The organism is Pantoea sp. SGAir0430 (assembly GCF_043549295.1).
Genome location: NZ_CP039427.1, coordinates 2,921,970 through 2,979,640, shown reverse-complemented (window position 1 = coordinate 2,979,640; position 57,671 = coordinate 2,921,970). Strand labels below are relative to the sequence as shown.

At 56.6% G+C, this 57,671-nt stretch carries 49 protein-coding genes, 1 tRNA gene and 3 rRNA genes (2 of these 53 cut by a window edge); 18 read left to right on the top strand and 35 right to left on the bottom strand.

Annotated features, from left to right (window positions below):
* The 26 genes from phoU to ravA all read right to left on the bottom strand — a co-directional run.
* Positions 1 to 416, bottom strand: partial view of a phosphate signaling complex protein PhoU gene (gene phoU / locus E7738_RS14105; protein ID WP_021506924.1) — the 5' portion only. Its footprint begins 319 nt before the window's first position; the window shows 416 of its 735 coding nt (coding positions 1-416); the start codon lies at positions 414 to 416; its stop codon lies beyond the left edge, outside the window.
* A 14-nt stretch (positions 417 to 430) separates the two neighbouring features.
* The gene (gene pstB / locus E7738_RS14100; protein WP_021506925.1) at positions 431 to 1,204 is read right to left on the bottom strand and encodes a phosphate ABC transporter ATP-binding protein PstB; all 774 of its coding nucleotides are present in this window, start codon (positions 1,202 to 1,204) and stop codon (positions 431 to 433) included.
* A 44-nt stretch (positions 1,205 to 1,248) separates the two neighbouring features.
* Positions 1,249 to 2,136: a phosphate ABC transporter permease PstA gene (pstA, locus tag E7738_RS14095; protein WP_021506926.1), complete on the bottom strand. Its 888-nt coding sequence runs from the start codon at positions 2,134 to 2,136 to the stop codon at positions 1,249 to 1,251.
* Positions 2,133 to 3,095 carry a phosphate ABC transporter permease PstC gene (pstC, locus tag E7738_RS14090; RefSeq protein WP_031279603.1) on the bottom strand — a complete coding sequence of 321 codons (963 nt, stop codon included), beginning with the start codon at positions 3,093 to 3,095 and terminating at the stop codon, positions 2,133 to 2,135. The genes pstA and pstC overlap by 4 nt, the downstream gene beginning before the upstream one ends.
* Before the next feature lie 86 nt (positions 3,096 to 3,181).
* Positions 3,182 to 4,225 carry a phosphate ABC transporter substrate-binding protein PstS gene (gene pstS, locus E7738_RS14085; protein ID WP_021506928.1) on the bottom strand — a complete coding sequence of 348 codons (1,044 nt, stop codon included), beginning with the start codon at positions 4,223 to 4,225 and terminating at the stop codon, positions 3,182 to 3,184.
* 143 nt (positions 4,226 to 4,368) lie between these two features.
* On the bottom strand, positions 4,369 to 5,178 hold the full coding sequence (locus E7738_RS14080) for an MrpH family fimbial adhesin (protein ID WP_262264856.1): 810 nt from the start codon (positions 5,176 to 5,178) through the stop codon (positions 4,369 to 4,371).
* Positions 5,179 to 5,213: 35 nt separating this feature from the next.
* A complete protein-coding gene (locus tag E7738_RS14075; RefSeq protein WP_072209746.1) occupies positions 5,214 to 5,705 on the bottom strand; it encodes a fimbrial protein in 492 nt (163 codons plus the stop codon).
* A complete protein-coding gene (locus E7738_RS14070; RefSeq protein WP_394515726.1) occupies positions 5,706 to 6,188 on the bottom strand; it encodes a fimbrial protein in 483 nt (160 codons plus the stop codon).
* 234 nt (positions 6,189 to 6,422) lie between these two features.
* A complete protein-coding gene (gene glmS, locus E7738_RS14065; protein WP_021506932.1) occupies positions 6,423 to 8,252 on the bottom strand; it encodes a glutamine--fructose-6-phosphate transaminase (isomerizing) in 1,830 nt (609 codons plus the stop codon).
* A 180-nt stretch (positions 8,253 to 8,432) separates the two neighbouring features.
* A complete protein-coding gene (gene glmU, locus E7738_RS14060; protein WP_394515725.1) occupies positions 8,433 to 9,803 on the bottom strand; it encodes a bifunctional UDP-N-acetylglucosamine diphosphorylase/glucosamine-1-phosphate N-acetyltransferase GlmU in 1,371 nt (456 codons plus the stop codon).
* A 439-nt stretch (positions 9,804 to 10,242) separates the two neighbouring features.
* A complete protein-coding gene (locus tag E7738_RS14055) occupies positions 10,243 to 10,662 on the bottom strand; it encodes a F0F1 ATP synthase subunit epsilon (protein WP_021508191.1) in 420 nt (139 codons plus the stop codon).
* A gap of 24 nt (positions 10,663 to 10,686) precedes the next feature.
* Positions 10,687 to 12,084 (bottom strand): F0F1 ATP synthase subunit beta, encoded by a 1,398-nt coding sequence (atpD, locus tag E7738_RS14050; RefSeq protein WP_021508190.1) that lies wholly within the window; start codon positions 12,082 to 12,084, stop codon positions 10,687 to 10,689.
* 63 nt (positions 12,085 to 12,147) lie between these two features.
* Positions 12,148 to 13,014: a F0F1 ATP synthase subunit gamma gene (atpG, locus tag E7738_RS14045; protein WP_021508189.1), complete on the bottom strand. Its 867-nt coding sequence runs from the start codon at positions 13,012 to 13,014 to the stop codon at positions 12,148 to 12,150.
* A gap of 52 nt (positions 13,015 to 13,066) precedes the next feature.
* On the bottom strand, positions 13,067 to 14,608 hold the full coding sequence (atpA, locus tag E7738_RS14040) for a F0F1 ATP synthase subunit alpha (RefSeq protein WP_021508188.1): 1,542 nt from the start codon (positions 14,606 to 14,608) through the stop codon (positions 13,067 to 13,069).
* A 14-nt stretch (positions 14,609 to 14,622) separates the two neighbouring features.
* Positions 14,623 to 15,156 carry a F0F1 ATP synthase subunit delta gene (gene atpH, locus E7738_RS14035; protein WP_021508187.1) on the bottom strand — a complete coding sequence of 178 codons (534 nt, stop codon included), beginning with the start codon at positions 15,154 to 15,156 and terminating at the stop codon, positions 14,623 to 14,625.
* A 14-nt stretch (positions 15,157 to 15,170) separates the two neighbouring features.
* The gene (gene atpF, locus E7738_RS14030; protein WP_021313757.1) at positions 15,171 to 15,641 is read right to left on the bottom strand and encodes a F0F1 ATP synthase subunit B; all 471 of its coding nucleotides are present in this window, start codon (positions 15,639 to 15,641) and stop codon (positions 15,171 to 15,173) included.
* A 108-nt stretch (positions 15,642 to 15,749) separates the two neighbouring features.
* On the bottom strand, positions 15,750 to 15,989 hold the full coding sequence (gene atpE, locus E7738_RS14025) for a F0F1 ATP synthase subunit C (protein ID WP_003849523.1): 240 nt from the start codon (positions 15,987 to 15,989) through the stop codon (positions 15,750 to 15,752).
* 49 nt (positions 15,990 to 16,038) lie between these two features.
* Entirely contained in the window at positions 16,039 to 16,857 is an 819-nt protein-coding gene (gene atpB, locus E7738_RS14020) for a F0F1 ATP synthase subunit A (protein ID WP_031279833.1), read from the bottom strand.
* A gap of 8 nt (positions 16,858 to 16,865) precedes the next feature.
* Positions 16,866 to 17,246 (bottom strand): F0F1 ATP synthase subunit I, encoded by a 381-nt coding sequence (gene atpI / locus E7738_RS14015; protein ID WP_021508185.1) that lies wholly within the window; start codon positions 17,244 to 17,246, stop codon positions 16,866 to 16,868.
* A 713-nt stretch (positions 17,247 to 17,959) separates the two neighbouring features.
* Complete coding sequence (gene rsmG, locus E7738_RS14010; RefSeq protein ID WP_058758219.1) at positions 17,960 to 18,577, bottom strand: 16S rRNA (guanine(527)-N(7))-methyltransferase RsmG; 618 nt, start codon at positions 18,575 to 18,577, stop codon at positions 17,960 to 17,962.
* A 48-nt stretch (positions 18,578 to 18,625) separates the two neighbouring features.
* Entirely contained in the window at positions 18,626 to 20,515 is a 1,890-nt protein-coding gene (mnmG, locus tag E7738_RS14005) for a tRNA uridine-5-carboxymethylaminomethyl(34) synthesis enzyme MnmG (protein WP_021508183.1), read from the bottom strand.
* A 441-nt stretch (positions 20,516 to 20,956) separates the two neighbouring features.
* Entirely contained in the window at positions 20,957 to 21,397 is a 441-nt protein-coding gene (gene mioC, locus E7738_RS14000; RefSeq protein ID WP_021508182.1) for an FMN-binding protein MioC, read from the bottom strand.
* A 154-nt stretch (positions 21,398 to 21,551) separates the two neighbouring features.
* Positions 21,552 to 22,013 (bottom strand): transcriptional regulator AsnC, encoded by a 462-nt coding sequence (gene asnC / locus E7738_RS13995; RefSeq protein WP_007893613.1) that lies wholly within the window; start codon positions 22,011 to 22,013, stop codon positions 21,552 to 21,554.
* Between the two features lie 105 nt (positions 22,014 to 22,118).
* The gene (ovoA, locus tag E7738_RS13990; RefSeq protein ID WP_394515724.1) at positions 22,119 to 24,257 is read right to left on the bottom strand and encodes a 5-histidylcysteine sulfoxide synthase; all 2,139 of its coding nucleotides are present in this window, start codon (positions 24,255 to 24,257) and stop codon (positions 22,119 to 22,121) included.
* 71 nt (positions 24,258 to 24,328) lie between these two features.
* Positions 24,329 to 25,789, bottom strand: a complete 1,461-nt coding sequence (gene viaA / locus E7738_RS13985) for an ATPase RavA stimulator ViaA (protein WP_394515723.1) — start codon at positions 25,787 to 25,789, stop codon at positions 24,329 to 24,331.
* Positions 25,786 to 27,282 (bottom strand): ATPase RavA, encoded by a 1,497-nt coding sequence (ravA, locus tag E7738_RS13980; protein WP_104189839.1) that lies wholly within the window; start codon positions 27,280 to 27,282, stop codon positions 25,786 to 25,788. The genes viaA and ravA overlap by 4 nt, the downstream gene beginning before the upstream one ends.
* A 299-nt stretch (positions 27,283 to 27,581) precedes the next feature.
* Between ravA and kup the strand changes: the two genes are divergently transcribed.
* Positions 27,582 to 29,450, top strand: a complete 1,869-nt coding sequence (gene kup, locus E7738_RS13975; RefSeq protein ID WP_021508177.1) for a low affinity potassium transporter Kup — start codon at positions 27,582 to 27,584, stop codon at positions 29,448 to 29,450.
* 11 nt (positions 29,451 to 29,461) lie between these two features.
* Here the strand turns inward: kup and qseC are convergent, their stop codons facing one another.
* Both qseC and qseB read right to left on the bottom strand, forming a co-directional pair.
* Positions 29,462 to 30,793 (bottom strand): quorum sensing histidine kinase QseC, encoded by a 1,332-nt coding sequence (gene qseC / locus E7738_RS13970; RefSeq protein WP_159377275.1) that lies wholly within the window; start codon positions 30,791 to 30,793, stop codon positions 29,462 to 29,464.
* A complete protein-coding gene (gene qseB / locus E7738_RS13965) occupies positions 30,790 to 31,452 on the bottom strand; it encodes a quorum sensing response regulator transcription factor QseB (RefSeq protein ID WP_058775628.1) in 663 nt (220 codons plus the stop codon). Before qseB ends, qseC begins: the two co-directional genes overlap by 4 nt.
* Positions 31,453 to 31,622: 170 nt before the next feature.
* Here qseB and E7738_RS13960 point away from each other — a divergent pair, with 170 nt between their 5' ends.
* From E7738_RS13960 to rbsR, 7 genes are all read left to right on the top strand, one after another.
* Positions 31,623 to 32,018 carry a YgiW/YdeI family stress tolerance OB fold protein gene (locus tag E7738_RS13960; protein WP_058758226.1) on the top strand — a complete coding sequence of 132 codons (396 nt, stop codon included), beginning with the start codon at positions 31,623 to 31,625 and terminating at the stop codon, positions 32,016 to 32,018.
* 172 nt (positions 32,019 to 32,190) lie between these two features.
* Positions 32,191 to 32,610 (top strand): D-ribose pyranase, encoded by a 420-nt coding sequence (gene rbsD, locus E7738_RS13955; protein ID WP_021313542.1) that lies wholly within the window; start codon positions 32,191 to 32,193, stop codon positions 32,608 to 32,610.
* A 7-nt stretch (positions 32,611 to 32,617) separates the two neighbouring features.
* A complete protein-coding gene (gene rbsA / locus E7738_RS13950) occupies positions 32,618 to 34,126 on the top strand; it encodes a ribose ABC transporter ATP-binding protein RbsA (protein WP_132466901.1) in 1,509 nt (502 codons plus the stop codon).
* Positions 34,123 to 35,094 carry a ribose ABC transporter permease gene (gene rbsC, locus E7738_RS13945; RefSeq protein ID WP_021508172.1) on the top strand — a complete coding sequence of 324 codons (972 nt, stop codon included), beginning with the start codon at positions 34,123 to 34,125 and terminating at the stop codon, positions 35,092 to 35,094. The genes rbsA and rbsC overlap by 4 nt, the downstream gene beginning before the upstream one ends.
* 27 nt (positions 35,095 to 35,121) lie before the next feature.
* Positions 35,122 to 35,997: a ribose ABC transporter substrate-binding protein RbsB gene (rbsB, locus tag E7738_RS13940; RefSeq protein ID WP_021508171.1), complete on the top strand. Its 876-nt coding sequence runs from the start codon at positions 35,122 to 35,124 to the stop codon at positions 35,995 to 35,997.
* 64 nt (positions 35,998 to 36,061) lie between these two features.
* Positions 36,062 to 36,991 carry a ribokinase gene (gene rbsK, locus E7738_RS13935; RefSeq protein WP_058770712.1) on the top strand — a complete coding sequence of 310 codons (930 nt, stop codon included), beginning with the start codon at positions 36,062 to 36,064 and terminating at the stop codon, positions 36,989 to 36,991.
* A 4-nt stretch (positions 36,992 to 36,995) separates the two neighbouring features.
* On the top strand, positions 36,996 to 37,988 hold the full coding sequence (gene rbsR / locus E7738_RS13930) for a ribose operon transcriptional repressor RbsR (protein WP_369597187.1): 993 nt from the start codon (positions 36,996 to 36,998) through the stop codon (positions 37,986 to 37,988).
* On the opposite strand, the gene mdtD is transcribed toward rbsR, so the two are convergent.
* Complete coding sequence (gene mdtD, locus E7738_RS13925; RefSeq protein ID WP_021508168.1) at positions 37,985 to 39,388, bottom strand: multidrug transporter subunit MdtD; 1,404 nt, start codon at positions 39,386 to 39,388, stop codon at positions 37,985 to 37,987. The two genes, rbsR and mdtD, sit on opposite strands and share 4 nt — an antisense overlap.
* A 545-nt stretch (positions 39,389 to 39,933) precedes the next feature.
* On the opposite strand from mdtD, the gene E7738_RS13920 reads away from it, so the two are divergent.
* The 4 genes from E7738_RS13920 to rrf all read left to right on the top strand — a co-directional run bounded on the left by E7738_RS13920 (position 39,934) and on the right by rrf (position 45,075).
* Positions 39,934 to 41,475, top strand: a 16S ribosomal RNA gene (locus E7738_RS13920).
* 88 nt (positions 41,476 to 41,563) lie between these two features.
* A tRNA-Glu gene (locus E7738_RS13915) sits at positions 41,564 to 41,638 on the top strand.
* A 215-nt stretch (positions 41,639 to 41,853) separates the two neighbouring features.
* Positions 41,854 to 44,757, top strand: a 23S ribosomal RNA gene (locus E7738_RS13910).
* A gap of 202 nt (positions 44,758 to 44,959) precedes the next feature.
* Positions 44,960 to 45,075: ribosomal RNA gene (rrf, locus tag E7738_RS13905) — 5S ribosomal RNA — on the top strand.
* Together the 16S, 23S and 5S rRNA genes with 1 tRNA gene alongside form the textbook arrangement of a ribosomal RNA operon.
* A gap of 86 nt (positions 45,076 to 45,161) precedes the next feature.
* Here the strand turns inward: rrf and mobB are convergent.
* Together mobB and mobA are read right to left on the bottom strand one after the other, a co-directional pair.
* A complete protein-coding gene (gene mobB, locus E7738_RS13900; protein WP_241798955.1) occupies positions 45,162 to 45,665 on the bottom strand; it encodes a molybdopterin-guanine dinucleotide biosynthesis protein MobB in 504 nt (167 codons plus the stop codon).
* Positions 45,665 to 46,237, bottom strand: a complete 573-nt coding sequence (gene mobA / locus E7738_RS13895; protein ID WP_021507127.1) for a molybdenum cofactor guanylyltransferase MobA — start codon at positions 46,235 to 46,237, stop codon at positions 45,665 to 45,667. Before mobA ends, mobB begins: the two co-directional genes overlap by 1 nt.
* A 71-nt stretch (positions 46,238 to 46,308) precedes the next feature.
* On the opposite strand from mobA, the gene E7738_RS13890 reads away from it, so the two are divergent.
* From E7738_RS13890 to polA, 4 genes are all read left to right on the top strand, one after another.
* The gene (locus E7738_RS13890; RefSeq protein WP_021313943.1) at positions 46,309 to 46,584 is read left to right on the top strand and encodes a YihD family protein; all 276 of its coding nucleotides are present in this window, start codon (positions 46,309 to 46,311) and stop codon (positions 46,582 to 46,584) included.
* Positions 46,585 to 46,630: 46 nt separating this feature from the next.
* Complete coding sequence (locus E7738_RS13885) at positions 46,631 to 47,617, top strand: serine/threonine protein kinase (RefSeq protein ID WP_241798956.1); 987 nt, start codon at positions 46,631 to 46,633, stop codon at positions 47,615 to 47,617.
* A gap of 26 nt (positions 47,618 to 47,643) precedes the next feature.
* The gene (dsbA, locus tag E7738_RS13880) at positions 47,644 to 48,273 is read left to right on the top strand and encodes a thiol:disulfide interchange protein DsbA (protein WP_021507125.1); all 630 of its coding nucleotides are present in this window, start codon (positions 47,644 to 47,646) and stop codon (positions 48,271 to 48,273) included.
* Between the two features lie 422 nt (positions 48,274 to 48,695).
* Complete coding sequence (gene polA, locus E7738_RS13875; protein ID WP_241798953.1) at positions 48,696 to 51,485, top strand: DNA polymerase I; 2,790 nt, start codon at positions 48,696 to 48,698, stop codon at positions 51,483 to 51,485.
* 411 nt (positions 51,486 to 51,896) lie between these two features.
* Here polA and yihA read toward each other — a convergent pair whose 3' ends face one another.
* Complete coding sequence (gene yihA, locus E7738_RS13870; protein ID WP_031279643.1) at positions 51,897 to 52,538, bottom strand: ribosome biogenesis GTP-binding protein YihA/YsxC; 642 nt, start codon at positions 52,536 to 52,538, stop codon at positions 51,897 to 51,899.
* Positions 52,539 to 53,093: 555 nt separating this feature from the next.
* Between yihA and yihI the strand changes: the two genes are divergently transcribed.
* Positions 53,094 to 53,612: a Der GTPase-activating protein YihI gene (gene yihI / locus E7738_RS13865; RefSeq protein WP_058775454.1), complete on the top strand. Its 519-nt coding sequence runs from the start codon at positions 53,094 to 53,096 to the stop codon at positions 53,610 to 53,612.
* 237 nt (positions 53,613 to 53,849) lie between these two features.
* On the top strand, positions 53,850 to 55,223 hold the full coding sequence (hemN, locus tag E7738_RS13860; protein ID WP_394515722.1) for an oxygen-independent coproporphyrinogen III oxidase: 1,374 nt from the start codon (positions 53,850 to 53,852) through the stop codon (positions 55,221 to 55,223).
* Positions 55,224 to 55,252: 29 nt separating this feature from the next.
* On the opposite strand, the gene E7738_RS13855 is transcribed toward hemN, so the two are convergent.
* The 3 genes from E7738_RS13855 to glnL all read right to left on the bottom strand — a co-directional run.
* Positions 55,253 to 55,378 (bottom strand): YshB family small membrane protein, encoded by a 126-nt coding sequence (locus E7738_RS13855; RefSeq protein ID WP_021507120.1) that lies wholly within the window; start codon positions 55,376 to 55,378, stop codon positions 55,253 to 55,255.
* 106 nt (positions 55,379 to 55,484) lie between these two features.
* Positions 55,485 to 56,894 (bottom strand): nitrogen regulation protein NR(I), encoded by a 1,410-nt coding sequence (gene glnG, locus E7738_RS13850; RefSeq protein WP_031279642.1) that lies wholly within the window; start codon positions 56,892 to 56,894, stop codon positions 55,485 to 55,487.
* Between the two features lie 7 nt (positions 56,895 to 56,901).
* A protein-coding gene (gene glnL, locus E7738_RS13845; RefSeq protein ID WP_021507118.1) for a nitrogen regulation protein NR(II) crosses the window boundary here: on the bottom strand, positions 56,902 to 57,671 show its 3' portion. It continues 280 nt past the right edge of the window; the window shows 770 of its 1,050 coding nt (coding positions 281-1,050); its start codon lies off the right edge, out of view; the stop codon is at positions 56,902 to 56,904.

Sequence of the window (57,671 nt, the reverse complement as noted above, 5' to 3'; positions counted from 1 at the left end):
AGCATCTGCACGGTGTGATGCCCGAGCGACTCAAGGCTCACCAGCAGCGGCAGATGCTGCTGACCGAACTTCTCCAGCGCGGTACGGCTGATCTTCTCCGCCACGTCGCCGATGCGTTCCAGCTCCGAAATGGTTTTGATGATCGCCATCACCAGACGCAGGTCGCTGGCGGTAGGCTGACGCTTGGCGATGATGCGCACACAGGCTTCATCAATCTCCACTTCCATCATGTTGACCTTCTGGTCACCGTCGATCACCCGGCGTGCCAGTTCGCCATCCTGGTTATGCATCGCGGTGATGGCATCGGTAAGCTGCTGCTCCACCATGCCACCCATGATCATCACCTGAGTACGAATGTGCTCCAGCTCCGCGTTGAACTGACCGGAGATATGTTTGTTCAGATTTAAATTATCCATGTTTCTCTCCTGAATCAGCCGTAACGACCGGTGATGTAATCTTCTGTCTGCTTCTGCGCTGGCTTGGTAAACAGCGTGTCGGTGTCGCTGAACTCAATCAGCTCGCCCAGATACATAAACGCCGTGTGATCGGAACAGCGCGCCGCCTGCTGCATGTTGTGGGTCACGATGACCACGGTGTAATCCTGCTTCAGCTCGGTGATCAGCTCTTCGATGCGTCCGGTAGAGATCGGGTCCAGCGCCGAACATGGCTCATCCAGCAGCAGCACTTCCGGGCGAATCGCGATGCCGCGCGCGATGCACAGGCGCTGCTGCTGACCGCCGGAGAGACTGTAACCGCTCTGGTGCAGCTTGTCTTTGGTTTCATTCCACAGCGCGGCTTTGCTCAGCGCCCACTGCACGCGCTCATCCATATCGGCACGCGACAGCTTCTCAAACAGCCGCACGCCAAAGGCGATGTTGTCATAAATCGACATCGGGAACGGCGTCGGCTTCTGGAACACCATGCCGACGCGCGCGCGCAGCAGGGCGATATCCTGATGCGATGCCAGAATGTTGTCGCCATCCAGCAGAATTTCACCCTCAGCACGCTGCTCCGGATAGAGCGAGTACATTTTGTTGAAGGTGCGCAGCAGGGTGGATTTGCCGCAGCCCGACGGACCGATAAACGCCGTCACCTGGTTTTTGGCGATATCCAGATTAATGTTCTTCAGCGCGTGGAACTTACCGTAGTGGAAGTTCAGATTGCGCACCTGAATTTTACCGGCAGAAGGAGTTGCCATACTCATTGCTCATCTCTCATGTGCAGCGCCGCCGAAGCCGCGCCGGAAAATTAGTGTTTGCCTTTGGCGAAAATCACGCGCGCCACGATGTTCAGCAGCAGCACGCACAGCGTAATAATCAGCACACCGGCCCACGCCAGGCTCTGCCATTCGGCAAACGGGCTCATGGCGAATTTGAAGATGGTCACCGGCAGGTTGGCCAGCGGCTGCATCATGTCGGTGCTCCAGAACTGGTTCGACAGCGCGGTGAACAGCAGCGGTGCGGTTTCACCGGCAATGCGCGCAATCGCCAGCAGCACACCGGTAATGATGCCGGAGACCGAGGCTTTCAGCGTAATAGCCGAGATCATCTTCCACTTCGGCGTGCCCAGCGCATAAGCCGCTTCACGCATGCTGTCCGGCACCAGCCGCAGCATGTTCTCGGTGGTACGAATCACGATGGGCACCTGCAGCAGCGCCAGCGCTATCACACCGGCCCAGCCGGAGAAGTGCTGCATCTGCGCCACCACGATGGTGTACACGAACAGGCCGACCACAATCGACGGCGCGGACAGCAGGATGTCGTTAATGAAGCGAATCACTTCCGCCAGCCAGTGCTTGCGGCCATATTCTGCCAGGTAGATACCCGCCAGAATGCCCAGCGGCGTGCCAAAGAAGGTGGACCAGAAGATCAGCAGGCCGCTGCCCGCCAGGGCGTTCGCCAGACCACCGCCCGCGGTGTTGGGCGGCGGCGTGGATTCGGTAAACAGCGTCCAGCTCAGGCCATCGATCCCTTTCGTGACGGTGGTGAACAAAATCCAGATCAGCCAGAACAGGCCGAACGCCATGGTCAGCAGCGAGAGCGTCAGGGCAATTTTGTTTTTGGTGCTGCGCCACGCCTGCATTTTACGGCGCGAGGCTTCCAGCTCGGCGCGCGCCTGCATTTCAATTGCTGTCATGAACGGGCTCCTTCACTCTTCGCCAGACGCAGGATCATCAGTTTGGAGATCGCCAGTACGATAAAGGTAATCACGAACAGAATCAGGCCAAGCTCCATCAGCGCCGCCACGTGCACGCCGGATTCGGCTTCGGCGAACTCGTTCGCCAGCGCTGAGGTGATACTGTTGCCGGGCATAAACAGCGATGCGCTGTCCAGCTGGTAGGTATTACCGATGATAAAGGTGACCGCCATGGTTTCGCCCAGCGCGCGGCCGAGACCCAGCATCACGCCGCCGATCACGCCGTTTTTGGTGAACGGCAGCACGATGCGCCAGATCACTTCCCAGGTGGTGCAGCCGATGCCGTAGGCAGACTCTTTCATCATCACCGGCGTCTGTTCGAACACATCGCGCATCACCGAGGCGATGTAAGGGATAATCATGATGGCGAGGATCACGCCCGCCGCCAGAATACCGATGCCGAAGGCCGGACCGGAGAACAGCGCGCCGACGATCGGGATATTTGCCAGCACGTCGCCAACCGGCGTCTGGAAATACTCCGCGAACAGCGGAGCAAAGATAAACAGGCCCCACATGCCGTACACGATGCTGGGAATGGCCGCCAGCAGCTCAATCGCGGTACCCAGCGGACGGCGCAGCCAGTTTGGCGCCAGTTCGGTCAGAAACAGGGCGATACCGAAACTCACCGGCACCGCGATGATTAAGGCAATCAGTGAGGTTACGAGGGTGCCGTAAATCGGCACCAGCGCACCAAATTCTTCGTTTGGCGCATCCCAGGTTTTGGTCCACAGAAAGGAGAAGCCAAATTTCTGGATGCTCGGCCAGGAGGAGAAAATCAGGGAGACGATAATGCCACCCAGCAGCAGTAATACGATCAGCGCGGAGAGCTTCACCAGCGCGCCGAATATCATGTCGCCTTGCTTGCCCGGTGCTTTAAACGTCGGCTTAGTGGCAGCCATAGAATTCTCGATCTCAGAGGGTAATCAGGGCGGCAACAAGGCCGCCCATCAGGCTGGCCAGCGCGGACGCTGGCCGGGTCATACACTTACTGGTACAGCGCTTTACCGGAACTGTCTTTGATGTTGGCTTTCCAGGCAGCACGAATCTGATTCGCTACGCTCTCTGGCAGCGCAGCGTAATCCAGCGCCGTAGCCGTTTTGCTGCCGCCTTTGTACGCCCAGTCAAAGAACTTCAGCACTTCACTACCCTTCTCCGCATTCGCCTGCTCTTTATAGATCAGGATGAAGGTGGTTGAGGTGATCGGCCATGCGTCGTTGCCTTTCTGGAAGGTCAGATCCTGGGCAAAGGATTTGCTCCAGTCAGCGCCTTTGGCGGCGTTTGCAAAGCTGGCTTCGCTCGGTGCCACAGGCTTGCCATCGGCATCAACCAGTTTGGTGTAAGTCAGGTTGTTCTGTTTGGCGTAGGCGTACTCTACGTAGCCAATCGAGCCTGGCAGACGCTGTACAAACGCGGCCACGCCGTCATTACCTTTACCGCCCAGACCGGTTGGCCAGTTGACGGTGTTGCCTTTACCGATTTTGCTGTTCCAGGTCTCATTCACTTTAGACAGGTAGCTGGTGAAGACGAAAGAGGTGCCGGAACCATCCGCGCGGCGCACCACGTTGATGTTGGTGTCTGGCAGCTTCACGCCCGGGTTCAGTTTGGTGATCGCCGGATCGTTCCACTTTTTGATGGTGCCGAGATAGATGTCGCCGACCGTTTTACCGTCGAGCGTCAGCTCACCAGATTTAACGCCGGGAATGTTCACCGCCAGCACCACGCCACCGATCACCGTCGGGAACTGGAACAGGCCATTTTTCTGCAGATCTTCTTCTTTCATCGGCGCATCGGACGCACCGAAATCCACGGTTTTGGCAATGATTTGCTTCACGCCACCCGAGGAACCAATACCCTGATAGTTGATTTTGCTACCGGTGGCTTGCTGATACTCTGCTGCCCACTTGGCATAAACCGGTGCCGGGAACGTCCCGCCTGCGCCTGTCAGGTCGGTGGCTGCAAAAGCAGAAACCGCGCTTACTGCGAAGGTGGCGGCGAGAATTCGGGCTACGGTGCTACGCATCAGTGTCATGTTCCCTCCAGGGGATTAAAAATCAGGCTTGACGCCGTTTTAGTAAGAGTCAGTGATTGCTGCTGGAGGCAAAATAGGACAGTTTGATGACAGTGAAATGTACGAATTGTGACAGTTATATGACAACCGGGTCGGCTGGCAAATCAGAGGTAATTAATGAAAACCACCGTGCTGCCGGTAAAGTTACCGGGACTGGGGGTTGTTGAGGAGAGCGTCGAAATCAGCGTGAACGGCGTCGTCACGTTAGCCCGCACTAATTGCGGTTTATTCAGGCTCCCGTCAGCCAGTGATAACAGCGTACTGATGTTGTTGCTCAGTTTGAGGATATTGATCCCACCGGCAAGCGCAAAACTGATATTCACATCACGGTTGCAGAAAAGCGAGAAGTTAACGCTGGCTTTGGCGCCATTAACGGCGGCCGGGGCCAGCGTACCATGATTAATATTCAGCACGGCTCCGCTTACCGAACAGGATACCGGCACCACCGGAATGTTGACGCAAGGTGCCCAGGGCGCAACCATTCCGGAATAGTCAGTTACGGTCGCGGAGGCTGTCACAAAGCTGCCGCAGTATGAACTGTAATAACGGGTATCTGAGTTACGCAGAAACTTGCCACCCCGACCATTAAAACGGATAAAACGTTCAGCCACCGAGGCCAGGCTCTCGCCCTGATCGACGTAAATTTGCGGCCCGCCCGCAGCGCTGAATACGGTGCCATGCCCGATAAACCAGGCGCTGACACCGATGCCTGCTGCGCAGGTTCTCTCTGAAGAGTTACAGCGGGCATAGCCGGATATCATACCGACATCCACCACTGACCAGGTAATTTCAACCTGGCTTGCGTTGACCCAGCGAATGCCATCTACGCGCGGGGCTTCCATCGCTTGCGCTGAAAAGAACAGCAGCAGGCCAGCGAAAAAAGCCAGATAGCGGAAAACAAGCCCTGTTAGCATTGGTCTAATCCTGTGGTTGCGTCAACGCCGATCATCTACTGGTACTCAACCACCAGCGCAGCAAAAGCAGAAAAGTCACCACTGGTTAACACCGCGGCGTTTTTTTTCACCGGTACCACCTGAATGACGGGCAGCGCAGGAAAGGTAAACGGCAGCCAGTTATTCAGTGCCAGGGCGTTTTCGCCATTTTTACCGCTTAATATCTGAATCGCCAAATCACGCTGGCTGGTCGCCAGCAAAGCAGAATTAAATGCGCTTCCGGTGCCACTGATTTGTACACGCATACTCTTATCGGGATTATTGCTACAGGTTAACGTCCAGGAGACAGGTTTTCTGTAGCTGTCGCCATTGATTTGGGAAATAACCACTGAACCAAACTCCACCATAATTGGCTTTTCGCCGTTAATCTGACATAAGGGCGGCTCGATGAGTTTTCCACTGAAGTTAGCCTGCACGCTGAAAGCAGCCACTGCGCTATACTTCAGCATAGCGGGCAGCAATAGTGCCATTAACCACGTACGTTTCATTTATTGCAGTTCCACTACCAGTGTTGCCGCTGAAGTAAAACTTCCACCCGTTAAACTGCTGCTGTTATCTTTCACCGGGACGGCCGTAATAACCGGCAGCGCGGGATAAGTAAAGTTTACCCAGCTGGTATTAATATTTAACCTTTCAGCGCTAGACTTAAAAAACGCAATACCTAACCCGCTAACTGATGCGCGTAACGCACCGCTATCAAAACTGGCTGCATTCCCCTGTAGCTGGAGTTTAAGCGCATTAGAGGGAAGATTAGTGCAGGAAAGCGTAAATGACACAGGTTGCTGATACGCTTTCCCATCTATTTTATCGGTGCGCACATCGCCGAAATTAACACTGATCGGCATACCATTATTTATTTTACAGTCGGAAGGTACCATCACGTTACCGGAAATATTCACACTAAATGACGATGCCAGTGCATCGGATAAAAACACCAGACAAAAAAAAGTAAATATGAAATAACGCGCCATAAATTCCTACATGCAGAGAACGAGTTTGGCTTGCTACATGCATCAGAAAGCTTATGACTGAAAGGTTAAATTAAAGTTAAACAAAACAGAAGTGAAGGACAGCCAGCGAATTATGAAAGTTGATTTCACATATCAGGGAAAAATTAATTCACAACGTTCACAGAATTCACGATTAATTTAATCGGAACAACAATGAGTTAAAAAAACCCGGCCTGTTTCCAGACCGGGCTACGCTTATTCCACCGTAACCGACTTAGCCAGGTTACGCGGCTGGTCGACGTCGGTGCCTTTGATCAGCGCCACGTGGTAGGAGAGCAACTGCAGCGGCACGGTGTAGAAGATTGGGGCAATCACCTCTTCAACGTGCGGCAGCGGGATGATTTTCATGCCTTCGCTGTCGCTGAAACCGGCATCCTGGTCGGCAAACACGTACAGCAGACCGCCGCGCGCGCGCACCTCTTCGATGTTGGATTTCAGCTTCTCCAGCAGTTCGTTGTTCGGTGCCACCACAATCACCGGCATATCGGCATCAATCAGCGCCAGCGGACCGTGCTTCAGCTCGCCCGCCGCATAGGCTTCGGCGTGAATATAGGAGATCTCTTTCAGCTTCAGCGCCCCTTCCATGGCAATCGGATACTGATCGCCACGGCCGAGGAACAGCGCGTGATGCTTGTCAGAGAAGCCTTCGGCAAGATTCTCGATCACTTTATCCTGCGCCAGCATCTGTTCAATGCGGCTCGGCAACGCCTGCAGTGCATGAACAATCTCGTGCTCTGTTTCAGCGCGCATGCCGTGCAGACGCCCCAGCTTCGCCACCAGCATCAGCAGTACCGTCAGCTGGGTGGTGAACGCTTTGGTCGAGGCCACGCCGATTTCGGTGCCGGCTTTGGTCATGAGCGCCAGATCTGACTCACGCACCAGTGACGAACCCGCCACGTTGCAGATGGCCAGCGAACCGAGATAGCCCAGCTCTTTGGACAGGCGCAGCGCTGCCAGCGTATCGGCGGTTTCACCGGATTGCGACAGGGTGATCAGCAGGCTGTTTTTACGCACCGCCGATTTGCGATAGCGGAATTCGGAGGCGATTTCCACGTCACACGGGATGTTGGCCAGCGACTCAAACCAGTAACGCGACACCATGCCGGAGTTGTAAGAGGTGCCGCAGGCGATGATCTGGATATGTTCCACCTGGCTCAGCAGCGTTTCCGCATTAGCGCCCAGCTCGCTGAGATCAACAATGCCGTCATGGAAGCGGCCGGCCAGCGTGTTTTTGATGGCGTTCGGCTGTTCGTAGATCTCTTTCTGCATGTAATGGCGGTAAACGCCTTTATCGCCGGCATCGTACTGCGCATTGGATTCGATCTCCGCGCGCTGTGCCTGGTTACCGTGGCGATCAATAATCGTCACTTCGCGGCGGGTAATTTCGGCAATATCCCCTTCTTCGAGGTAGATAAAGCGGCGGGTCACCGGCAGCAGCGCCAGCTGATCGGAAGCGATAAAGTTTTCGCCCACGCCGCGGCCAATCACCAGCGGGCTGCCGGAACGCGCAGCCACCAGCACCGACGGATCGCGGCTGTCCATGATCACCATGCCATACGCCCCGCGCAGTTGCGGGATCACCCGCAGTACCACTTCGCGCAGCGTACCGCCCTGTTTCTGCTCCCAGTGCACCAGGTGCGCCACCACTTCGGTATCGGTTTCGGAGGCAAAGCGGTAACCGCGTGCGATCATCTGCTCACGCAGCGGTTCGTGGTTCTCAATGATGCCGTTGTGCACAATAATAATGTGCTCTGAGACGTGCGGGTGCGCATTGGCTTCCGACGGCTCACCGTGCGTCGCCCAGCGGGTGTGCGCGATGCCGGTTCCGCCAATCAGCGGCTGCTGCTCCGCCGCTTCTGCCAGATTGGCCACTTTACCCAGACGACGCAACCGCGTCATGTGGCCCTGGCGATCGACAACCGCCAGACCGGCAGAGTCATAACCGCGATACTCAAGACGACGCAGCCCTTCCAGCAGAATTTCTGCGATATCACGCTGCGCTACTGCACCAACAATTCCACACATAGTAATTTCCTGACGTCATGGCTTTCGGCCATTGCGTTGTCATCTGACCTGATTGTTCCCCGAGCCTTGTAGAGAGTGGGGGATATCCCTTCCTATTCCAGGTTGCAGGTGCGTTAGCTGCCTGAAAACCGGAATATGTCGGGTTTTTAATACCGGGCCGATCTTTGCCGGCCCTGACATTTATTTTTTCTTAACCGGACGCTGCCAGCCAGACTTCTGATTTTGCTCTTTGCGGTTATAGACCAGATCGGCAGCGGTAACGTCTTTCATCACCGTCGTGCCGGCGGCGATGGTGGCGCCCGCCGCCACGCTGACCGGAGCCACCAGCTGGGTGTCCGAGCCGACAAACACGTTGTCGCCGATAATGGTTTTAAACTTGTTGGCACCGTCGTAGTTGCAGGTGATGGTGCCGGCACCGATATTCACGCCCGCGCCAATCTCCGCATCCCCGAGATACGACAGATGGCCGGCCTTAGAGCCTTTACCCAGCGTCGCTTTCTTCATCTCGACAAAGTTGCCGACGTGCGCCTGTTCAGCCAGTTCGCTGCCCGGACGCAGGCGCGCAAACGGCCCGACGGTGCAGGCGGCGGCCAGCGTGGCATCTTCAATCACCGAATAAGGGCTGATTTCGCAGTCATCGGCAATCACGCTGTTTTTGATGATGCAGCCAGCGCCGATTTTCACCCGATGGCCCAGCGTGACGTTGCCTTCAATGATCACGTTGGTATCAATATCGACATCACGACCGTGCTGCAGCGTACCGCGCAGATCGAAGCGCGCCGGATCGCGCAGCATGACGCCAGCCAGCAGCAGCTTTTCTGCCTGCTCGCGTTGATAAGTGCGCTCCAGAGTGGATAGCTGCAGACGATTGTTCACGCCGTCGGTTTCGCTGATACGCGCCGGGTGCACTGCGTTGATCACGCGGCCTTCCTGATGCGCCATGGCGATGATATCGGTGATGTAGAATTCGCCCTGCGCATTGTGGTTGTTGAGCTGCGCCAGCCAGCGCTTCAGGTCGGCACCGTTGGCGATCAGGATGCCGGTGTTGATCTCCTGAATCTTCAGCTGTTCGGCTGACGCATCTTTTTGCTCCACGATGCCGGTGATGGTGCCGTTTTCGCGCACGATGCGTCCGTAGCCGGTGGGGTTATCCAGCACCACGGTGAGCAGCCCGATGCCGCCAGCGGGTTTGGCGTCGCGCAGACGCTGCAGGGTTTCCTGGGCGATCAGCGGGACATCGCCGTACAGCATCAGGATATCTTCGTCATCGGCGAAGAACGGTGCCGCCTGCTGCATGGCATGGCCGGTGCCGAGCTGTTCCGCCTGCAACACCCAGTTCAGCGGGTTATGCGCCAGTTTCTCCTGCAGCAATTCACCGCCGTGGCCGTAGACCAGATGCACCTGCTGTGCGCCGAGGCCGGTAGCGGCATCAATAACGTGTTGCACCATTGGTTTACCTGCCAGGCTGTGCAGCACCTTCGGCAGATCGGAATACATGCGGGTGCCTTTGCCAGCGGCAAGGATCACCACGCTCATTGCGATTGTCGACATAACTATCCTGACTCAATTTAGCTTTCGAAAGTGTAAGGTTTACCCCTGAGATTACTACATTTTTCTCCGTGCGAAATTAGCGGAAGAGGATGAGCGGCGGCGAGTGGCCAGCACGGGTCGCCGGGGAGGGCATAAGGTAAGGGCGTTGCGCCATTTTCGGTCGCCATAAATGGCGCCCCTACGGGGTGATTGTGCGGTTTTGAACAGCATGCGCATTTATGCGCACCGACATTTGGTCGCCATGAATGCCGCCCCTACGGGGTGATTGTGCGGTTTTGGACAGCATGCGCATTTATGCGTACCGACATTTGGTCGCCATGAATGGCGCCCCTACGGGGTGATTGTGCGGTTTTGGACAGCGTGCGCATTTATGCGCACCGGCAGCAGGCAAAAAAAATGCCAGCCCGGGGGCTGGCATTTCGTGACGCATAAAGCCTGATTACATCGCTTTTTTGGTCAGCTCGATGACGCGCAGTTTCGCGATAGCTTTCGCCAGCTCCGCAGAGGCCTGAGCATAGTCCACGTCGCCGTGGCTGCTGTTCATGTGCTCTTCTGCTTTACGTTTCGCTTCCAGCGCGCGCGCTTCGTCGAGGTCTTCACCGCGAATTGCAGTGTCGGCCAGAACGGTCGTGCTGCCCGGCTGTACTTCCAGCACGCCGCCAGAGAGGTAGATATACTCCTCTTCGCCGTGCTGTTTAACGATGCGAATCATACCAGGCTTGATGGCAGTCAGCAGCGGGGCGTGGCCCGGGTAAATACCCAGCTCACCTTCGCTACCTGACACCTGGATACGCTGCACCAGACCGGAGAACATTTGCTGCTCCGCGCTGACCACGTCCAGATGATAAGTCATAGCCATACCACTCCTCCTGGGAAACCGTTATTACAGTTTCTTCGCTTTTTCGACAGCTTCTTCGATCGCGCCGACCATGTAGAACGCCTGCTCTGGCAGGTGGTCGAATTCGCCTTCCATGATGCCTTTGAAGCCACGGATGGTGTCTTTCAGCGTCACGTATTTACCCGGAGAACCGGTGAAGACTTCTGCTACGAAGAACGGCTGAGACAGGAAGCGCTGAATCTTACGCGCACGTGCCACCAGCAGTTTGTCTTCTTCAGACAGCTCGTCCATGCCGAGGATGGCGATGATGTCTTTCAGCTCCTGGTAACGCTGCAGCAGCGACTGAACGCCACGCGCGACGTCGTAGTGCTCCTGACCGACGATCAGCGGATCCAGCTGACGGCTGGTAGAGTCCAGCGGGTCAACGGCCGGGTAGATACCCAGTGACGCGATCTGACGGCTCAGCGTAACGGTTGAGTCTAAGTGAGCAAAGGTGGTTGCTGGTGACGGGTCAGTCAGGTCATCCGCAGGAACGTAAACGGCCTGTACGGAGGTGATTGAACCGGTCTTGGTGGAGGTAATACGCTCCTGCAGCACACCCATCTCTTCAGCCAGCGTTGGCTGATAACCTACCGCCGATGGCATACGACCCAGCAGTGCAGAAACCTCTGTACCGGCCAGGGTGTAACGGTAGATGTTGTCGATGAACAGCAGAACGTCACGGCCTTCATCACGGAATTTTTCCGCCATGGTCAGACCGGTCAGTGCTACGCGCAGACGGTTACCCGGCGGCTCGTTCATCTGGCCATACACCAGCGCTACTTTGTCGATAACGTTGGAGTCAGTCATTTCGTGGTAGAAATCGTTACCCTCACGAGTACGCTCACCCACGCCAGCAAAGACCGAATAACCTGAGTGCTCAGCCGCGATGTTACGGATTAGCTCCATCATGTTTACGGTTTTACCCACCCCCGCACCACCGAACAGACCGACTTTACCGCCCTTCGCGAACGGACACATCAGGTCGATAACCTTGATGCCGGTTTCCAGCAGTTCCTGCGAGTTTGACTGATCTTCATAAGAAGGCGCTGCGCGGTGAATAGAGGAAACCTCTACAGCGCTGCCGTCTTCTTCTTTCAGGTCGCCTTTCATGTCGATTGGCTCACCCAGCACGTTCATGATACGGCCGAGTGTTGCTTTACCAACCGGAACCTGGATAGGTTTTTTCAGGTCGGTGACTTCCAGACCGCGCTTCAGGCCGTCAGAAGAACCCATGGCGATGGTACGCACCACGCCACCGCCCAGCTGCTGCTGAACTTCCAGCACCAGACGAGCATCACCATTTTTTACCTCGAGAGCGCTGTATACCTGCGGTACCGCGTCCTGAGGGAATTCGACGTCAACTACGGCGCCGATAATCTGGACAATCTTTCCAGCTGCCATCTTGAATCCTCTACCTAATACGAGAATATCCGGCCGCGCTCGCGCGACGGGATATATGCCTGGTTAAACCGCGGAGGCTCCCGAGACGATCTCGGTAAGTTCCTGAGTGATGCTGGCCTGACGAGCTTTGTTGTACACCAACTGCAGCTCTTTGATCAGGTTTCCGCCGTTATCGGTTGCCGCTTTCATAGCCACCATACGTGCAGCCTGCTCACTGGCCAGGTTTTCCACCACACCCTGATAAACCTGCGATTCGACATAACGACGCAGCAGGGTATCCAGCAGCGCTTTCGGATCGGGTTCGTACAGGTAATCCCAGGTCTTCGCCTTCATCTCTTCTTCACCTTCCGCTGGCGGTAACGGCAGCAGTTGGGTAATGGTCGGAGTCTGAGACATGGTGTTATTAAACTTATTGCTGACGATATACAGCTTGTCGATGCGGCCTTCATCATAAGCCTGCAACATCACTTTTACCGGGCCGATCAGGTCGGACAGCGCAGGCTTATCGCCCATGCCGGTAACCTGAGCCACGACGTTGCCACCTACAGAGCCGAAGAAAGAAACGCCTTTGGAACCGATAATCGCCAGATCGCTCTGCACGCCTTTATCAGACCAGCCTTTCATTTCTGCCAGCAATTTTTTGAACAGGTTAACGTTCAAACCACCACAAAGCCCGCGGTCAGTCGAAACGACCAGGTAGCCGACGCGCTTAACGTCGCGCTCATCCAGGTAAGGGTGCTTGTATTCCAGATTACCCAGAGCAAGGTGACCAATCACTTTGCGCATGGTATCTGCATACGGACGGCTGGCCGCCATGCGTTCCTGCGTTTTACGCATTTTGGAGGCGGCGACCATTTCCATCGCTTTGGTGATCTTCTGCGTGTTTTTCACGCTTCCGATCTTGGTACGTATTTCTTTTGCGCCGGCCATTAGCTTCTCCTCAAAGCCTTGCGGCCTGCCTTTTCAGACAAGCCGCCAGACATTACCAGGACTGGGTTGCTTTAAACGTTTCGAGGAGGCCTTTCAGCTTCTCTTCGATTTCGTTGTTGTAGTTACCCGCCTGGTTGATTTCAGCCATCAGCTCCGCGTGTTCGCGATCGGCGAACGCCAGCAGAGCGGCTTCGAAGCTGCCGATTTTCGCCAGTTCAACGTCGTTCAGGAAGCCGCGCTCGGCAGCGAACAGTACCAGACCCTGTTGTGCAACAGACATCGGTGCATACTGTTTCTGCTTCAGCAGCTCGGTCACTTTCTGACCGTGGCTCAGCTGTTTGCGCGTTGCATCGTCCAGATCGGAAGCGAACTGAGAGAACGCTGCCAGTTCACGATACTGTGCCAGCGCGGTACGGATACCACCGGACAGTTTCTTGATGATCTTGGTCTGTGCAGCACCACCAACACGGGATACCGAAATACCCGGGTTAACGGCTGGACGGATACCGGAGTTGAACAGGTTCGATTCCAGGAAGATCTGACCATCGGTAATCGAGATTACGTTGGTCGGAACGAACGCAGAAACGTCACCCGCCTGGGTTTCGATGATCGGCAGCGCGGTCAGAGAACCGGTCTGGCCTTTCACTTCACCGTTGGTGAAACGCTCAACGTAGTCAGCGCTTACGCGTGATGCACGCTCAAGCAGACGAGAGTGGAGGTAGAACACGTCGCCCGGGAATGCTTCACGACCCGGCGGACGGCGCAGCAGCAGAGAAATCTGACGGTAAGCAACAGCCTGCTTAGACAGGTCATCATACACGATCAGCGCATCTTCACCGCGGTCACGGAAGTATTCACCCATCGCGCAACCGGCATACGGAGCCAGGTACTGCAGCGCAGCGGATTCAGAAGCGGAAGCGACAACCACGATGGTGTTAGACAGCGCACCGTGCTCTTCCAGCTTACGTACCACGTTAGAGATGGTAGAGGCTTTCTGACCGATCGCGACGTAGACACACTTGATGCCAGAATCGCGCTGGTTGATGATGGCGTCGATGGCCATCGCAGTTTTACCGGTCTGACGGTCACCGATGATCAGCTCACGCTGGCCACGGCCGATTGGAATCATCGCATCGACAGATTTGTAACCGGTCTGAACAGGCTGGTCGACTGACTGACGGTCGATAACGCCTGGTGCAATCACTTCAACTGGTGAGAAGCCATCGTTGTCGATAGCGCCTTTACCGTCGATCGGTGCACCCAAGGTGTTAACCACGCGGCCCAGCAGGCCACGGCCAACCGGCACTTCCAGGATACGGCCAGTACACTTCACCTTCATGCCTTCGGCGAGGTCAGCGTACGGACCCATCACTACTGCACCTACAGAGTCACGCTCGAGGTTCAGTGCGATAGCGTAACGGTTGCCCGGCAGAGCAATCATCTCACCCTGCATTACATCGGCCAGGCCGTGTACGCGGATGATACCGTCACTTACAGAAACAATAGTACCTTCGTTGTGAGCTTCGCTCACGACATTGAACTGAGCAATGCGCTGCTTGATCAGTTCGCTGATTTCGGTGGAATTCAGTTGCATATGCTCCAGTCCCCTTAAGACTGCAAGACGTCTGCCAGACGGTCAAGACGGCCGCGCACGCTGCCATCAATCACCAGGTCACCCGCACGGATAACCACACCTGCCATTACAGACTTATCAATTTTGCAATTCAGCTTAACTTTGCGTGACAGACGTTTTTCCATCGCGGCGCTGATTTTACTCAGCTGGCTGTCACTCAGCGCACTGGCGGAGATCACATCAACTTCGGCTGTCGCTTCATAAGCGTCACGCAGTTGAATGAACTGTTCCAGTACCGCTGGAAGCGCTGTCAAACGTCCGTTCTCCGCCATAACCTTAATCAGGTTCTGAGCGTGTTCATCAAGTTGATCACCACAGACTGCGTTGAAAGAAGCAGACAAGGCTTCCGGTGCCAATGCACCGGAAAGGAGTTCTGCCATCTGTTCGTTGCGAGCCACTTCTGCGGCAAACGCCAGCATGGTCTGCCAGCGGTCGATACTTTGATGCTCAACAGCAAAGTCAAAAGCTGCTTTGGCGTAGGGGCGAGCTACAGTAATCAGATCAGACATCAGCCCCTCCCTCCTTACAGTTCAGCGACCAGTTTATCAACGATGTCGCTGTTAGCAGCTTCATCCACGGAACGTTCGATGATCTTCTCGGCGCCAGCTAAGGCCAGCAGCGCGACTTGCTTACGCAGCTCTTCACGTGCACGTGAGCGCTCGGCTTCGATTTCTGCCTGCGCCTGAGACACGATGCGGTTACGTTCAGTCTCAGCTTCAGTTTTGGCTTCGTCCAGAATCTGGGCACGGCGTTTGTTCGCCTGCTCGATAATGACCTGAGCTTCTTCTTTGGCTTTTTTCAGCTGGTCGGTCGCATTGGCCTGCGCGAGATCCAAATCTTTCTTCGCGCGTTCAGCAGAAGCAAGGCCTTCAGCAATTTCTTTCTGGCGCTTTTCGATGGCAGCCATAATCGGCGGCCATACGTACTTCATGCAGAACGCGACAAACAGGATGAACGCGATGGCCTGGCCGAGGATTGTTGCATTAATGTTCACAGCACAATGCCTCTTATTAAGTTAACTTGCTCTGCCGCTATCAGCGATAAACGGCAGAATCCGTTCCTCATCACACTGCGTGCCATGAGTGAACCACGGCTACAGGCTTTAGGCGACAGCAAACATCACGTAGAGACCCAGACCAACAGCGATCATTGGGATTGCATCCACCAGACCCATTACAACAAAGAACTGCGTACGCAGCAGAGGAATCAGATCCGGCTGACGCGCTGCGCCTTCCAGGAATTTACCTCCGAGGATGCCGATACCGATCGCAGCACCGATTGCCGCCAGACCCATCATCACAGCGGCAGCCATGTACAGCAGATCCATATTCAGGTTTTCCATGACAGTCTCCAGTTTGTTTCAGTTAAAAGCTAAGTTGTTGAGATAAAAATCAATGCTCTTCAGATGCCATCGACAGATAGACAATCGTGAGGACCATGAAAATGAAAGCCTGCAGCGAAATAATCAGGATGTGGAAAATGGCCCATGGCACATTCAGCACCCACTGCGACCACCACGGCAGCAGACCGGCAATCAGGATAAAGATCAGCTCACCCGCATACATGTTGCCGAACAGTCGCAGACCGAGCGAAACCGGTTTAGACAGCAGGCTAACACCTTCAAGAATCAGGTTGATGGGGATGAAGATCGGGTGATTAAAAGGCTGCAGCGTCAGCTCTTTGGCGAAGCCACCTACACCTTTCATTTTGATGCTGTAGAACAGAATCAAAATAAATACGCCCAGCGCCATAGACAGCGTGATGTTCACGTCTGCAGACGGCACGACGCGCAGCGCCGGCAGGCCCAGATAGTGCTCGCCGATAAACGGCAGCAAATCGATAGGCAGCAGATCCATGAAGTTCATCAGGAAGACCCAGACGAAAATCGTCAGAGCCAGCGGGGCGATAACTTTACTCTTACCGTGGTACATGTCGCGGACGTTGCTATCAACAAAGCCAACGACCAGCTCGATAGCCGCCTGCATTTTCCCTGGCACACCGCTGGTGGCACTTTTCGCCACTTTACGGAACAGCACCAGGAACACCAGTCCCAGTACAACAGAGAAAAACATGGAGTCCAGGTTTAACGTCCAGAACGTTGCTGGCGCGTCGTGTGCATTCACCAGCTCGAAAGTACGCAGGTCCATCTGAAGATGTGTCAGATGATGACCTATGTATTCCTGCGGCGTTGAGATCTCTCCTGCGGCCATGATGCCTCTTACCCTTTGTTGTTAATTACAGCCGGCGCGACGATTTGTACCACCAGCACCGATAACCAGGTGATTGCGAGTGGCCAGAAGACCGCTCCAAATCCACCTAACGCCACAACGAGAAAAACAACGGTGGCAAACACCTTGAGCACTTCACCAAAGGCGAAGCTCCAGGCGACACGCCCTTTTGCCGGAGTTTGATCCTGCAGGCGCCAGGCTAAAAACATAAACAGTACGTTTGGCAGCCAGGCTGCCGCACCACCCGCGATGGCAGAGGCGCCCCAGGTGACATCTTTCAGGGCAAACAGCGCACCGATTACGACAAAGGTCACCAGCTGGATCACCAGCACGGTTCGGGCTAATTTCACACTGTAAAGAGACACTGACATGACGCTTAACTCTCCTGCCCCGAACGGGGTATGTCGCGTGTCGTATAAGACTGCCTTTACTCTTTTGAGTCAAGCAGCAAAAGCCGTGCAAATTATACGGGCCGCACCTGCGATTTCAATCGGTAAGTAGCGAAAAGGTGAACAATTATTTAAATTTCTTTCTGGAGGGCTATTTTTCAAAACATCCGCTTCGGCCTGTCTGACGAAACAGGCTTGAAATTGCCCGGCAGACTTGCTTTTAAAGCGTGCTTCAGATCACATTATAAGCACCCCCGGCAGCGATAATTTGCTTTTTAACCCCTGCCGCGCAATTAATGAAACCCGCAATTTACTTTTCTATCAGTAAGATAGAATTATTTCTCCAGGATTAGCGCCAGATTTTCGATAAAAACACTCTATTGACATCACCCACCGCAATAAAAACGTAAAACTGATATTACGTCCGCCGATTTATTGCAGAGTTATATTTTCCGCCGTGACTATTCGGCACAGTAAATACAGCGGTTAAAGTGATGTAACTGATAATGAAATGTGAATTATTCGTTAAATGTAACAGAGGTTTTCGGATAATTTCCGCGGCGGATGTTAACCTGCTTCCCCTGCCCTGTTGAATAAAAGCGTTTATCGTGACGCGTTCAACCGCTGTTTTTTTAGCCGGCTGCTGCGCTAAGCCAAACGGCATGAATCACGATAAATCCACACCGTTTGCGCGACTATTGCCGCCTGATCACCACCAGATGACGCTCACCTTCCAGTTCCGGCACCCGCAGTGGCTCAATTTTTTCGATGGCGAAGCCGGCAGGCAGCGCGGCAATTTCGTCATCCGGCCTGACGCCTTTCAGTGCATAGAAGTGGCCTGTCGCGCCCGGCAGATGATGACACCAGTTCAGCATGTCCTCCAGCGACGCGAAGGCGCGGCTGATCACCCCGTCAAACGGCGGCTCAGCCGGGAACTCTTCCACCCGGCTCTGCACCGGCGTGACGTTAGTAAGCCCTAACTCATGTTGCACCTGACGCAGGAAACGCACGCGTTTCCCGAGGCTGTCCAGCAGCGTAAAGTGCGCCTGCGGGCGGACAATCGCCAGCGGGATCCCCGGCAGGCCCGGTCCGGTACCGACATCAATAAAGCGCTCACCCTGCAGGTGGGGTTCTACCACGATGCTGTCGAGAATGTGGCGCACCAGCATCTGCTGCGGATCGCGCACCGAGGTCAGGTTGTAGGCTTTATTCCACTTGTGCAGCAGTTCGACATAACCCACCAGCTGCTGTTTTTGCTGATCGGAGAGGGAAATGTTTGCCGCTTGCAGCAGCCGGGAGAGTTTATTAATCACGACGAGAATTCCATTAACAGGGGCGAGCGTGCCCGCCCCGGGGGTCGATCAGGCGCTTTTACGCAGCAGGCCCTGTTTTTTCAGGTAAATCAGCAGAATTGAAATCGCCGCCGGCGTGATGCCGGAAATACGCGATGCCTGGCCAATGGAGGTCGGTTTGTGGTCGTTGAGTTTGGCGATCACTTCATTCGACAGCCCATTCACCTGGCGATAGTCGAGGTCGGCCGGGAGTAAGGTGTTTTCATTGCGCTGCTGGCGATCGATCTCCTCCTGCTGACGCGCGATGTAACCTTCATACTTCACCTGAATCTCTACCTGCTCTGCGGCCTGCTCATCCGCCAGCGCCGGACCGTAGCTTGGCAGCGACATCAGCAGTTCGTAGGTCATCTCCGGACGACGCAGCAGATCTTCCGCGCTGGCCTCTTTGGTGAGCGGCGCGCTGATTACCGTGTTCACTTCGCTGACGTTTTCAGACTTCGGATGCACCCACAGGTCACGCAGACGCTGACGCTCCTGCTCAATCGCTTCCAGCTTCTGGTTATAGCGAGCCCAGCGCGCGTCGTCGACCAGGCCGAGTTCACGTCCGGTTTCGGTCAGGCGCAAATCGGCGTTGTCTTCGCGCAGCATCAGACGATACTCAGCGCGCGAGGTAAACATGCGATACGGCTCTTTGGTGCCCAGCGTACACAGATCGTCCACTAGCACGCCAAGATAGGCCTGATCGCGACGCGGCGCCCAGCCCTCTTTGTCCGCAGACTGACGCGCAGCGTTAAGGCCGGCCAGCAGCCCCTGCGCCGCCGCTTCTTCATAACCGGTGGTGCCGTTGATCTGGCCGGCAAAGAACAGGCCGTGGATAAATTTACTCTCCAGCGTCGGCTTGAGATCGCGCGGATCGAAGAAGTCGTACTCGATGGCGTAGCCCGGACGCACGATCTTCGCGTTCTCCAGACCTTTCATCGAGCGCACGATCTGCATCTGCACATCAAACGGCAGGCTGGTGGAGATACCGTTCGGGTAGATTTCGTTGCTGGTCAGCCCTTCCGGCTCAAGGAAAATCTGATGCGCGTTACGATCGGCAAAGCGCATTACTTTGTCTTCAATCGACGGGCAGTAGCGTGGTCCGATCCCCTCAATGATCCCGGCATACATCGGGCTGCGATCGAGGTTATTGCGGATCACTTCATGTGTCTGCTCGTTGGTGTGGGTGATCCAGCATGGCACCTGCTGCGGATGCTGTCCGGCATGGCCCATAAACGAGAACACCGGCATCGGGTCATCCCCGTGCTGCGGCGTGAGCACCGAAAAGTCGATGGTGCGGGCATCGATACGCGGTGGCGTACCGGTTTTCAGGCGGTTTACGCGCAGCGGCAGCGCACGCAGACGTTTAGCCAGCGGAATCGACGGAGGATCGCCTGCACGGCCACCGCTGTAGTTATCGAGGCCGATGTGGATTTTGCCGTCCAGGAAGGTGCCCACCGTCAGAACGACGGTTTTCGCCCGGAACTTCAGGCCCATCTGGGTCACGGCGCCGACAACGCGATCGTTCTCCACAATCAGATCGTCAACCGCCTGCTGGAAGATCATCAGGTTCGGCTGGTTTTCCAGCGCAGTGCGTACCGCCTGGCGATACAGTACCCGGTCTGCCTGTGCACGCGTGGCACGCACCGCCGGGCCTTTGCTGGCGTTTAGTATCCTAAACTGAATACCGGCCTGATCGATCGCGCTGGCCATCAAACCGCCTAAGGCATCCACTTCCTTAACCAGGTGTCCTTTCCCGATGCCACCGATCGCCGGGTTACAGGACATTTGTCCCAGCGTATCAATATTATGGGTGAGTAACAGGGTTTGCTGACCCATTCGGGCAGCGGCCATCGCGGCTTCTGTGCCCGCATGACCACCACCGATTACGATGACGTCAAAAGGATCTGGATAAAACATGAAGTGGGTCCTCGTTAGTGTTCGGACAGGGATCGTTGCCCTGGGCGGTGGATTCTACTGAAATTCTGTTCAGGGCGAAAGTCGCGGGATCCTGCGGTTTAAAAGAAAGGATCTTAAGTCTTTTATATGATCTCTCTGTTAGATCTCTTATTAGGATCGCCCCTGGCTGTTGATAACCCGGAAAAGCGTTGTGGCAACAGGGGATTAGCGAGGATCGTTTACTGTGAATGATCGGTGATCCTGATCCGTATAAGCTGAGATCAACTTTGCTACTTATACACAGCGTAAAAAAGAATCAGCGGTTGTTCTTTGGATAACTACTGGTTATACGCATGAAATAACGAATCTTATCCACAGAGCGACGCAGGTAAAAGGCGATAAAACAGCGGAATCAACTGGGGATCGACACAAATACCCGATCCCCGACCAGCAAAGATCGTCTTAAATCTGCGGGTGCCAGCTGGCGACCCACACTTCCGCCGGATCTTCCGGAATCTCATGTTCCAGCACGTCGATCTCCAGCCGATCACCAATACGTTTGGCGCCCAGCTGCGTTAACGTCGTCTCCAGCAGTTTGATCGCACCGCAGAACAGATCGTATTCATGATTACCGATACCCACTGCGCCAAAGCGTACGCCTGACAGATCCGGCTGGCTCTCCTGCAGCGCTTCATAAAACGGCAGCAGGTTGTCCGGCAGTTCGCCGGCACCGTGCGTTGAGCTGACAATCAGCCAGACGCCCTCCTGCGGCACCTCATCCAGCTCGGGTCCGTGCAGCAGTTCGGTTGAAAAGCCTGCTTCCTGCAGTTTCTCTTCCAGATGTTCAGCGACATATTCGGCGCTGCCAAGGGTACTGCCACTGATTAAGGTAATATCGGCCATGATGCTCTCCCGCACTAAAGGCGAGCATTGTACGCTGTGATCAAGCGGTGATCCACCTGTGGAAAACAGGGTTAATCACCGATAGCATCAGGCGACAAGGCGCATCACAAAAGCGATCCGCCCGGGATAAGGTTATGCACAGCGGGGAAGCCGATCACGGCTTGATGGTACGCATGATCGGATTTTGCAGGGAGATCAGTGTTTCGGTGGACTGGATTTCATCAATGGTCTGGATCTTGTTGATCAGCACCTGCTGCAGCGCGTCAATTGATCGGCACATCACTTTAATAAAGATGCTGTAGTGGCCGGTGGTGTACCAGGCTTCCACCACTTCGTCCAGCGCTTCCAGTTTGCTGAGCGCTGCCGGATAGTCGCGCGCGCTTTTCAAAATGATGCCGATAAAACAGCAGACATCAAATCCGAGCTGCCGTGGATCGATCTCCACGCGCGTACCCAGAATAATCCCCGCCTGACGCATCTTTTCGACGCGCACGTGAATCGTGCCGGGGCTGACGTTAAACTGCTTGGCGAGTTCGGCGTACGCGGTGCGCGCGTTTTGCAGCAGCGCATTTAAAATGCCGCGGTCGAGATTATCCAGTTGCAGGTGTTCCGCCATCATCCATCCTCATTAGGTTCTTCTTCTCTGAACAGGGAGAATGTGCAGCAAATTAGCGGGACAGGCAAGGCGCAGACAGCGGAGCTGCCGCTGTCTGCACGCTTTTTAGCGCTTACGCCACAGCGTCAGCTGGGCCTGTGTGTGCTGGAATTTACGCGCGGTTTCGCGAATCACAAACGGCACGTCCTGCGGCGGCGCAACTTCCTCAAAGGTATCACGCAGCAGCCGTTGCAGCGCCTGCCAGGTGGTGAGCGCTTCACCGTTTTCACGGAAACCGCCCAGCCAGTTCTCCTTCGGTGTGAACTCTTCCAGCCAGGTGTAAGGTGAGGAGATGGCCAGCAAACCGCCGGAGCGGATCATCGGCGTGATGTCCTGCAGGAAGCGCTTCGGCTGGCGCAGGCGATCGATCAGGTTAGAGGCCAGTACCAGATCGTAGCCATCGGGCTGCGGTTTCAGGTTACAGGCATCGCCCTGCACAAACTGAATGCACTGCGCCAGGGTCTCATCGAAACCAAACTCTTTCAGCCGCACCTGGCGATACTCCACCAGCTCTCCCTCTTCCGGCACCACGTAACGGAAATCCTCGCCCGAGGTCAGCTGCAGCGCCACGTCGATAAAGCGCGCCGAGTAATCCATGCCGGTGACCGCAGCAAAATGGCGCGCCAGTTCAAAGCTGGCACGACCGGTGGCGCAGCCGATATCCAGCGCGTGTCCGCGCTGCGCGCAGTGCGGCAGCACGATATCGACCAGCGCCGCCGCGTAGTTCGGCACACCGTAATAGCCGGGGCCGTACTGGAAGTCGAGGTACTGCGACACCATGCTGTCGGTTTCATACGGATTCAGCGCCATGCTCTCCTGATGCGAGGAAACCACGTAGCGGAAACCGGCATGCTGGAAGAAGTGACGACGGAAGGCGTAGCGTGAGGATTTCAGCGCTTCGTTGCCGGTGGAGATCCAGCTGCCGCCTTTGATCAGCGCATGTTTGCCGTCAAAGGTGGGCGTGGAGAAATCGTCATACAGCGGGTGTACCCTGAAGCCTTCAAAGCCGTTGGTCGGCGTGGTGGTCCACTGCCAGACGTTGCCGACGATGTCGAAGAAGTCACCCTGGGCAAAATGGTCTACCGGGCAGGAAGAGGCCCAGCGGGCAAGATTGATGTTGCCTGGCGCGTCGATCCAGTCCGGCTGATCGCCGGCAACCTGCTCGCGCAGCTGCATCCACTCGGCTTCACACGGCAGCTGGATCGCTTTGCCACTCTCTTCTGCCAGCCAGCGGCAGAACGCCGCCGCTTCCAGCTGATTCACTTCGGCGGGCCAGTCCCACGGCATCGCCACTTCTTCGGTCATCAGACGCAGCCGGAGATCGTCAGGTTGCGCGATGTCGCCGACCCAGAAAGTCGGCATCTGCGCCTGGGCAAACTCGCGCCAGCCCCAGCCTTCGTCATCCCACCAGCGGCGTTCGTTATAGCCGTTGGCGGCAATAAAATGAAAGAACTCGGCGTTGCTCACCAGCATTTTGCTGGCTTTGAACGGTTTCAGCTCCGTTGAAAGGCTGCCGTATTCGTTGTCCCAGCCGTAGGTATCATCGGTTTTACCCTGCGTGACGCGTCCGCCTGGCATCGCCACCAATGTATTGGCCGGTACCGAGGCACGATCGTGGCGCGCCAGCGGACACGCCGGCCAGTGCGGCTGCGGTTTTACCCACTCAAGCGGCAACTGGCGGATCAGCACGCTGGAGGTTTCGAGGTGAATACGCTCATGCTCAATACCCATCAGAATCACCCACGCCGGGCTGTCCCAGTCAATCGGCAGCTCCAGCGGCATGGTGCGGATAAATTCACTTACCACGGTTTTCACTTTGCCGCGGTAGTCGCGCACTTCGGCTACGTCCGGCCAGCTGTAATGGCTGTCGTCGAGATCGTCCCAGCTCATCTCATCCACGCCGATCGCCATCATCGCCTCGATGCGATCGTCAATGCGCTGCTGCAGATAACCGCCCGCCATCAGCTTATTAATGTAGAAAGTGGCGGTATGGCCAAAGTAGAAGATCAGCGGATGGCGCAGGGTGATGGCTTTATTAAAGTACGCGCGCTCATCGGCGAGGCAGTCGAACAGGCTTTCGTACAGCTCCCAGGTCTGGGTGAAATAGGCCAGCAGTTCGGCGCGTTTGGCGTCGCTGCTGCTGCCGGAAAGCCGGACGGTGCGGGTGGGCGCAGGCAATTGATCGTGAAGATGAGCGGTTGTCACAGTGAACTCCGTAAGCTGATTAAACACAGCGGGTAATTCACTATAGCAAATTAGCATTTCTGCCTGATGAATTAGCGTTTCCAGCGGCGCAGCAGGCGGCTTTTCAGGCCGGTATCGAAGCGCCAGATGTGATCGAAAATGCGCAGAATGCCGGGTTTGCCGTGCGCCGACATCGCCACGGCGTGGAAGCGTTGCTGGTGGTGACGCTGGCGCTGTTTAATAGTGCTGACGATGTCGTCCGGCAGACGCTGGGCGATAAAATCGGAAACGATCACCGCATCGGCTTCCTGCCACTGACTGCCCTCCATACGCGTGACCACCGCAGACAGGCAGGCGGCCAGATCGGTGCCGCCGCGAAAACGCTGGCTGAGAAAACGGATTGCCTGCTCGATGCCGTTATCCGCGGTCAGCTCGTAGCCAATCACTTCGTGAGCAAACAGCATGATGTAGCAGCGCCGCCTGTCGGCCAGCGCCACCTTCAGCAGCGCCAGACAAAACGCTTTGGCGCAGCGTTCATTGAAACCGCCCATCGAACCAGAGGTATCCACGCAGACGATGAACGGGCCGCGCGGCTGTGCTTCGTGCTGCTGATGGCTGGCCGGGCGCAGCGTCACTTTCTCGTGCCAGGCATCGCCCTGTAACCGGTAGGTCAGCAGGCGTTTCTCCACCAGCCGGCGATAAAACTCCAGCTCCAGTTCGCTGATGCTCAGCGCCGCCAGTTCCGGCGGCAACAGACGCAGCACATCGTCGCTCTGATGGATGCCGCTGACCTCTTCCGGCACGTTGTCCGGCTCGCGCACCAGCTGATGAAACGCTTCCAGCGGCGCATCCTGTGACGGTACCGATTTCGCTTCGCGGCTGCGTCCCAGCTGCTGCGCCAGTTTCATCAGTTCCGGCTGCTGGGCGAGGAAATCGCCGTACTGCACAATCAACTCATAGTCGCCATGCTGCAGCGGTGCCTTGCTCAGATCCCACAGGCGTCCGGCGGCGGCTTCGTCGTCATCGGTCAGAATCGGCGCCAGCTGGCCGCTGATGGCCATGCGCTGCTGCAGCTCAGCCATCAGGCGTTCCCGCTGCTCTTCCAGCAGGGTTTCGTTCAGCGTCAGGGTTTGCAGCGTCAGGCTCAGGCGCCAGCGCTGCAGGAACAGCGTGTGCTGCGCATTGCTCAGCTGGGGGCTGTCGGTATGCAGCAGCAGTTTGCTGGCCTCTTCGATAAACGGGGACGGCAGCGCTTTCAGCTGCGTCATGATGGCGGGCAGTTGCTCACTGAAGGCGTGGCTGCTGAGCAGCTGCATCTGCTGGAAGAGCTGAAATTCGCGCGCCAGCGCGTCCGGCACCGGCGTGGTTTTCATCTGGGCGGCAATCTCGGCGCGCCAGCGCGGCAGCTCGCCCATCATCGCCTGTTTCAGGCGCGGAAATTTTTCAAAGAACAGCGCCAGCTGTGGCGAGGCCAGCAGTGCCACAATCAGCTCTTCGATCAGCTCGGTTTCGCCAATCGACAGCAGCGTGCTGAGCGTCTCCAGCGAGATCATTTTCTCGCCTGTTTCAGCTGTTCCGCCACATCCTGCAGGCTGGTTTCGATGCGTGCCAGCCAGTCGTCGCTGATAAACAGGCAGCGCTGGTGCTGGCTAAACAGCGTGCGCTGCGCGCGCAGCTGGGCCTCCAGCGCGTCGTACTCTTCAATGATTTCCTGCGGCACGTCGCTGCTGCTGGCGGCACCCGGCAGCGTCAGGCGCGTGGACTGCAGGCTGACGTCGCGCAGCGTCAGACAGTGGTGCGCATCCACCAGCAGGTCGAGCGTCTGGCCAAAGCCGATGCCGTTGAGCTTGCCGCGGATCTCGCCCGCTTTCAGCAGCCACTGATTGAGCGCATCGCGTGCCACCACCACGTGCGTGACCTGCATGTCGTGCAGCGTCAGCGGCTGTTGCAGCATCAGGGTCAGCTGTTCGTCCGTGATCGAGGCCGGTAATTCATAGTGCGGTTTGCGGCTGAACATGCCGCTGTGCTTCTCCAGCGTCAGCGCCTGCGCCACGCTCTGCTGCTGTTGCAGCGCCAGCCGGCGCGCTTTGATCTGCTGCAGCGTGTGCAGCATCGCCTGCTGCTGCCACGCGTGCTGCGTCATCAGCGCATCAATTTCACGGTCCAGCAGCTGCATCGACGCCACGTCGTGCCACAGGCAATCTTTCAGCAGGATCAGATCAAGCGGGGCAATCGCCACACGGCCGCTGTAAAACGCGCTGGCCTGCAGCAGATGGATGGCTTTTTTCCAGCGGCGGTCGGAGATATACGGCGCCTCTGGCAGGTTCTCCAGCTGCTGGCGCAGCTGATAGATCAGTTCAAACACATGATCGGGCAGGCTGACCTGGCTGATGCCTTTCTGCCACTGCTGATACTCTTCATCGCTGATGCACAGCGATTCCGCCACCGGGTTGGCGTTTTCATCCTGCTGGTGGGTCAGCATGCTGCGGAAGTTCTGCTTTTCATGCACGTTGTCGAGCCACAGCCGGATCAGCATACGGTCGTACAGCGCTTCCAGACCGCTGTCGGCCTCCGGCAGTTCGTTGGAGGCGGTGACCAGCAGACGCATCGGGATCGGCTCTTCGCTGTCGCCGTTGCGGAAGCGACGTTCGTTAATGGCGGTGAGCAGCGTATTGAGAATCGCCGGACCGGCTTTCCAGATCTCATCCAGAAAGACAATTTCGGCATCCGGCAGATAGCCTTTGGTCAGACGCTGGTAGCGTCCTTCATCTTTCAGCGCCTGGATCGACAGCGGGCCAAACACCTCTTCAGGCGTGGAAAAACGGGTCATCAGGTATTCAAAGGCACGGGCGTGCTGGAAGGCGTATTTCAGGCGGCGGGCAATCAGGCTCTTGGCGATGCCCGGTGGCCCAAGCAGAAACACGCTTTCGCCGCTCAGCGCTGCCAGCAGGCAGAGACGAATGGCATGATGCCGTTCATACAGCCCTTTCTCCAGGGCATTGCTGAGGCGAGAAATTCTTTCTGCCAAAAGATGGGGTTGAGCCATAATCACATCATTGTCCTTCTGATCCTGGTGCCGTCATATTCTGGCGAGCGCAATACTCTACTGTTTATCATGCGTGAAAGCGTTGATAGCCGTCAGCTTTTTTGTTTCAGAAGGTTGAGGTGAGGCAAATCGCGGGTTTTCAGCGCATTTCGCGCCGATTTTCGGCGAAAAAACGCTGCACAGACGGCGTAATGCCAGACGGTAAAAGTAGGTTTTTTCGGGAATATGTGCATACTGTGCGCTTTTTGATGATCTGAGCGCCGGGCTGAGGCCTGCGCGGCTCCAACAAAAGACAACTTATGAGCTCGGATAAGAAACAGTCCCTTGGCGCAGTCACTCTGGCGGCGATCGGCGTGGTGTATGGCGATATCGGTACCAGCCCGCTCTATACCCTGCGCGAGTGTCTCTCTGGTCAGTTCGGCTTTGGCGTTGAACGCGAGGCGGTGTTTGGCTTTCTGTCGCTGATCTTCTGGCTGCTGATTCTGGTGGTTTCGCTTAAATACATCAGTTATGTGATGCGCGCCGACAACGCCGGTGAAGGCGGGATCCTGACGCTGATGTCACTGGCGGGCCGCAACACCGGCGCACGCGCCACGGCGATTCTGGTGATCATGGGGCTGATTGGCGGCAGCTTCTTCTACGGGGAAGTGGTGATCACGCCGGCGGTATCCGTGCTTTCGGCCATCGAAGGGCTGGAGATCGCCGCGCCGAGCCTTGATAGCTACATTGTGCCGCTGGCGATTGCGGTACTAACGCTGCTGTTTGTGATTCAGAAACACGGCACCGGCATTGTCGGTAAGCTGTTTGCGCCGGTGATGCTGCTGTGGTTCATCATTCTGGCGGTGCTGGGTGCGCGCAGTATCATCAATAATCCCGAGGTGCTGCACGCCATGAACCCATACTGGGCGCTGCACTTCTTTATTCAGTACAAAACGGTATCGTTCTTCGCGCTGGGCGCGGTGGTGCTGGCGATCACCGGCGTTGAAGCGCTGTATGCCGATATGGGCCACTTTGGTAAGTTTCCGATTCGCCTGGCATGGTTTGTGGTGGTGCTGCCGTCGCTGGTGCTCAACTATTTCGGCCAGGGCGCGCTGCTGCTGGAGCATCCGGAGGCCATCAAAAACCCGTTCTTCCTGCTGGCGCCGGACTGGGCGCTGATTCCGATGCTGATTCTCGCGACGCTGGCCACGGTGATCGCCTCGCAGGCGGTGATCTCCGGCGTATTTTCGCTGACGCGCCAGGCGGTGCGTCTTGGCTATCTGCCGCCGATGCGTATTGTGCACACGTCTGAAGAGGAATCCGGCCAGATTTATATTCCGGTGATCAACTGGCTGCTCTATTTCTCGGTGGTGATTGTGATCGTCGGCTTTGAGCACTCCAGCAATCTGGCGGCCGCCTACGGGATTGCGGTGACCGGTACCATGGTGCTGACCGCCATTCTGTGTTCAACGGTGGCGATTCAGAACTGGCACTGGAATCGCTACCTGGTGGTGCTGATTCTCATCGCGATGCTGTGCATCGACGTTTCGCTGTTCTCTGCCAACCTGGTCAAAGTGTTCTCCGGCGGCTGGCTGCCGCTGACGCTGGCGCTGATGATGTTTATCGTGATGACCACGTGGAAGAGCGAGCGCTTCCGCCTGCTGCGTCGTATGCATGAGCATGGCAATTCGCTGGAGGCGATGATCGCCTCGCTGGAGAAATCGCCGCCGGTGCGCGTGCCGGGCACGGCAGTCTACATGTCACGGGCGCTCAATGTCATCCCCTTTGCCATGCTGCATAACCTGAAGCACAACAAGGTGCTGCACGAGCGCGTGGTGCTGCTGACGCTGCGTACCGAAGATGCGCCTTATGTGCACAACGTGCGTCGCGTGACCATTGAGCAGCTGTCGCCCACCTTCTGGCGCGTGGTGGCAAGCTACGGCTGGCGCGAAACGCCGAATGTCGAGGAGATTTTCCACCGCTGCGGCCTCGAAGGGCTCAACTGCCGCATGATGGAAACCTCGTTCTTTATGTCACACGAGTCGCTGATCATCGGCAAACGCCCGTGGTATCTGCGTCTGCGCGGCAAGCTGTTCCTTGCGCTGCAGCGCAACGCCCTGCGCGCGCCGGATCAGTTTGAAATTCCGCCTAACCGGGTAATCGAGCTCGGTACTCAGGTCGAAATCTGACGCATCGCGCGTCACCAGCTGAGGGTGACGCGCAGCCCCTGCGGCTGCACCGCGCTGAAGGTCAGCCGGATGCCGTGCAGCTGAGCCACATTTTTCACAATCGACAAGCCAAGCCCGCTGCCGGTTTGCGCCTGCCCCGGCGGTCGCCAGAAGCGTTCGCCCAGCCGCGCCAGCTGCTCTGCGCTAACGCCCGGTCCGTTATCCACCACCTCCAGCCTGCGCGCGCTGAGCCGCAGCTGAATCTCACTGCCGGACGGTGTGTAGCGCAGCGCGTTATCCAGCAGATTGCGCAGCAGTAAACCCAGCAGCAGTGGATGACCGTTCATCACCGGTTCCGCGTCAGCCGTCAGCGTCAGCCTGGTGTGCTGCGTTGCCGCCTGTGCCTGGTGTTCGGTCACCAGCTGGTGCAGCAACGGTGCGAGGGGGACCGGCTGAAATTCGCTGCGCAGATCGTCCGCTTCGACGCGCGACAGCGTCAGTAGCTGATCGACCAGCCGCGTGGCGCGCAGGATGCCGCTGTCGAGCTGCTGCAGCGCATGGTTACGCATCGCCTCGTCATCGCCGGCCAGCTGGATCACCTCGCTCTGCACGCGCAGCGCTGCCAGCGGGCTGCGCAGCTCGTGCGCCGCATCGGAGGTAAACCGCCGCTCGCGCTGGACCAGCTGTGCCATACGGGCAAACAGGCCATTCAGCGCCGCCACCAGCGGCTTCACCTCCAGCGGCAGGCGTTGCGGCGTCAGCGGGGTGGCATCATCCGGCGCGCGCTGCTGCAGCGATGCAGTCAGGCGTTTCAGCGGACGCAGCTCAAACCACACCAGCGCCAGCAGCAACAGCAGCATCAGCGGCATGGCCACCAGCCACGGCAGCAGGCTGCTCAGTGCCAGATCGCGCGTCATGTCATCACGATATTCCCACTCCTGTCCAACCACCACGCGCCACTGCTTATCGGCTGACGTCAGCCACAGCAGCCGCCAGCGATCGTCATCGCCACGCAGGCGACCATCGTGGAAGCCGTCACGATCCGCTGTAAACTGCAAATCGCGGCCGTTTTCGCCGTCGTTCAGCAGCGGTTTGCCGTCGGCGCTGAACAGCGCAAAGGCCAGCGCGTCGTCATCCTGATCGCCGCGATGGTGGCGCAAAATCGCTTTGGTTTTTGGCAGCGAGGCGGCCTGCAGGCGACTGGCATCCAGCGCCAGCAGGCGTTTGGCGAACAGCATCTGCTGGGTATCAAACAGCTCATTAACGGTGTCGCGCGTCTGCTGCCATGCGCTAAAGGTGGCACTGGCACCACACAGAATAATTAACAGCAGAAAGCCGATGGCCAGCCGCAGGAACAGACTCATTCTGCCGCTCCCAGCGTGTATCCAATACCGTGCACGGTGCGGATGAACTGACTGCCGAGCTTTTTACGCAGATGGTGGATGTGCACTTCGACCGCGTTACTGGAGACGTCGTCGTCCCAGCTGTACAGTTTCTCCTCCAGCTGCGCGCGCGTCAGCACGCGACCGGGATTGCGCAGGAACAGCTCCAGCAGCGCCAGCTCACGGCTTTTCAGGCTGAGCGGTTCGCCATCCAACATCACGCTGTGGCTGCCGGGAGCCATCACCAGCCTGCCGTGACGCAGCTCCGGCTGCAGCTGACCGTGACGGCGACGAATCAGCGCCTGCAGACGCGCGGCCACCTCCGTCAGCGCAAAGGGCTTACACAGATAGTCATCGGCACCGAGCTGCAGGCCCTGCACGCGCTGGTCCAGCGCATCGCGTGCGGTGAGGATCAGCACCGGGACATCCGCGCCCTGCTCACGCCACTGGCGCAGGATGTCCAGCCCGTCACGTTGCGGCAGCGACAGATCCAGCACCACGGCATCCCATGGCGCCGCGTTGAGCGCCTGAAATCCGGCTTCGCCGCTGACAAACCAGTCGACGCTGAAACCCAGTTTGGTCAGGCCGACCTTCAGGCCATCGCCAATCAGCGTATCGTCTTCAATTAATAAAATGCGCATGCGTTTCTCCCGGTTACCTGGGGGTTTATACGAAGCAGATGCGTGCTTGTACAGCGTCATTCGCCCGTTTTAGCTTATTTTTTCCCTCTTTTTTTCCCTTAAGATCCTGTTAAGAACCCTGTGGTGAAATAGCTCCCGTAATCCGCACAGACATGGAAATGAGGTGAAAAATGAAAAAGAGTGCAGCGCTGTTCGCCATTATCGCCCTGGCGGCAACCCCGGTGTTAGCCGCCCAGCAGGGTGGCTTTGTCGACCCTAACGCGCCAGCCGCTCAGGCTAAAGCCGGCGGTTTTAAGGCCGATAACAGCAGTGTGGTGACGGTAAAACAGGCCGAAGAGATGAAGGATGACAGCTGGATCACCGTGCGCGGCCAGCTTGATAAGCAGATCGGCGATGAAGATTATCTGTTCCGCGACAGCAGCGGCAGCATGAAAGTGGAGATCGACCACAAACGCTGGAACGGCCAGACCATTACGCCGAAGGATCAGGTCGAGCTGACCGGCGAACTCGATAAGGATTTCAATTCGATTGAACTGGACGTTAAACAGGTGCGTAAACTGCCCTAACCTCCCCTGCGGAGCCACGTCCTGGGCTCCGCCATCCCGCCAAACTCAAATTTTCCCCGGCCCAGGCGAAACGTTTCGATGGCGATCACATTTCCGTGATGCCGTCATTGAGTTGCCATGTACATTTAATACACTGCCAGACAGCGAAACGTTTCGCTGTGGAGTGGAATAAATGAAAAAAGGTCGCCTGTTAAACGCTGAAGTCTCTCATGTGATTGCCCGCCTCGGGCATACCGATACGCTGACGATTGCCGATGCGGGCTTGCCGATCCCGGCCGGTCCACAGCGCATCGATCTGGCGCTTACGCCCGGTACGCCCGATTTTTTACAGGTGGTGGAGGTCATCACGCAGGAGATGCAGGTTGAGAGCGCCCTGATAGCGGAAGAGATCCAACAACACAATCCGCAACTCCACAGCCAGCTGATCGCCGTGCTCGAAGCCTTGCAACAGCACCAGGGGAATGTCATTAGCGTTCGTTACACCAGCCATGAACAGTTCAAACAACACACTCAGCGCAGTCAGGCGGTCATTCGCAGCGGAGAGTGCTCTCCGTATGCGAATGTCATCCTGAGCGCGGGCGTCACTTTCTGAGGCCGCTATGCAACCGTTATTGCAACTCAGGGGAATTGAAAAATCATTTCCCGGCGTGAAGGCGCTCAACGGCGCGTCGCTGGCGGTTTATCCCGGGCGCGTGATGGCGTTAGTGGGAGAGAACGGCGCGGGCAAATCCACCATGATGAAGGTGCTGACCGGCATCTACAGTATGGACGCCGGTTCGCTGCACTGGCTGGGCAAAGAAGTGACGTTCTCCGGGCCGAAAGCGTCTCAGGAAGCCGGCATCGGCATCATCCATCAGGAGCTGAACCTGATCCCGCAGCTGACCGTCGCGGAGAATATTTTCCTCGGCCGTGAATTCGTTAACCGCTTTGGCCGCATCGACTGGAAACAGATGTATGCCGCGGCGGATGCGCTGTTAAAGCGCCTCAATCTGCGCTTCAGCAGCCACAAGCTGGTGGGCGATCTGTCGATTGGCGACCAGCAAATGGTAGAGATTGCCAAAGTACTCAGCTTCGAGTCGCAGGTCATCATTATGGATGAACCGACCGATGCGCTGACCGATACCGAAACCCTGTCGCTGTTCCGCGTCATCAATGAGCTGAAAGCGCAGGGCTGCGGCATTGTTTATATCTCCCACCGCATGAAAGAGATCTTTGAGATTTGCGATGACGTCACCGTGTTCCGCGACGGCCAGTTTATTGCCGAGCGCGCGGTAAACGATCTGAGCGAAGAGGGCCTGATCGAAATGATGGTTGGCCGCAAGCTTGAGGATCAGTATCCGCATCTCGATCAGACACCGGGCGAGGTGCGGCTGCGGGTCGAGCACGTTAGCGGACCGGGCGTAGAAGATGTCAGCTTTACCCTGCGTAAGAGCGAGATTCTGGGCATTTCCGGTCTGATGGGCGCGGGCCGCACCGAATTAATGAAGGTGCTGTACGGCGCGCTGCCGCGTACGCACGGCAAAGTGACGCTTAACGGCCGCGAGATTGTCACCCGCTCGCCGCAGGACGGCCTGGCCAACGGCATCGTCTATATCTCGGAAGACCGTAAGCGTGACGGGCTGGTGCTCGGGATGTCGGTCAAAGAGAACATGTCGCTGACCGCGCTGCGCTACTTCAGCCGCGCCGATGGCGGCCTGAAGCACGCCGAAGAGCAGCTGGCGGTGGGCGATTTTATTCGCCTGTTCAATGTGAAAACGCCGTCAATGATGCAGCCGATCGGTCTGCTGTCCGGCGGTAATCAGCAAAAAGTGGCGATTGCGCGTGGCCTGATGACGCGCCCGGATGTGCTGATCCTCGACGAGCCGACGCGCGGCGTCGATGTCGGGGCGAAAAAAGAGATCTATCAGTTAATTAACCAGTTTAAAGCCGAAGGGCTGAGCATCATCCTGGTGTCGTCGGAAATGCCGGAAGTGCTGGGCATGAGCGACCGCATTCTGGTGATGCATGAAGGCCATCTGAGTGGCGAATTTTCCCGTGAGCAGGCTACCCAGGAATCCCTGATGGCAGCGGCGGTCGGTAAGCAACACAGCGAGGAGTTAGTTGTATGAGTACCCAAACCTTACCTGCCAGCCGTCGCTGGTTCAGCAAAGCCTGGCTGCTGGAGCAGAAATCGCTGATCGCGCTGATTGTGCTGATCGCGGTGGTTGCCAGCCAGAGCCCGAACTTCTTCACGCTGCCCAACATGTTCAACATCCTGCAGCAGACGTCGGTCAACGCCATCATGGCGGTGGGCATGACGCTGGTGATTCTGACCTCAGGTATCGACCTTTCGGTCGGCTCGCTGCTGGCGCTGACCGGCGCGGTAGCGGCATCGATTGTCGGGCTGGAAGTTAATGCGCTGGTGGCCGTGGCGGCATCGCTGGCGCTCGGTGCCTTTATTGGTGCCATTACCGGTGTGATTGTGGCGCGCGGCAAGGTGCAGGCGTTTATCGCTACGCTGGTGATGATGCTGCTGCTGCGCGGCGTCACCATGGTTTACACCAACGGCAGTCCGATCAACACCGGCTTCAGCGATAACGCCGATCTGTTTGGCTGGTTCGGCATTGGCCGTCCGCTGGGCATTCCGACGCCGGTATGGCTGATGGCGGTGGTGTTCGCGCTGGCGTGGTACATGCTGCATCACACCCGCCTCGGCCGCTATATCTATGCGCTGGGCGGTAACGAAGCGGCCACGCGCCTGTCCGGCATCAACGTTAACCGCGTTAAAGTCATCGTCTATTCGCTGTGCGGCCTGCTGGCGGCACTGGCGGGCACCATCGAAGTGGCGCGTCTCTCTTCCGCGCAGCCGACGGCGGGCACCGGTTATGAACTGGATGCGATTGCCGCAGTAGTGCTGGGCGGGACCAGCCTCGCGGGCGGTAAAGGGCGCATTATGGGCACGCTGATCGGTGCGCTAATTCTCGGCTTCCTCAATAACGGCCTCAACCTGATGGGCGTATCGTCTTACTACCAGATGATTGTCAAAGCCGTCGTCATTCTGCTGGCGGTGCTGGTGGATAACAAAAGCAGTAAGTAACTCTGACCTTCACACAGGATTAAAGAAATGAAAAAGTTAACTGCATTGGCCGTCATCCTTGGCGCCACCCTCAGTGCTGGCGCGATGGCTAAGGATACGATTGCGCTGGTGGTCTCAACCCTGAATAACCCGTTCTTTGTGTCGCTGAAAGATGGCGCACAGAAAGAAGCCGATAAGCTGGGCTATAACCTGGTGGTGCTCGACTCGCAGAACAACCCGGCAAAAGAGCTGGCAAACGTGCAGGATCTCACCGTGCGCGGCACCAAACTGCTGCTGATCAACCCAACGGATTCTGATGCGGTCGGTAACGCCGTGAAAATGGCTAACCAGGCGAACATCCCGGTGATTACGCTGGACCGTATGGCGGCGCAGGGTAAAGTTGTCAGCCACGTGGCGTCTGATAACCGCTTCGGCGGCAAAATGGCCGGCGATTTCATCGCGAAGAAACTGGGCGACGGTGCGAAAATCATCGAGCTGCAGGGCATTGCCGGCACCTCCGCTGCCCGCGAGCGTGGTGAAGGCTTTAAGCAGGCCGCTGATGCACACAAATTCAACGTGCTGGCCAGCCAGCCGGCCGACTTCGACCGTACTAAAGGTCTGAACGTGATGCAGAACCTGCTGCAGGCGCATCCGGACGTGCAGGCAGTTTTTGCCCAGAACGACGAAATGGCGCTGGGCGCGCTGCGTGCGCTGCAGACCGCAGGCAAAACCGACGTGCTGGTGGTGGGCTTTGACGGCACCGCGGACGGCGTGAAGGCGGTAGAATCCGGTAAACTCAGCGCGACCGTTGCACAGATGCCAGACAAGATTGGTATGATTGGCGTCGATACCGCAGATAAAGTTCTGAAGGGCGAAAAAGTGCAGGCGATCAACCCGGTTGACCTGAAACTGGTTACTAAATAAAACCCAAAGAAAAGCATGGCAACGCGCCACCCTCGCGGTGGCGCAACTTCCTGGATAACTCCCTATGAGCAAAAGCGCAAAACTGGCGGTACTCGGCAGCATCAACGCCGACCACATCCTCAACCTCGCCCATTTTCCCCGTCCGGGTGAAACGGTGATCGGGAAACAGTATCAGGTTGCCTTTGGCGGTAAAGGGGCCAACCAGGCCGTCGCGGCTGGCCGTGCCGGCGCTGACATTGCTTTTATTGCCTGCGTGGGTGCAGATGACATCGGCGAACGTATTCGCCAGCAGCTGCAGCAGGACCAGATTGATACCGCTCCGGTGGAAACCGTGGCGCAGGAAGCCACCGGCGTGGCGATGATCTTCGTGAATGGCGAAGGCGAAAATAACATTGGCATCTACTCAGGCGCGAACGCGGCGCTGACGCCAGCCTGTGTGGAGCGCCACCAGCAGGTAATTCGTTCGGCCGATGCGCTGCTGATGCAGCTGGAGTCGCCGCTGGACAGCGTGCTGGCCGCGGCCCGCATCGCGCGCGCCAGTCACACTCAGGTGATCCTCAATCCGGCGCCGGCGACCCAGCTCTCTGATGAGCTGCTGGCGCTGATCGACATTATTACGCCGAATGAAACCGAAGCGGAAATCCTCACCGGCATCGCCGTCAACGACGACGACGACGCGGCGCGGGCAGCCCAGGCGCTGCACGCCAAAGGCATCGATACCGTACTGATTACGCTGGGCCGGCGCGGCGTATGGCTCAGCGAGCAGGGCCAGGGACAGCGTATTCCCGGCTTCAGCGTGCAGGCGGTGGATACCATCGCTGCCGGTGATACCTTCAACGGGGCCTTCATTACCGCGCGGCTGGAAGGCGTGGCGATGCAGGATGCGGTTCGCTTTGCCCATGCGGCGGCAGCCATTGCCGTGACGCGCCCGGGCGCACAGCCCTCAGTGCCATGGCGCACTGAGATTGACGCATTCCTGCAGCAACAGGGTTAAGCGCTTGGCTACCATGAAAGATGTCGCCCGTCTGGCGGGCGTCTCCACCTCCACCGTTTCGCACGTTATCAACAACAACCGTTTTGTTAGCGAACAGGTGCGCGACAGAGTGGAACAGGCGATTCGCGAATTAAACTACGCGCCGTCGGCGCTGGCGCGCAGCCTGAAGATCAAGCAAACGCGCACCATTGGCATGTTACTGACCGCCAGCAGCAACCCGTTCTACTCGGAGGTGGTGCGCGGTGTAGAGAACAGCTGCTATGAACGCGGCTACAGCCTGATTCTGTGCAATACCGAAGGCGATGAAGAGCGCATGAATCGCAGCCTTGAAACGCTGATGCAGAAGCGCGTGGATGGCCTGCTGATGATGTGCACGGAAACCCATCTGCCCTCCGCCGACATCCTTAATCGCTATCCTTCGGTGCCGATGGTGATGATGGACTGGGCGCCGTTTGAAGGGCGCGGCGATATTATTCAGGATAACGCGCTGCTGGGCGGCGAACTGGCTACGCAGTATCTGATTGATCGCGGTTACACCCGCATCGCCTGTATTGCCGGGCCGCTGGATAAAACCCCGGCGCGCCTGCGTCTGGACGGTTTTCATCAGGCGATGGCTGCCAGTGGGCTGGCGGTGCCGCCGGGCTATGTGGTGGACGGCGATTTCGAGTTTCAGGGCGGTTTTAACGCCATGAATCAGCTGCTGGCGCTCGATCCGCCACCGCAGGCGGTGTTTACCAGCAACGATGCGATGGCGGTAGGCGTCTATCACGCCCTGTATCAGGCGGGACTGCGCGTGCCGCAGGATATGGCGGTGATGGGCTATGACAACATTGAGCTGGCGCGCTATCTGACGCCACCGCTTAGTACCATTCATCAGCCGAAAGATGAACTGGGCGAGCTGGCCATTGATACGCTGATTCATCGTATGAGCGATCCCGACGCCAGCCAGCAAACGCTGGTGCTGACGCCGGAGCTGGTGGAGCGCGGTTCGGTTTAACTGCTTTTACGCGTTTTCTCGCGGTTGGCGATCAGGTTACGGCCATCCCCCGGCCGTAACATCAGAAACGCCAGCGCCGACAGCACGGTAATCACGCCCATGGTAAAGAAGGTGGCGTGGAATTGCTGCACCGTGGTGCTCTCAAAATCCTGGTAAAAGCGCAGCACGGCGGCGCTGACCGCCACGCCAAAACTGATCGACACCTGCTGCGTTACCGCCAGCACGCTATTGCCGCCGCTGGCGTTCTCATCATTCAAATCCGCCAGCGTGATGGTATTCATGGCGGTAAACTGGGTGGACATCGCCATGCCCAGTACAAACAGCGCCACCAGCAGCATGATGATGCTTCCGTCCGGCGACTGCAGCGCGAAGCTGGCGACCAGCACGCCGATGATAACCGTAATGCCCACCAGCGTTTTACGATAGCCAAAGCGGCGCAGCACCTGGGTGACGGTGGATTTAGCCAGCAGCGAGCCAATCGCCGTGGGGCCCATCATGCAGCCGGCGATGATCGCCGGATAGCCAAATCCTACCTGTAACATCAGCGGCATCAGGAACGGAATACAGCCAGTACCGAGACGCGCGGCAATATTACCGATAATCCCGACGGAGAACGTGCGTGTCTTAAACATCGGCAGACTAATCAGCGGAGCCGGATGGCGGCGCGCATGCATAATATAGAGCAGCAGCAATACCACGCCGCTGACCAGCACCAGCACCGCCTGCCACGGCGATACGATACGCTCGCCAAACAGCTCGATGCCGATGGAGATCAGCACCAGACCAAAACCAAACAGCATAAAGCCGCCGAAATCGAAGCGGCGTTTTGGCGTGGTGAAGTCCGGCATATATTTGCGCGCATAGAAGATGCCGGCGATGCCGATAGGAATATTAATCAGGAAGATCCAGTGCCAGCTGGCGTAGGTGACCAGCAAACCACCGAGCATAGGGCCAAGAATCGGTCCGACCAGGCCGGGCATGGTGACGAAGTTGAGTACCGGCAGCAGTTCGCTGCGCGGATAGGCGCGCAGCAGCGCCAGACGCGCTACCGGCATCATCATTGCTCCGCCAACGCCTTGCACCACGCGCGAAACCACCAGCATGCTCAGCGATCCGGACAGCGCACAGGCCAGCGACCCAAGCGTGAACAGGGAAACCGCCACGATAAACACCTTACGCGTGCCAAAGCGATCGGCCAGCCAGCCGCTGACCGGAATCAACATCGCGACCGTGAGCGTATAACTGATGACGGCGGACTGCATGGCGAGTGGGGAACGTTCAAGGCTGGTGGCAATGGCGGGAAGCGCGGTATTCAGGATGGTGGCGTCGAGAGCCTGCATAAAAAACGCCATGGCGGCGATCCAGGGCAGGCCGGCCATACTGCGCGCGGAGCGAATCATTGAAAATCCTTCTTGAAGAAAATCGGTCAGCAAAGAGCGTAAGTTAAACAGGATAGCATCGGTCGCTGCGACGATGGCGCTGATTTGTGCCGCTGTGAGAGCTGATTTGCCTGATTATTAGTCGGGAAATGTCTGTTTTTACCGCGTTCGTATAAAAAAGTAGCTTTCAGTCAATTTTTTTCAGGAAATGCTTGTCACTTCAGATTAACTCCCTATAATGCGCCACCACTGAGACGGCAAAGCGGCAACGCAGGCGGCTCAGCAGGGCGTGAAGCGATTCACCCCGCCGGAGAAAAAACGCTGAAAAAAGTGTTTGACTCTGAAGGAGGAAAGCGTAATATACGCCACCTCGCGACAGCAGGCCGAACGCCGCGTCGCACCGCTCTTTAACAATTTATCAGACAATCTGTGTGGGCACTCGCAGGATTGATATCACAAGCCTACGGGCTTTAAAAAATATCAAGTCTTTGCTGAGTGAACACGTAATTCATTACGAAGTTTAATTCACAGAGCATCGCTGCACTCGTTGCAGCAAATCAAACTTTAAATTGAAGAGTTTGATCATGGCTCAGATTGAACGCTGGCGGCAGGCCTAACACATGCAAGTCGAACGGCAGCACAGAAGAGCTTGCTCTTTGGGTGGCGAGTGGCGGACGGGTGAGTAATGTCTGGGAAACTGCCCGATGGAGGGGGATAACTACTGGAAACGGTAGCTAATACCGCATAACGTCGCGAGACCAAAGTGGGGGACCTTCGGGCCTCACACCATCGGATGTGCCCAGATGGGATTAGCTAGTAGGTGGGGTAATGGCTCACCTAGGCGACGATCCCTAGCTGGTCTGAGAGGATGACCAGCCACACTGGAACTGAGACACGGTCCAGACTCCTACGGGAGGCAGCAGTGGGGAATATTGCACAATGGGCGCAAGCCTGATGCAGCCATGCCGCGTGTATGAAGAAGGCCTTCGGGTTGTAAAGTACTTTCAGCGGGGAGGAAGGCGGTGAGGTTAATAACCTCGCCGATTGACGTTACCCGCAGAAGAAGCACCGGCTAACTCCGTGCCAGCAGCCGCGGTAATACGGAGGGTGCAAGCGTTAATCGGAATTACTGGGCGTAAAGCGCACGCAGGCGGTCTGTTAAGTCAGATGTGAAATCCCCGGGCTTAACCTGGGAACTGCATTTGAAACTGGCAGGCTTGAGTCTCGTAGAGGGGGGTAGAATTCCAGGTGTAGCGGTGAAATGCGTAGAGATCTGGAGGAATACCGGTGGCGAAGGCGGCCCCCTGGACGAAGACTGACGCTCAGGTGCGAAAGCGTGGGGAGCAAACAGGATTAGATACCCTGGTAGTCCACGCCGTAAACGATGTCGACTTGGAGGTTGTGCCCTTGAGGCGTGGCTTCCGGAGCTAACGCGTTAAGTCGACCGCCTGGGGAGTACGGCCGCAAGGTTAAAACTCAAATGAATTGACGGGGGCCCGCACAAGCGGTGGAGCATGTGGTTTAATTCGATGCAACGCGAAGAACCTTACCTGGCCTTGACATCCAGAGAACTTAGCAGAGATGCTTTGGTGCCTTCGGGAACTCTGAGACAGGTGCTGCATGGCTGTCGTCAGCTCGTGTTGTGAAATGTTGGGTTAAGTCCCGCAACGAGCGCAACCCTTATCCTTTGTTGCCAGCGGCTCGGCCGGGAACTCAAAGGAGACTGCCGGTGATAAACCGGAGGAAGGTGGGGATGACGTCAAGTCATCATGGCCCTTACGGCCAGGGCTACACACGTGCTACAATGGCGCATACAAAGAGAAGCGACCTCGCGAGAGCAAGCGGACCTCATAAAGTGCGTCGTAGTCCGGATTGGAGTCTGCAACTCGACTCCATGAAGTCGGAATCGCTAGTAATCGTAGATCAGAATGCTACGGTGAATACGTTCCCGGGCCTTGTACACACCGCCCGTCACACCATGGGAGTGGGTTGCAAAAGAAGTAGGTAGCTTAACCTTCGGGAGGGCGCTTACCACTTTGTGATTCATGACTGGGGTGAAGTCGTAACAAGGTAACCGTAGGGGAACCTGCGGTTGGATCACCTCCTTACCTGAAGATACCTTCCCGCGAAGTGCTCACACAGATTGTCTGATAGAAAAGTAACGAGCAGGACGGCTGCGAAGTCGTGACACTTTGTGTCCCCTTCGTCTAGCGGTTAGGACTCCGCCCTTTCACGGCGGCAACAGGGGTTCGAATCCCCTAGGGGACGCCACTGCTTGGTGACAGGTGAAAGGTGTCTCCACAGAATATCTCAAAACTGACGGTAACGTCGTGTTTGAGATATTGCTCTTTAACAATCCGGAACAAGCTGAAAATTTGAAACGACGCGTCGTGTTCATTCTCCGTAATAAGAATGAAATTTACGATGCGTTCGGGTCTCTCAAATGCTTGCAGTCTGCAGCGTTGCAAAACGCCTGTGGGTTGTGAGGTTAAGCGACTAAGCGTACACGGTGGATGCCCTGGCAGTCAGAGGCGATGAAGGACGTGCTAATCTGCGAAAAGCGACGGTAAGGTGATATGAACCGCTACAGCCGTCGATGTCCGAATGGGGAAACCCAATGCACTTGTGCATTATCGTTTGATGAATACATAGTCAAACGAGGCGAACCGGGGGAACTGAAACATCTAAGTACCCCGAGGAAAAGAAATCAACCGAGATTCCCCCAGTAGCGGCGAGCGAACGGGGAGCAGCCCAGGACCTGAATCAGCTTGTGCATCAGTGGAAGCGTCTGGAAAGTCGCGCGATACCGGGTGACAGCCCCGTACACGAAGATGCATAAGTTGTGAGTCCGACGAGTAGGGCGGGACACGTGGTATCCTGTCTGAACATGGGGGGACCATCCTCCAAGGCTAAATACTCCTGACTGACCGATAGTGAACCAGTACCGTGAGGGAAAGGCGAAAAGAACCCCGGCGAGGGGAGTGAAACAGAACCTGAAACCGTGTACGTACAAGCAGTGGGAGCACCTTCGGGTGTGACTGCGTACCTTTTGTATAATGGGTCAGCGACTTATATTCTGTAGCAAGGTTAACCGCATAGGGGAGCCGAAGGGAAACCGAGTCTTAATTGGGCGTTAAGTTGCAGGGTATAGACCCGAAACCCGGTGATCTAGCCATGGGCAGGTTGAAGGTTGGGTAACACTAACTGGAGGACCGAACCGACTAATGTTGAAAAATTAGCGGATGACTTGTGGCTGGGGGTGAAAGGCCAATCAAACCGGGAGATAGCTGGTTCTCCCCGAAAGCTATTTAGGTAGCGCCTCGTGAACTCATCTCCGGGGGTAGAGCACTGTTTCGGCTAGGGGGCCATCCCGGCTTACCAACCCGATGCAAACTGCGAATACCGGAGAATGTTATCACGGGAGACACACGGCGGGTGCTAACGTCCGTCGTGAAGAGGGAAACAACCCAGACCGCCAGCTAAGGTCCCAAAGTCATGGTTAAGTGGGAAACGATGTGGGAAGGCACAGACAGCCAGGATGTTGGCTTAGAAGCAGCCATCATTTAAAGAAAGCGTAATAGCTCACTGGTCGAGTCGGCCTGCGCGGAAGATGTAACGGGGCTAAACCATGCACCGAAGCTGCGGCAGCGACGCTTAGGCGTTGTTGGGTAGGGGAGCGTTCTGTAAGCCGCTGAAGGTGTGCTGTGAGGCACGCTGGAGGTATCAGAAGTGCGAATGCTGACATAAGTAACGATAAAGCGGGTGAAAAGCCCGCTCGCCGGAAGACCAAGGGTTCCTGTCCAACGTTAATCGGGGCAGGGTGAGTCGACCCCTAAGGCGAGGCTGAAAAGCGTAGTCGATGGGAAACAGGTTAATATTCCTGTACTTGGTGTTACTGCGAAGGGGGGACGGAGAAGGCTAGGTTATCCGGGCGACGGTTGTCCCGGTTTAAGCGTGCAGGTGTGAAGACCAGGCAAATCCGGTCTTCTTTAACACTGAGGCGTGACGACGAGCCGCTACGGCGGTGAAGTAACTGATGCCCTGCTTCCAGGAAAAGCCTCTAAGCTCCAGGTAACACGAAATCGTACCCCAAACCGACACAGGTGGTCAGGTAGAGAATACCAAGGCGCTTGAGAGAACTCGGGTGAAGGAACTAGGCAAAATGGTGCCGTAACTTCGGGAGAAGGCACGCTGGCGCGTAGGTGAAGGGACTTGCTCCCGGAGCCGAGGCCAGTCGAAGATACCAGCTGGCTGCAACTGTTTATTAAAAACACAGCACTGTGCAAACACGAAAGTGGACGTATACGGTGTGACGCCTGCCCGGTGCCGGAAGGTTAATTGATGGGGTTATCCGCAAGGAGAAGCTCTTGATCGAAGCCCCGGTAAACGGCGGCCGTAACTATAACGGTCCTAAGGTAGCGAAATTCCTTGTCGGGTAAGTTCCGACCTGCACGAATGGCGTAATGATGGCCAGGCTGTCTCCACCCGAGACTCAGTGAAATTGAAATCGCTGTGAAGATGCAGTGTACCCGCGGCAAGACGGAAAGACCCCGTGAACCTTTACTATAGCTTGACACTGAACATTGAGCCTTGATGTGTAGGATAGGTGGGAGGCTTTGAAGCGTGGACGCCAGTCTGCGTGGAGCCAACCTTGAAATACCACCCTTTAATGTTTGATGTTCTAACGTAGGCCCGTAATCCGGGCTGCGGACAGTGTCTGGTGGGTAGTTTGACTGGGGCGGTCTCCTCCCAAAGCGTAACGGAGGAGCACGAAGGTTGGCTAATCCTGGTCGGACATCAGGAGGTTAGTGCAATGGCATAAGCCAGCTTGACTGCGAGAGTGACGGCTCGAGCAGGTGCGAAAGCAGGTCATAGTGATCCGGTGGTTCTGAATGGAAGGGCCATCGCTCAACGGATAAAAGGTACTCCGGGGATAACAGGCTGATACCGCCCAAGAGTTCATATCGACGGCGGTGTTTGGCACCTCGATGTCGGCTCATCACATCCTGGGGCTGAAGTAGGTCCCAAGGGTACGGCTGTTCGCCGTTTAAAGTGGTACGCGAGCTGGGTTTAGAACGTCGTGAGACAGTTCGGTCCCTATCTGCCGTGGGCGCTGGAGAATTGAGGGGGGTTGCTCCTAGTACGAGAGGACCGGAGTGAACGCACCGCTGGTGTTCGGGTTGTCATGCCAATGGCACTGCCCGGTAGCTAAGTGCGGAAGAGATAAGTGCTGAAAGCATCTAAGCACGAAACTTGCCCCGAGATGAGTTCTCCCTGACCCCTTGAGGGTCCTGAAGGGACGTTGAAGACGACGACGTTGATAGGCCGGGTGTGTAAGCGCAGCGATGCGTTGAGCTAACCGGTACTAATGACCCGTGAGGCTTAACCTTACAACGCCAGAGGCGTTTTGGTCTGAGAGACCGGAAATTTTCAGCTTGTGACGGAAAAATTAGCGGAAACGAAAGATTTTGCGCTGAGGCGAGGCGGCAGGCCGAAGGGAAGGAAGGAGCATACACGAGTATGTGACTGACTTTACGAGGGCGGCCAACGCGGCATCAGTGAAAAAGATTCGTTTCGTGCACAAAGAATTTGCCTGGCGGCAACAGCGCGGTGGTCCCACCTGACCCCATGCCGAACTCAGAAGTGAAACGCCGTAGCGCCGATGGTAGTGTGGGGCCTCCCCATGCGAGAGTAGGGAACTGCCAGGCATCAAACCAGTGAAGAAGCCCCGGACGAGAGTCCGGGGCTTTTTTACGTCCGTACTCCGGCAAATTTCCCGCCAAAAACCGTGTGATTAGCGGTTTTTTAGCCATTGAACAATATACTCTGCAACCTGATCAGGCTGATTAATATCCAGCACCGGTACCTGAAGCGCTAACGCTTCATCCGTCGCTACGGCAATCACCCAGTCGTCCAGCAATTCATCAATTTCCCCCTTAACGCCGCGCCGCCACAACACCATCCTGGGTACAGGTTCCTGTTTAAACCCTTCGACCAGCACCAGGTCCAGCGATGCAACGTCCATACGGCCTGCCAGCTGCGCTAAACTAAGCGGCTGCTGCGGCGTTTCGCACATTAACGCCCAGCGTTGTTCGCTGGCGACGATCACCTGATCGGCTCCCGCTTTGCGCAGCAGATAACTGTCTTTTCCCGGCGTATCGATGTCCATCTGATGATGGGTATGCTTGATCAGCCCGGGGCGAATGCCCTGCGCTCTCAGTAGCGGAATCACCTGTTGTAACAGGGTGGTTTTGCCGGTGCCACTCCAGCCCACCACCGCCAGTAACGGCACACTCATCACGCACTTTCCTCATTAACCAAATCGTCAGGCGTATTGATATTGCGGAAGGCGGCTTCATCATCATCAAACAGTACGCCGTGTCCGCCATGTTCTCGCATGAACTGCATCAGACGACGTTCTCCGCGCAGCAGCCACGCTTCCAGATCATCGGCCAGCGCACGATGCACCAGGGCCAGCGCCGGATGATCACGCTGACCCGATGTCACCCACACGGCGGCGGCTGCACCACGCTGCTGCCACAGCCGTGCAACAAAATCCTGCGGTAGCCACGGCGTATCGCAGGCGCAAAACGCCACCCATTCGGTCTGGCTGTGCCGCAGGCCGCTGAGCATGCCTGCCAGCGGACCGGGATAATCAGGCAGCGAATCACGAATCACCTGACAGCCACTTGCCTGATAACGATCAATGTTACGGTTGGCGCTAATCAACACAATATTGACCTGCGGCTGTAAACGCTGCAGAACGTGCTGATAAAGCGGTTTGCCCTGTAATGGCAGCAAGCCCTTATCCTGACCTCCCATACGGCTGCCTTGCCCGCCTGCGAGGATCACACCGGTAAATGCGGTCATCTTCGTCTCCCTGTTTATTCTGGACGATACTTAACTCGCGGTAGCGAACCACCTGCGCAAAGGAATCAATGATGAAATATCACCGACTCAATGAACTGCTCGAACTGCTGCAGCCTGCCTGGCAGCAAGAACCCGATCTCAACCTGCTGGCATTTTTACAAAAACTGGCGCAGGAATCAGGTTTCAGTGGCCCATTAAGTGAATTAAGCGATGACGTATTGATTTACCATCTCAAAATGCGTGATGCCGGTAGTCAGGCTGTGATTCCGGGTCTGAAGAAAGATTATGAAGTGGACTTCAAAAGCGCGCTATTACGTGCGCGCGGTGTGATCAAGGATGATGAGTAGTGTTATCCTTGCGCGTTCAACGCACAGGTAACACACAGGCACAATGATGAGCGAAGCCGCTTTTAATTTTCAGACGCTGAATCCCGACGTCATCCTCGATGCGCTCTGGGATGCCGGTCTGCGGGTCGAGTCCGGCTTAACCGCCCTGAACAGCTACGAAAACCGCGTCTATCAGTTCAGCGATGAGGATAAGCGACGCTATGTCGCTAAGTTCTATCGTCCGCAACGCTGGAGCGCCGCGCAGATCGCTGAAGAGCATCGCTTTGCTCAGGATCTGCTGGACGATGAAGTGCCGGTTGCCGCGCCGCTGGCGCTGCAGGGCAATACGCTCAATCAGCACGCTGGCTTTATGTTCGCGGTGTTTCCCAGCCTCGGTGGCCGGCAGTATGAAACTGACAATGAAGAGCAGATGGAATGGGTGGGACGTTTCCTTGGCCGTATCCATCAAACCGGACGCCACAGCCCGTTCCGCCAGCGGCCCACTCTGGGCCTGCAGGAGTATGTGGTTGAGCCACGTCTGCAGCTGGAACAGAGCGCGCTGGTGCCCGCCTCGCTGAAGGATGCGCTACTGAATGCGTTAGATAAACTCAGCGCCACGCTGCAGCAGAGCTGGCACAGCCAGTGGCAACCGCTCCGGCTGCACGGTGACTGCCATCCCGGCAATATTCTGTGGTGCGATGGGCCGATGTTTGTCGATCTCGATGACGCGCGCACCGGTCCGGCTGTGCAGGATTTGTGGATGCTGGTGAACGGCAGCCGTCAGGAGCAATTGATCCAGTGGGATATTTTGCTGGAAGCGTATAACGAATTTGGTGATTTCGATTTACACGAATTGACACTGATTGAGTCTTTACGCGCCATGCGCATGGTTTATTATCTGGCCTGGGTGGTACGCCGCTGGCAGGATCCCGCTTTTCCGCGCGCCTTCCCCTGGATGACCGATGAGGACTTCTGGCGCCGGCAGATTGCACTATTTATCGAGCAGGAAAGGCTGTTACACGAACCGCCGTTACAGCTTAGCCCGCAATTTTAATGAAGTACTCAGGAGATGTTCTCACGATGAAAAAGATTTGGTTTGCGCTGGTAGGTTTGATGCTGGCATTTAGCGCCTCAGCGGCACAGTTCAACGACGGTAAACAGTACGTTACGCTGCCAAAACCGGTCGCCGGTGAGCCGCAGGTTATGGAATTCTTCTCCTTCTTCTGCCCGCACTGCTACCAGTTTGAACGCATTTACCACGTCAGCGATGCGGTGAGAAAGAATCTGCCAGCGGATACCAAAGTGACCAAATATCACGTTGATTTCCTCGGCGGCGACTTCGGTCCGGTGGTCACGCATGCGTGGGCAGTGGCAATGGCGCTGGGTGTGGAAGATAAAGTGACCGCACCGATTTTCGACGGCATCCAGAAGACCCAGACCATTACCGACGCAGCCAGCCTGAAAGAAACCTTCATTAAAGCAGCGGGTATCACCTCTGAAGATTACGATGCAGCGTGGAACAGCTTCGCCGTGAAGGCGCTGGTTGCACAGCAGCAGAAAGCGGCCTCGGATGTTAATCTGCAGGGCGTACCGGCGATTTTCGTTAACGGCAAATACATGGTTAACAACGGTGGCCTGGACACCAGCTCAATGGATAACTTCGTGGCGGATTATGCCAACGTCGTGAAATTCCTGGTTGAGAAAAAGTAATTAAGCGCTGAAAACGCGATGGCTTATGCTGTAGCGGCGCGGTTATCACCCGCCGCTCCAGTGAAACCAACCCACACCACATCCTTAATTCACTGAGCCATTCATCCCTCACCGCCAGCGTTTTTGATTACCCTTTCGCTTAATATCCACATAGACGATCGCCTTTTTAAAAAGGTGTTACGTATCACGGCAAGATTATAACTGACTGATTGTAAAAACATTTTAATCGTAAAATGATTGCAATTAACGTAAATAACAATACGTTATGAATTTTACGCACAAAGTTATCCACAAGATGATCCTTGCGATCCGCGCCGCGTAACCGCGAAAAAGATCCTCACTTTCTGCTGTTACTTCAACATTGTTCGCTGGTTGTGGCATCCTTATAACCCTGATTATCGCAACGAAGAAAATACAAACCTATGGCGCAAATTGCAGAAAATCCCCTGATTCTGGTAGATGGCTCTTCCTACCTCTACCGTGCATATCATGCCTTTCCGCCGCTGACCAACAGTGCGGGTGAGCCAACCGGCGCCATGTATGGTGTGCTCAACATGCTGAAAAGCCTGCTGATGCAGTATCAACCCAGCCATGTGGCTGTGGTCTTCGATGCCAAAGGCAAAACGTTCCGCGATGAGCTGTTTGAAAATTACAAATCGCATCGTCCACCGATGCCGGACGATTTACGCGCGCAAATCGCGCCGCTGCACGAGATGGTAAAAGCCATGGGGCTGCCGCTGCTGGCGGTGTCCGGCGTGGAAGCCGATGACGTAATCGGCACGCTGGCGCTGGAAGCGGAAAAGCAGGGGCGTGCGGTGCTGATCAGTACCGGCGATAAAGACATGGCGCAGCTGGTGACGCCGGGCATTACCCTGATTAACACCATGACCAACACCGTGCTCGGTCCGGAAGAAGTCGAGCAGAAATACGGAGTACCGCCTTCGCTGATTATCGATTTCCTCGCCATGATGGGCGACAGCTCGGATAACATCCCGGGCGTTCCGGGCGTGGGCGAGAAAACCGCACAGGCGCTGCTGCAGGGGCTGGGCGGCATGCATTCCATCTACGACAACCTTGATAAAGTGGCCGGCCTCTCCTTCCGTGGAGCAAAAACCATGGCGGCGAAGCTGGAGCAGAATCGCGATGTGGCGTTTCTCTCCTACCAGCTGGCGACCATCAAAACCGATGTGGAACTGGAACTGGCCTGCGAGCAGCTGACGGTTAACGAGCCTGACGTTGAAGCATTGCAGACGCTGTTTAGCCGCTATGAATTCAAACGCTGGCTAGCCGATCTGCAGGAAGGAAAATGGCTGCAGGGTAAAAAGAGTAATAGCCAGGCGCAGAAATCGCTGCCGGATGAACCCGTCGTGGCCGCAGCGGAAACGGTCAGCGTGCTGTCATCCGACGGCTATGTCACCATCCTCGACGAGGCGACCTTTGCCGACTGGCTGAAAAAACTGCAAAGCGCCGACGTGTTTGCTTTTGACCTGGAAACCGATTCGCTGGATACCCTGAGCGCCAATATTGTCGGCATTGCCTTCGCCGTGGCACCGGGCGAGGCCGCTTACCTGCCGGTGGCGCATGACTATCTTGACGCGCCACCGCAGCTGGATCGCGCCGCGGTGCTGAAGCAGCTGAAACCGCTGCTGGAGGACAGTAAAGCAGCGAAGGTCGGGCAGAATCTGAAGTACGATCGTGGCGTACTGAAAAATTACGATATTGAGCTGAACGGCATCAAATTCGACACCATGCTGGAGTCTTACTGCCTGAACAGCGTCGGCGGCAAGCATGACATGGACAGCCTGGCGGCCCGCTGGCTTAACCACAAAACCGTCACTTTCGAAGAAATCGCCGGTAAAGGTAAAAATCAGCTCACCTTCAATCAGATCGCGCTTGAGCAGGCGGCGCACTATGCGGCAGAAGACGCTGACGTCACGCTGCAGCTGCACCTGCAGATGTGGCCGAAGCTGGAGCAGGAAGCCGGTCCGAAGCAGGTATTCGAGGCGATTGAGATGCCGCTGGTGACGGTCATTTCCCGCGTAGAGCGCAACGGTGTGCTGATCGATCAGAATATCCTCGCGAAACATTCGCAGGAGCTGACCACGCGTCTGGCCGAGCTGGAGCAGAAGGCGCATGAGCTGGCCGGCGAGCCTTTCAACCTCTCCTCCACCAAACAGCTGCAAACCATTCTGTTTGAGAAGCAGGGGATTAAGCCGACGAAGAAAACGCCGGGCGGCGCGCCATCGACCAGTGAAGAAGTGCTGGCTGAGCTGGCGCTCGACTATCCGCTGCCGAAAGTGATTCTTGAGCATCGCGGCCTGTCGAAGCTGAAATCCACTTACACCGATAAGCTGCCGCAGATGATCAATCCGATCACCGGCCGGGTACACACCTCTTATCACCAGGCGGTGACGGCCACCGGACGACTCTCCTCGACCGACCCGAACCTGCAAAACATTCCGGTGCGCAACGAAGAGGGGCGGCGCATTCGTCAGGCGTTTATTGCGGGCGCGGATAAGCGCATCGTGGCCGCCGACTATTCGCAGATTGAGCTGCGAATTATGGCGCACCTGTCGCAGGACAAAGGCCTGCTGGATGCGTTCGCGCAGGGTGAGGATATCCACCGCGCCACGGCGTCCGAAGTGTTTGGTGTGGCGCTGAGCAAGGTTTCCGGTGAGCAGCGCCGCAGTGCGAAAGCAATCAACTTCGGACTGATTTATGGCATGAGCGCATTTGGTTTGTCGCGTCAGCTGAACATTGGTGCCGGCGAAGCGAAGAAGTACATGGATCTCTACTTTGAGCGCTATCCGGGCGTGCTGCGTTATATGGAAGCGACGCGCGCGCAAGCCGCGGATAAGGGATATGTCGAGACGCTGGATGGGCGTCGTCTGTGGCTGCCGGACATCAACTCCAGCAATGCCATTCGCCGTAAAGCTGCCGAGCGTGCGGCGATCAACGCACCGATGCAGGGCACCGCGGCGGACATCATCAAACGTGCCATGATCGCTGTTGACGGCTGGCTGCTGCAGCAGAACAGTGACGAGGTGAAAATGATCATGCAGGTACACGATGAACTGGTATTTGAGATCCACAAAGATGCCGTCGCAGGTGCCAGCCAGACGATCCGCGAACTGATGGAGAACAGCATGAAGCTGGATGTACCGCTGCAGGTTGAAGTGGGAACCGGCGATAACTGGGATCAGGCGCACTAAGGGCCTGTTGCCCGCCACAGATACTGGTGGCGGGCAGCGTCATAAGAAAAAAGTTTACTTAATCGGTTCAGCCGGTCATCAAAACTGCCGGTAAAATACAGGTTAAGTAACTGCTTATCGGCTAAGCATTTTTTTGGTAATTAAACTACATGCCATGCGCGAAAATGTGACGAAGCTGGTAAAAAAGATGTCGAATTCTGAAACTTAACAACAAAAAACCCTTTGTTGGTCAGAAAAAATCGGGTAAAGTTCATCGCGTAGGGTACAGAGGTAAGATGTTCTATCTTTCAGACCTTTTACTTCACGTAATCGGATTTGGCTGAATATTAGCCGCCCCAGTCATTTATGACTGGGGCGTTTTTTATTGGGCTTTTTCTGAAAAAAAAGCGGACGCAAAGGCCCGCTCTGGCGCTACTCTGACAGCGCTTCACCGTCGCCTTCCTGCGCCGGAGTCAGCTCGCTAAACCAGGTATCAAGTTTCTGACGCAGCTTATCGACGCCCAGTTTTTTCAGCGATGAGAACATCTCGACCTGGACATCGCCCATAAATGCCAGCGATGCCTCACGCACCATGTTCAGCTGCGCTTTACGGGCACCGGAAGCCAGCTTGTCGGCTTTAGTCAGCAGAATCATAACCGGGATACCGCTCTGCACCGCCCACTCAACCATTTGCTGATCGAGATCTTTAAGCGGATGGCGGATATCCATCAGTACCACCAGTCCTTTCAGGGCCTGACGTTTCTGCAAATATTCACCCAGCGCGCGCTGCCATTTACGCTTCATCTCTTCCGGGACTTCCGCATAACCGTAACCCGGTAAATCCACCAGGCGTTTGCCTTCAACCACTTCAAACAGGTTAATCAGCTGCGTGCGGCCTGGTGTTTTACTGGTACGCGCCAGGCTTTTCTGGTTGGTCAGGGTATTCAGCGCGCTGGATTTGCCTGCATTTGAGCGCCCGGCAAAGGCAACTTCAATGCCCGTATCCGCCGGTAGATGACGAATATCCGGCGCGCTGAGCATGAAATGGGTGACGTGATAGTTCAAAGCAGACAATGTAAAACTCCAGCAGAATGATCGGGCAATGGCGCTGATTATACCTGTTATGGCGCAAAAGTGCCCGACAGGCGTCTTAACGCGCCATTTTGTAAGAGATCGCCGCTAACTGCTACCAGTGATGACGGATTCATGCAACGTTCATTCTCTATAATACTGTTTATTTTCATTTGCTTACGTTAAACATGAAAAAGACCGCTCTAAATTAGAGACAAGTCTCACTTGTTCAATTTACTGTTTGGTCTACATTTGTTGTCAGTGCACGGCAGCACCCATCAGGATGATGAGCTCAGGAGCGTCGGGGATGACCGCGAGCATGGCAGGAGAGCGATTCAGGCAGGAATCGGACAGGGACAGGGATTACTCGCAGGAGCGATGTGGCGATGGAGCAACCGGGACGTTGTGAGCCGTAAAGGATTTGACGCGTGTTTCCTTCGTATGAAGGTGCGAAATAAGGCGATAGCACAGGCTATCGCCTTTTTTCTTTGTCATCTTTCTGCTAGATTTCGCCGCAATTCTATACTGAACTCACCAGGCATCGCCGAGACCGAACACATGAAGCAACCTGCACCAGCCCAGCGTGGCAAACCTGCTGCTAAAGCGAAACGCAAATCGCGTGAAGAACTGAACCAGGAAGCCCGCGATCGCAAGCGCGATAAAAAGCACAGCGGCCACAAATCCGGCAGCCGCGCCAACCCGGAAACGCAGAGCGCCGGTAAAGGGCACAGCCAAAAGAGCGCCGATCCGCGCGTGGGCAGCAAAAAGCCAGTCGCGCTGGTGGCGGACGGCAAAACTCTGCCTGAAAAGAAAGTGGCGAAGCCAAAGCCCAAAGCCGAAAAAGTGCGCCTGACGCCGCAGGAAGAGCTGGCGAAGCTGGAGAACGATGAGCGTCTCGACACGCTGCTCGATCGCCTTGAGAGCGGCGAAACCCTGAGCGCAGAAGATCAGGCGTGGCTGGATGAGACGCTGGATCGCATCGACGAGCTGATGGAAACGCTGGGCATTGCGCTGGACGACGACGCCGAAGATGAGCAGGCAGAAGAGGATATGATGCGCCTGCTTAAGGGCCACTAACCGCCATTTTTGATCGGCATGCGGCTTTGCGCATGCCGCGCTAAACAGGTATTCACCTATGTTTTGGCCTGGATCAATTTTAGCGCTGCTGCTGACGTGTTATCTGCTGTGGTTATTGTTTAAACTACGCCGCCTGTCGCGGCTGAAATCGCGCTTACGGCGGCGTTCCGCCCAGCGCTTCGTCTCCTCTTCTGCCACGCGACCCGCCCTCAGACGACGTCACCGTAAGGAGTGAGCATGTCATCGCAGCAGATTGAGTGGGATCAGCGGCTCATCGAAAAATACAATTACGCCGGTCCGCGTTACACCTCCTATCCCACCGCGCTGGAATTCAGTGAAAGCTTTGGCGCGAGCGATTTTCAGCGCGCGGTTGAGCGCTATCCCGAGCGCGCGCTGTCGCTGTATGTGCATATCCCGTTCTGCCATCGTCTGTGTTACTTCTGCGGCTGCAATAAAATCGTGACGCGCCAGCTGCACAAGGCCGATCGCTATCTGGAGGTTCTGGCGCAGGAGATTCGTCAGCGCGCTCCTCTGTTTGCCGGCCGTCGCGTTACGCAGCTGCACTGGGGCGGCGGCACGCCTACCTTCCTTAATCAGCAGCAGGTCAGCCGGCTGGTGGCGCTGCTGCGCAGCCATTTCGACATCGCTGACGATGTTGAGATGTCGATCGAAGTCGATCCGCGTGAAATTGAGCTGGAGATGATCGATCATCTGCGCGCAGAGGGCTTCAATCGTCTGAGCATGGGCGTGCAGGATTTCAACAAGGCGGTGCAGGAGCGGGTCAACCGCGTTCAGGATGAAGAGACCATTTTCGCCCTGGTGCAGCGTGCCCGCGCGCAGGGATTCCGCTCAGTCAGTCTGGATTTAATCTACGGCCTGCCGCTACAGACGCCAGAGAGCTTTGCCTTTACGCTGCAGCGGGTGATTGCGCTCAATCCGGATCGCCTCAGCGTCTTCAACTATGCGCACATGCCTGCGCTGTTTGCCGCTCAGCGCAAAATCAAAGATGAGGAGCTGCCGACGGCGGCGCAGAAGCTGCAAATCCTGCAGCAAACCATCGCGACGCTGACCGGTGCGGGTTACCAGTTTATTGGCATGGACCATTTTGCCAAACCGGATGATGAACTGGCGGTGGCGCAGCGCGCCGGCGTACTGCATCGCAATTTCCAGGGTTATACCACGCAGGGCGAAACCGAACTGCTCGGGCTGGGCGTTTCGGCCATCAGCATGCTGGGCGACAGCTATGCGCAGAATCAGAAAGAGTTAAAAGCCTGGTATGCCAGTGTTGAGCAGCAGGGCCATGCGCTATGGCGCGGTTTAAACCTGAGCGAGGATGATTGTCTGCGGCGGGATGTGATTAAAGCGCTGATCTGTAACTTTGCGCTGGATTTTGCCGACATCGAAGCCCGGTGGCCGGTGGTGTTTGAACGCTATTTTGCTGAGGACTTAGCGCTGCTGGCGCCGCTGGTGGCGGACGGCTTGCTTGAGATCGGTGAGCGCCGGCTGCAGGTTACCGGCATTGGCCGTCTGCTGATTCGCAACATCTGCATGTGCTTTGACCGCTATCTGCGGCAGAAAGCACGGATGCAGCAATTTTCGCGGGTAATTTAAGCATAAAGGGAGCCAGCGCTCCCTTTATGTTAACTGAACAGACTGACGCTGATGGCGCAGACCACGGCGGCCAGCGCGGTTTGCGGTGAGTGAGTCACAGCATTACCGATTGCCGCCACGTTATGCGCGATCAGCTGGATGACAGATTGCAACATGTTAGCCTCTCCCGATTGCCGCCCGTATGATACTGAACGGCACCGGTCTGTACAGATGTTACGCGCAGAAAATGTGCAATAAATAACCCTTTTACACTTTTCCGCGTTATTCCATGCCCAGTTCTTTCAGTTTACGCGTGAGCGTATTGCGGCCCCAGCCCAGTAAACGTGCCGCTTCCTGCTTGTGGCCCTGCGTATGACGCAGCGCAGTGGTCAGCAGCGTACGCTCCATCTCCGGCTGTGCTTCTGACAGCAGGTTTTGATGACCGGAACGCAGCGCGCGGTCTGCCCACTGCGCCAGCAGCGTTGCCCAGCTGTCCGGCAGCGACTGCACCGGATTTTCCGGCGTACTCGACTCAAACAGCTCCGGCGGCAGATCCTGAATCAGCACTTCCTGGCCCGCGGCCATCACCGTCAGCCAGCGGCAGGTGTTCTCCAGCTGGCGCACGTTACCCGACCAGTGCAGTCGCGTCAGCGCGGCTTCAGTCTCCGGATGCAGAATTTTCGCTTCTACGCCCAGCTCACGCGCTGCGACCTGCAGGAAGTACCGCGCCAGACGCGGGATATCCTCGCGACGTTCACGCAGCGGCGGCAGATGCACGCGAATCACGTTGAGGCGATGGAACAGGTCCTCACGGAATTTGCCCTCCTGCACGCGCAGCTCCAGATTCTGGTGGGTAGCGGCGATGATGCGCACATCCACTTTGACCGGCGCATAGCCGCCAACACGATAGAACTGGCCATCGGCCAGCACGCGCAGCAGGCGCGTCTGTACATCAAGCGGCATATCGCCGATTTCGTCGAGAAACAGCGTGCCGCCATCGGCCTGCTCAAAGCGGCCCTGACGAATCTGGTTCGCGCCGGTAAACGCGCCTTTCTCGTGACCAAACAGCTCTGATTCGATCAAATCCTTCGGGATCGCCGCCATATTCAGCGCGATAAACGGGGATTTGGCGCGCGGGCTGTGGCGATGCAGCGCATGCGCTACCAGCTCTTTACCGGTACCGGACTCGCCGTTGATCAGCACGCTGATCGACGAACGCGACAGACGGCCGATGATGCGGAAGACATCCTGCATCGCCGGCGCTTCGCCGATAATGTCGGTGGTCGGGCCGCTTACCGGCTGATTGCGCGGCTGCTGCTGCTCCTGATAGTGACTGATGGCGCGCTCTACCAGCGCGACCGCTTCATCAATATCAAACGGCTTTGGCAGGTAATCAAACGCGCCCTGCTGGTAAGCGCTGACCGCCGCGTCGAGGTCCGAATGCGCGGTCATAATGATGACCGGCAGCATCGGATGACGCTGTTTGATCTGCTTCAGCAGCGCCAGACCATCCATGCCTGGCATACGAATATCCGACAATAATACGTCCGGGGTTTTGGTCGAGAGCGCATCCAGCACCTCGTTGCCGCTGTCAAAGGTCGCGCAGCTTAAACCGGCTCCAGTGAGCGCACGTTCAAGCACCCAGCGGATGGAGCTATCGTCATCGACGATCCAGACTATCCCTCGTTGCATAGAAACCTCACTGGCGAATAGGCAGGTAAACCGAGAATTCGGTGTGGCCTGGCCAACTGTTAAATTCAATTTTTCCCGAATGCTGATCAATCAGGCTGCGGGCGATAGAGAGACCTAAACCGGTGCCGCCTTCGCGTCCGCTGACCATCGGATAGAACAGCGTATCCTGCAGCTGGGCCGGAATGCCCGGGCCATCATCTTCAATGTCGATACGCGCCACCAGCCGGTAACGCGTGCCGTGTAACGTCAGCTGAAACGCGGTACGGGTGCGGATGACAATGGTGCCGCCCGCTTCGCCCAGCGCCTGCAGCGCGTTACGCACCACGTTGAGCAGCACCTGCTCAATCTGGTCCGGGTCGTGCGGCAGCTCCGGCAGGCTGGGGTCATAATCACGCACCAGCGAGACGTTTTCCGGCAGCTCCATCGACACCAGGTTAACCACACGTTCAGCCACCTGATGAATGCTCTGGGTCACGTGCAGTCCGGGCTGCTGCGGACCCAGCAGGCGGTCGACCAGGTTACGCAGCCGGTCGGCCTGTTCAATAATCACTTTGGTATATTCATTCAGCGCCGGATCGGGCAGGGCGCGCGATAACAGCTGCGCCGCGCCGCGCAATCCGCCGAGCGGGTTTTTAATTTCGTGCGCCAGGCCGCGTACCAGATCGCGCGCGGCAACCTGCTGAGCGTGCTGAATCTGCTCCTGGCTGAGACGGCGCTGATTATCCATCGGCGCCATTTCCAGCAGAATAAATCCGTCGGGTAGACGCTGTGCCGTGA

Coding starts and splice junctions, on each gene's coding strand:
- pstB (WP_021506925.1), bottom strand. CDS start 1,204: ATGAGTATGGCAACTCCTTCTGCCGGTAAAATTCAGGTGCGCAATCTG.
- pstA (WP_021506926.1), bottom strand. CDS start 2,136: ATGACAGCAATTGAAATGCAGGCGCGCGCCGAGCTGGAAGCCTCGCGC.
- pstC (WP_031279603.1), bottom strand. CDS start 3,095: ATGGCTGCCACTAAGCCGACGTTTAAAGCACCGGGCAAGCAAGGCGAC.
- pstS (WP_021506928.1), bottom strand. CDS start 4,225: ATGACACTGATGCGTAGCACCGTAGCCCGAATTCTCGCCGCCACCTTC.
- E7738_RS14080 (WP_262264856.1), bottom strand. CDS start 5,178: ATGCTAACAGGGCTTGTTTTCCGCTATCTGGCTTTTTTCGCTGGCCTG.
- E7738_RS14075 (WP_072209746.1), bottom strand. CDS start 5,705: ATGAAACGTACGTGGTTAATGGCACTATTGCTGCCCGCTATGCTGAAG.
- E7738_RS14070 (WP_394515726.1), bottom strand. CDS start 6,188: ATGGCGCGTTATTTCATATTTACTTTTTTTTGTCTGGTGTTTTTATCC.
- glmS (WP_021506932.1), bottom strand. CDS start 8,252: ATGTGTGGAATTGTTGGTGCAGTAGCGCAGCGTGATATCGCAGAAATT.
- glmU (WP_394515725.1), bottom strand. CDS start 9,803: ATGTCGACAATCGCAATGAGCGTGGTGATCCTTGCCGCTGGCAAAGGC.
- E7738_RS14055 (WP_021508191.1), bottom strand. CDS start 10,662: ATGGCTATGACTTATCATCTGGACGTGGTCAGCGCGGAGCAGCAAATG.
- atpD (WP_021508190.1), bottom strand. CDS start 12,084: ATGGCAGCTGGAAAGATTGTCCAGATTATCGGCGCCGTAGTTGACGTC.
- atpG (WP_021508189.1), bottom strand. CDS start 13,014: ATGGCCGGCGCAAAAGAAATACGTACCAAGATCGGAAGCGTGAAAAAC.
- atpA (WP_021508188.1), bottom strand. CDS start 14,608: ATGCAACTGAATTCCACCGAAATCAGCGAACTGATCAAGCAGCGCATT.
- atpH (WP_021508187.1), bottom strand. CDS start 15,156: ATGTCTGATCTGATTACTGTAGCTCGCCCCTACGCCAAAGCAGCTTTT.
- atpE (WP_003849523.1), bottom strand. CDS start 15,989: ATGGAAAACCTGAATATGGATCTGCTGTACATGGCTGCCGCTGTGATG.
- atpB (WP_031279833.1), bottom strand. CDS start 16,857: ATGGCCGCAGGAGAGATCTCAACGCCGCAGGAATACATAGGTCATCAT.
- atpI (WP_021508185.1), bottom strand. CDS start 17,246: ATGTCAGTGTCTCTTTACAGTGTGAAATTAGCCCGAACCGTGCTGGTG.
- mnmG (WP_021508183.1), bottom strand. CDS start 20,515: ATGTTTTATCCAGATCCTTTTGACGTCATCGTAATCGGTGGTGGTCAT.
- mioC (WP_021508182.1), bottom strand. CDS start 21,397: ATGGCCGATATTACCTTAATCAGTGGCAGTACCCTTGGCAGCGCCGAA.
- asnC (WP_007893613.1), bottom strand. CDS start 22,013: ATGGCGGAACACCTGCAACTGGATAATCTCGACCGCGGCATTTTAAAT.
- viaA (WP_394515723.1), bottom strand. CDS start 25,789: ATGATCTCGCTGGAGACGCTCAGCACGCTGCTGTCGATTGGCGAAACC.
- ravA (WP_104189839.1), bottom strand. CDS start 27,282: ATGGCTCAACCCCATCTTTTGGCAGAAAGAATTTCTCGCCTCAGCAAT.
- kup (WP_021508177.1), top strand. CDS start 27,582: ATGAGCTCGGATAAGAAACAGTCCCTTGGCGCAGTCACTCTGGCGGCG.
- qseC (WP_159377275.1), bottom strand. CDS start 30,793: ATGAGTCTGTTCCTGCGGCTGGCCATCGGCTTTCTGCTGTTAATTATT.
- qseB (WP_058775628.1), bottom strand. CDS start 31,452: ATGCGCATTTTATTAATTGAAGACGATACGCTGATTGGCGATGGCCTG.
- E7738_RS13960 (WP_058758226.1), top strand. CDS start 31,623: ATGAAAAAGAGTGCAGCGCTGTTCGCCATTATCGCCCTGGCGGCAACC.
- rbsD (WP_021313542.1), top strand. CDS start 32,191: ATGAAAAAAGGTCGCCTGTTAAACGCTGAAGTCTCTCATGTGATTGCC.
- rbsA (WP_132466901.1), top strand. CDS start 32,618: ATGCAACCGTTATTGCAACTCAGGGGAATTGAAAAATCATTTCCCGGC.
- rbsC (WP_021508172.1), top strand. CDS start 34,123: ATGAGTACCCAAACCTTACCTGCCAGCCGTCGCTGGTTCAGCAAAGCC.
- rbsB (WP_021508171.1), top strand. CDS start 35,122: ATGAAAAAGTTAACTGCATTGGCCGTCATCCTTGGCGCCACCCTCAGT.
- rbsK (WP_058770712.1), top strand. CDS start 36,062: ATGAGCAAAAGCGCAAAACTGGCGGTACTCGGCAGCATCAACGCCGAC.
- mdtD (WP_021508168.1), bottom strand. CDS start 39,388: ATGATTCGCTCCGCGCGCAGTATGGCCGGCCTGCCCTGGATCGCCGCC.
- mobB (WP_241798955.1), bottom strand. CDS start 45,665: ATGAGTGTGCCGTTACTGGCGGTGGTGGGCTGGAGTGGCACCGGCAAA.
- mobA (WP_021507127.1), bottom strand. CDS start 46,237: ATGACCGCATTTACCGGTGTGATCCTCGCAGGCGGGCAAGGCAGCCGT.
- E7738_RS13890 (WP_021313943.1), top strand. CDS start 46,309: ATGAAATATCACCGACTCAATGAACTGCTCGAACTGCTGCAGCCTGCC.
- E7738_RS13885 (WP_241798956.1), top strand. CDS start 46,631: ATGAGCGAAGCCGCTTTTAATTTTCAGACGCTGAATCCCGACGTCATC.
- dsbA (WP_021507125.1), top strand. CDS start 47,644: ATGAAAAAGATTTGGTTTGCGCTGGTAGGTTTGATGCTGGCATTTAGC.
- polA (WP_241798953.1), top strand. CDS start 48,696: ATGGCGCAAATTGCAGAAAATCCCCTGATTCTGGTAGATGGCTCTTCC.
- yihI (WP_058775454.1), top strand. CDS start 53,094: ATGAAGCAACCTGCACCAGCCCAGCGTGGCAAACCTGCTGCTAAAGCG.
- hemN (WP_394515722.1), top strand. CDS start 53,850: ATGTCATCGCAGCAGATTGAGTGGGATCAGCGGCTCATCGAAAAATAC.
- E7738_RS13855 (WP_021507120.1), bottom strand. CDS start 55,378: ATGTTGCAATCTGTCATCCAGCTGATCGCGCATAACGTGGCGGCAATC.
- glnG (WP_031279642.1), bottom strand. CDS start 56,894: ATGCAACGAGGGATAGTCTGGATCGTCGATGACGATAGCTCCATCCGC.